The following is a 57,671-nucleotide window of genomic DNA, read 5'->3' as shown; positions in this document are numbered from 1 at the left end:
GGGCTGCTGGTGCTGCAATTTGACCGCGGCACCGACGAGGAAAAAGAACTGGCGTTTGGCCAGCCCAGCGCCACAACACCTTCATCGTCATCGTCGCCAGCTTCACCGCCGGCAGCTTCGCCATCGATGGCTCCCGTTCCCGCTCCGGTGGCACCGCAACCACCCGCCACCGAGGCCGACGCCAAAAAGCGATCTGCCGACATTGCGAAGCCGGTTTCGAAATCACCGGCTCCTGCGGCGCAGGACAAAGCAGTGGCCTCGCCCCCGGTGACTGAACCTGTTGTCCGGCAAAGAGAAGCTGAAGCCGCGCCAGCACTGGCTGCCGCAGCCCCGCCAGCCGCGCCGCCTCCCGCACCAGCGCCCATTGCCGCGCCCGCGCCTGCCGCCGCCGTCCAGGAAAACACGCAGCCCTCGATCGTGCCACGCATGGCCGGCGCCGCAGCCGGATCGCTGTCGGCGCCACCAGCGCAGGCTGATATGGCCGCAGCAGCGCCGGCTGTACGCCCCGCACCTGCGGCACCTGCCGCAGCAGCGCCCGCCGCGCCTGCAGCACGCGCCGTAGCGCCTCTACAAAAGCAGGAAAGCACCCTGCAATACCGCGCGCCGCGTGCAGAAGCAGGTGCCGGGCCCAACCGCCTGGCAGGTGCCTTGCAGGAGGCAGCACGCGCAGGACGCCTGGCGCTGCTGGAACGCCTGCTCCAGCAAGGCGCACCCGTCAATGCAGCCGATACGGCAGGCCGCACACCGCTGATCCTGGCCGTCATGCAGGGCCATACCGCCGTGGTTCAACGCCTCCTGGCAGCCGGGGCCAACCCGGCGCTGGTGGATCAGGAAGGACTCAACGCCCTGCAGCACGCACGGCGGCTTGGCTTTGACGGGATTGCCCACCTGATTGAAGCGGCTTCCTGAGCGCAAGAGCCGCATTGCGCTCGCGGTTTATATGAAAATCGGCCTCTAAACCAATAGAGGTAAGCGCAAGCAGCTATATTTTTAATAGCAGCTGCAGGCCGGGAATTTCAACCGGCGTAATACAGCACCGCCACAAAATGGCACACCGTACCGGCCGCGACAAACAGGTGCCACACAAAGTGGCCGTAGCGCAACCGTGAATCGGTGGCAAAGAAGCCGACACCGAGCGTGTAAAAAAGCCCGCCGGCCACCAGCCAGAAAAGCCCCCAGCCTGGAATCAGCTCCAGCATCGGCTTGATGGCGATCACGGCGATCCATCCCATGGCGAGATAGAGGATGGTGGACAGCCGTGGCCAGCGCACGCCCGCGAAGGCTTTGACGGCCACACCGGCCAGCGCCATGGCCCAGACCAGGCCGAACAGCGTCCAGCCCCAGGGCCCGCGCAACACGCCCAGCGTGAATGGCGTGTAGGTGCCGGCAATCAGCAGGTAGATGGCGCCATGGTCCAGGACCTGGAACACCCGCTTGGCACGCATCGCCCGGATAGCCGGCAAGGCGTGGTACAGCATCGAGGTGAAATACAGCACCACCATGGTGGCGGCAAAAACGCAGACTGCCGCCACATCAAGCGCGTCACCGTCGCGCGCGCTGGCGATGACCAGGAAAGGCGCCGACACCAGCGCAGCGAGCAGCGCGAGACCGTGGCTCACGCTGTTGGCGATTTCCTCACCCAGCGTCTGTTGCCGCTCCTGGGGCAAGGCCACAGCAGCGCCAACCTCGCTCATCGCTTGAGCAATGCCTTCAGCACGTTCTGCACACGCCTGGCGTTGCCGGCGTCAAAGTCAGCAGCCAGCACCTGGGCGGTGTCTTCACCCCAGGTTTCAGCCGGCGCGGGGGCATTGCGCTTGGTCAGCAGCTGCAGCTGCAGCATGCGGCGCGCACTGATGTGCTCGGCCGGTGTCGGCAGCTCGGCGGCGATTTCCAGACGCAGCAGCGCTTCGGAAGCGTCCTTGCCCGAGGGCGTGCTGACGGCTTGCACCCAGCGGTTGCGCACGGCCGGCGCCACGGCTTTGCCGAGGTCCTGCGCGCTCGGCAGTTGTGCGGGGTCGCGCTTTTCCCAGGCGGTCAACAAGTGCGTCAGCACTTCACCGTGCGCCTGCATCGCGAGCTTCTTGAGCGCCTGGTTGGCGGCCTCAAAGGCTTCGCGCTGGGCGCGGAAGGCGGCATCGCCCAGGCGTGGGCCGCGCTCTTCGAATGCAGGGCGTGCATTGCGGTCGCCACGGTCTCCCCGATCATGACCGCGCGGGCCGCGGTCATCGCGGCCTTCCCGGTAAGGCTCAAACTTGTTGTCGGTGCTCTGGCGCGGGCCGCCGGGCTTGCTGCCCGGGCGCGAATCCTTGCGGTCGCCAAACTTGCCGCCGCGTCCGGCCGCTGCGGGCTCAGGTTTCTTCATGCCCGGGCGGTCGTCCCCGCGCCGTGCCACCACGGGTTTGGGTGCGGGCTTGGGCGCGGGTGCCGGTTCGGCAGGCGCACTCGCCGGCTCGCTGGATTCGGCAAATTCGGTGGCCGCCGCTTCGCTGGCGGCTTCCGTGGCAGCAGGTGCATCTGCTACGTTTTCTGTAGCTGCTTGCGCAGGTTCCACGGGCGCTACAGCCTCATTTTCTTTCAAAACCGGGACAGCGTTCGCATCAGCCAATGCGGCTTCGACCGACGGCGCCGCTGGGGCAGCAGCAGGTACCGCAGCCGGTGCGGGCACAGGCACCTGTCCGCGCACGATGGCTTCCAGTGCCTTGGCAGCCGCGTGGATCTTCTGCACATCACCGCTGGCGGTGGCGGCTTCAACGGCCTTGGATGCGTCCAGCACCATGCGGTCGTATTCGCCCAGCGCCGCAGCGGCTTTTTCGCGTTCGGCAGTCTTGCGCTGGAAGGCATCGTCGATGGGTTTGCGGAAGGCGTCCCACATCTTTTGCTCTTGTTTGCGCTCGACCGGCACGGCCTGCGCTTCATGCTGCCAACGCTGTTGCAGCGACTTGACGGCGTCGATGCGCAACATCGGCTCGGCGCCCAGCACATTGGCTTCTTCAATCATGGCCTTGCGGCGTGCAATGCTGTCGTGGCGCGCAGCGGTCAGCGGAGCGTCTGCGGCGTCCATCGCGGCTTTCCATTGCGGCTGGATTTCGGCAAACGCCTTTTCACCCAGATGACCGGCTTCACGCCATTTTTCGACAAAGCCATTGAGGCTGCGGATGTGGTGCTTCCAGTCGGTGTTGCCCTTGTTGGCTTCGGCCCAAGCCAGCACTTCGTCGATCAGCAGCTTGCGCTCGGCCTTGACGGTTTCGCTTTGTTCTTTGACCTTCTCCAGCCAGGCCTCAACAACCTTGTGCGCTTCGTTGCAGGCATCGTCAAAACGCTTCCACAGCGCGTGGTTGGGCGTGCCACCCTGGTCGCTGGTCTTCCACTGCTCGCGCATGGCGCGCAGGGCTTCCTGTTGCTTGCGTCCGCCCAGCGGCTTGGCCACCAGGGCCTCGGCTTTCACGACCAACTCTTCGCGGATCTGGTCGGCGCGCCAGCGCTGCCAGCCTTCGAGTTCGCCGGCAGCCGTCAATGCGGCGTGCGCGGCGGCTTCGAGCTTGCTGTCGATGTTGCGGATATGTTCCTTGAGCGCATGGCGCAGCTCGGCCGCTACCTTGGGGGTGGACTTGCCATGGCCTTCGGTGACTTCGTGCTCAAGCCGTGCCAGCGCTTCCTGCACGATGGCCGACGATTTTTCGCGCATGTCTTTGAGCACGGCCGGGTCGATCTTGGCCTTGGGCGCACGTGCAGGCTGCTCACCCGCTGCAGGGGGCAGGCCACGCGCGGCGCGCAGCTCGTCGGCCCACACCGGCACTGCGGGCAGCGGCGCCGCCGTATCTTCAGCAGCCTTCTGGGCCTGCGCGAGCGCACCTTGAAAGGCCTCCCACACGGCCAGCAACTGCGCGCGAGATGCGTCGAGCAGCGGAGGGAACTTGGCGTCCACACTGGCCCAATTGGCGTCGTGCGTGATGTCATCGGCCTGCGACTGCCAGTGCGTGACGTCACCGCGCAGGGATTCGAGAGCCGCTTCGGCATCACGCCAGGGCTTGAGCGACAGCACTTCGGTGCGCTGGGCCAGCAGCACGGCGGCTTCGCGCTGCACCTGGGTGCGGTGCTGCAGGTCTTCAATGGTCTTGACACGGTCGGCCAGCTGCACTTTCAAACCGGCCAGCGGCTCTTTGGACAGCGGCGCGCCGGCCTTGGCGGCGTCGCGCTGCCAGGCCAGGGCGTCGGCCAGGTTGAGCTTGGGCACGGCCAGCAGCGCCTGGGCTTTTTCGGCCCACTCGGCGGCCACGGCCTCCTGGCCCTTGCTGCGCTTGAGCTCGTCGAGCTTTTCTTTCAGCGGCTTGGCGGCGCCCTTGTCGCGGTTGGCCAGGTCCTTGTAGACCTCGGCCATCTGCTCTGCCGACGGCTCAGTCGCCAGCCAGGTGCGGATGCGCGCCGTGCGTTCACCGGATGTGGGCGCAGAGAAAGCGCCGCCGGTCAGGCCGTCCAGCGGATGGGCTTCAGCCTGCTTGGTGGTGGGCGTTTTCACGGCGGGGGTTTCAGGTTTGGAAGATTTAAACATGGGAACGCAAGGTCAAAAAATAAGTGCCACCAGCCGCAAGGCTCCCCGGGGAATGGAGGACTTTGCGGGCGGCAGCGGGTGTTGGATTGGATGGGGGGCCGGCGCCGCAACCCGTGTTGCGCGCCCAGGCCCAAAGGCCCCATAAAAGCTTTATCAATAAAGCACTGACGCTATTTTCGCTGTTTTAAGAGCCTGTTCATGATCTATTTGGGGCCACGCAGGCATTTTTTCGGGATGGGATGCAAGGCGCGGTGCGCTGCCAATAGCCCCGCTATTGGCGAGCAGCGCAACGCCGCAGACCGCCCGAAAAAATGCCTGCCCTTCGGGTTGGGGTGAAATCGGGCGATTTGGCGCCCCGTTCCCTTGCATGGGCAGTAGCCCATGCGGCGGGATCCGGGCCACCAACTCATCCCGATTGCACCCCAACGTGGCCTCAAATAGATCATGAACAGGCTCTAAGGCATCGCCAAATTCAGCTCCGCGCGCGGTGTCCATTTGGCCTCCGGCGGCACGGCTTTGGCGGCCCCCAGAAAGAGCCTTTCAGGCGGTAAATCGCGCGAAGCCAGGTAGTCTTTCACCGCCACGCCGCGCTGCACGGCGAGCTCGCGCATGGCGTCGTCATTCACTTTAATGTCGGCCAGCAGCAGCTTTTCCATCTCGGGCACGGGCAGGTCTTTGGCCAGGCCGACCAGGTTGCGCGGCTTGGGCATGTCGGCGCGTTTATAGACTTCCTTGAGCAAGGCCGGATATTCGGCCGGGCTGATGCTGACTGCCGCCGTCGCGGTGCCGCCCTCTTTGGCCGTGGCGCGGCGCTTTTCAGCGCGCACCAGGGCGTCGAGCCGCTCGCGTTTGAAACCGTCGCGCTCGGCGTCGACACTGCTGGTGCCCACCACGGTGAGCCGCAGCGATGGCCGGTCAACCAGCGCCTTGGCCACCTTGTCGAGGCCGGCTTTAGCCTCCGGGCCCAGCTCGGCGCTGCCGGCGGCAAAGCCCACGGTGCTGAGTTCTTCCCCGCCGCCGCCCAGCGCATTCGCCAGCAGGCTGAAAGGCGCGGTGATGGCTTTCACGATCACGTTGAGGATGACCTTGACGATGATGGGCCCGAGGCTGAACTGCGGGTCATTGAGCGAACCGCTGATGGGCAGGTCGATGTCGATCACGCCGTTGCGGTCGGCCAGCAGCGCCACCGCCAGCTTGACCGGCAGGCTGGCCGTGGAGCCCTCCACCTTGTCGCCAAAGCTGAGCTGGTTCAGGATGACCTTGTTGGTAGCGGTAAGCCGCCCGTCGGGTTGCACCACATAGCCCACGTCCACGCTGAGCTTGCCGCGGTTGATGCCGTAACCCGAGTACTTGACCGAGTACGGCGACAGCGGCGGCAGCTCAAGGTCGCGCACCTTGCCCTTGATGTCGAGCGCCAGCGGCTTGGCCAGCGGGTTGAGCTTGCCCAGGATTTCCAGCGAAGCCGTGCCTTCGGCGCGCCCGCGCAGCTCGAGGTCGGCCATGTTGGGCACGGTGGCCGTGGTACCCGGCACGGTGGGCGCCACCGATGAAAAAGCACTGAGCTTGCCGGTCAGGTCGCTCAGGTCGGCCGAGTAGTTGGGCTTGACGAAACGGTCGGAGAACAACACCTTGCCGTTGATCAGGCTGATCGGTCCGAAGTTAACGATGGGCGGTGGTGAGCCGCCAGCCGCCGCGGCGGAGGCCGTCGGGCTGACCGGCGCTGTTGACACGAATTTTGAGCCTTTTTGGCCGCCAGACGGCAATGGCTGTGCGCCAGCAGCTATCGTTTCAGTAGCAGATGAAGCTTGCGGTGAAGATGACGCCGATGATGGCGAAAGGGCCAGGGTGGCCGTTCCGCCTTCCGCACTGGCGGCCACGGCGTCTTTGCCGGGCTTCACCAGGTTCTGCAAATTGATGCGGCCATCGGGCAGGATGATCACGCGTGCAAAGAAGTCGGTGAGCACGGTTTCCCGCACGTCCACCCGGGTGGCTTTGGCCGGGTCCAGCGCCACATTCAGGCCGCGCAGGTTCAGGGCCTTCCACGCCAGCAGGTCTTCGCTGGGCGCCAGCGTGTTGGCCCTGAATTCCTCCAGCGACACATCACCGGCCACCTGCGCCTGCGGGCCGGCCGGTGTCTGCCGGTAAGCCACACGCCCCTTGAAGCTGGCATCTGCGCGCAGCAGTTCGATGTTGAGCACATCGGCAAGGTAGGGCTCGAAGGCCTGCACCGGCAGCCTGTCGACCACCAGCCGGCCCTGCGCCTGCACCGGACTCAAGCCGAGATTGCCGTTGAAGTCGACCTTGCCGGGTTCAAACCGGCCGGTGGCCAGGCGCAGGGAGGCAGTCAGCGGCATGGGTTTGGCAGCTTGCGCCTTGGCGTCCGGCCTGTCGTCCAGCACCAGTCCGCCCAGCTGGGCTTTGGCGGCGGTCACTTCAAACGCCACCGGCTTGCTACCCGACTGGTCGGAAAACGACATGGCGCCGCCGTCCAGCTGCACATCGGCAATGGCCACGGCCCATGAAGGCGCCGCCGCGCGTGTTGCCGCGTCGGTAGGGGGCGGCGCCGGCGTTGCGGTGCCCGGGCTCGCCATCCAGCGCTGGTACATCCAGCGCTTGTCGGTGTCGCGGTCGACTTTGGCTTTGGGCTGGTCCAGCTGCATTTTGGCGGCCTTGAAGGACTGGCCTGTCACGTCGATGTCAACCTGCGCGAGTTCGACACGCTTGACGGACACCAGCGACACCTTGCCCTGCGCCAGCAGGATGTCGCTGACAGCCAGTTGCGGGGCGGTGACCTGCAACTGCTGCGGCTTGTCACCGCTGGGCGCCTGCCAGTTCACGCCGAGCTGGGCGTCCAGTTGCCCGTTCAGCGCCGGCAGCAGGAACTGGCCGACGTATTTGGCGGCCATGCCCAAGGGCCAGGCGGCCACGGTGGCCGTAGCCTGGGCGGCCTGGTCGGTGGCTGTGCCGCTAAAGGTGAGCAGCGCCGGTGTTGCAATCGCTTGCGCAGTGGATGCCGCAGATGAGGCCGATGTTTTGGCCGGTTGTTTGGCGCCGGTTTTTGCCGGCGCGGGTGCCGGCGCTATGGCTGCTGGCTCCAGTCCCAGCGAACCATTGAACCGCAGGGGCGCGTTAGCCGCAAAAGGCATGGCGATGCCGGAGGCATCGAGCGTCAGCCCAGCCAGGCGGATGTCAGCGGGTGAGGCCAGTGATTCGTCCAGCCAGTTCATACGGCCGGCACGCACCGCCACGCGGGCGATCTGCACTTTCCAGGGGGCGGACGAAGGCGTGGTTTTAGTTGAAGGTGCAGACGCCGGGGCGCCAGCCGAAGCCGCACCGGCAGGTGCCTGGGCTTGAATATCGGAAGAGTTTTGGCCTGTAGCCCTTTCTGGCTGTGCGCCACCAGCTCCTTTTTTAATAGCATCCGGCGCAGGCGACAGCAGATTCAGCCGCCCTGCCCGGTCCCGGGCGAGGGACAACGTGGGGGCCGTGAGCTCCACCGCAGACAGTTTGACGAACTGCTCCAGCGGGCGCACGTCGTCCATCGTGATCTGCAGGCGCTCAAAGGCCAGCAAGTCGGCGCGGGCCGGTGGCTGGGCTTCGCCGTCTGCAGCGCGCTTGCCGGATGCACCGGGTTTTGCAGCCCGCGCCGGCGCCACAGCCGGCGACTGCCCGACCGTTTGCGCAGCCAGCACACGAACCTTTTCCGCCGTCACGGTTCCGGAAATTCGCACCACCGTGGCGGGTGTCTGCTCAAACGCGACTTTGGCGTTGGCATGCAGCACCGCGCTTTGCAGCCTGAAGGGCAGGCTCGCCGGCCAGTAGGCCAGGTAAGGGTTCAGGTCAAAACCGCGCAGCGTGAAGGTGGCGTCGGTTTTGTGGGTCTGGGCAAAGGGCGTGCCTTCGGCAGCGGTGTCAAAGCTGCTGCCATTGAGCTTGAAGGCCAGGTGCGGCGAGGTTTTGACCTCTCGCTGGGATTTGAGGTTGCTCAGGAAAGGCACCGACAGGCCCAGCTCCCGCAGTTCATGGGTCTTGCCGACGGACTGGTCGGTGAAGTCCATGCGCCCGCCGCTGACGACGATGTTGTAGACCGCGAACTTCGGCGGGTCGCCGGCAGGGGCATCTGCGGGTGTTTTGAAGCGCTCCAGGATGTCGTCGATGTCGTAACGGCCCTCACCTTGATGGGTAAGAAACGCGATGGGTTCGTCCACCTGAACAGCGTCGGCCACTGGGGCGAGGCGAAGCAGGGACTCCAGCTCTGCATCTATATATAGGCGCTTGACGGAAAACTGGGGCGTTGCCTGGGGAGAAGCTGCCGAAGCGCCACCCACAGGGCCGGCACGGGCGATGGCCAGGTCGCGAAGAGTCAGTTCGAGCGACCAGGGCTTGAAGTCGACCTCGCCCACAGTGACCTGCCGGCCCAGCTTTTCAGAGGCGATCTTCTCCAGTTGCGATTTGAGGATGGGCGGCACGGCCGCATAGGCCACCACCCACAACACCACCAAGCTGCCCACCGCCCAGGCCGCGCGACGCTGCCAGAGCGGCGACCGGCCCACAGCGGCCGCCCGTGCCGGCAGGGTTTTGCCGATTTCCCGCCAATTGGTCTCGCGCCAGTTGAATTCCTGCCATTTTTTCTTCAAATCTTTGATTGCCATAGCCGTCGAGTTTTTAGCGCCGGGGCCGCCAGGTCAATGATTTATTTGAAAAAGACGGTCAACCGAAGGGCATTGAAGCCTGTGAAAAGCGGCGCCTCCAAAGAAAAAACCCCGGGCAGTTAGACCGACCGGGGTTGACGGCGGGCGTTTATGCTCATGCCGTCGGGTTTCCGCAAAGAAGAGAGTTATCGTCTCCAGTGCGATGAAAGCAAGTGATTGCTTCCAGATTTTCCGGGGTTGGTTACCCGGTTGATGCGTGAGTGAACACGCAATTGCAGGTTAAACCCCTGCCGTCCCGCAAGCAAGACCATCTTTTCAATCACAGCGCAGGATGTGATTGCCGCTGCCTTTTTGTGTGCTCCCAGGCAACCCAGGCCGGCCGCAGGCGCCGATCCGGCGACTACATGCAACATGGAAAACGGCCTACAACCGCAGCCGCGAAAGGCTGATCGCGCTTTTTAGAGGCAAAACTTAACTTAGAGCTCCATCTCAAATAAAGCCCGTAAACACCTTGATTCAGGCCGGTTTTGCCGGAAATCAAGGTTTTTATTTGACTTTTTGATATAAAGAATTGATTTGTTATTATTGACAGGTTATTAACCAACCCCATAGAATCCCGCCAGTCCCACGAATCCTAGGGACAACCCGAACCCGCTGCCCTATTCCTCAAAGAAGCCGGCAACGTCAAACAAGGGTCAACACCCACAAGGCTTGCCTTGGTTTGATGGCGACCCAATCAAAGCCTGCCTGGCCCCCAAAGGGCCTGCAAGCGTAGAAAGGAGTGCTATGACAGCGCTAGGACAATTCGGCCTTAACCTGAATGTCAACGCACACATCAAGAATGTGCGAAGCAGTGTTTCAAACATTGTTGATGACATCTCCCAAGGCTTTTTCGAGATTACCCACAACAGCTTCGCCCTTCTGGGCCTGGCGGTCGTGTTTGCGGTGATCACCCTGACAGCCCGGCCCGACTTGCGTCAGGCCGGTGAATTCAAGCTCATGACCTGGCTGCAGCAGCGCCAGGAGGCTGCCATCGGTTTTACCGAGCCGGCCGCTATTGAGCGCGCCACGGCGTCCAACCCGAAAGACCTGCCCGCCCAACAGGCGGCAGTGGCCTATTGGCTGAGCAAGAAGTACGGCGTCGCGCCCGAGCCGCTGAGTGTGCTGGTGGCCGAGGCCTTCGAGATCGGCCAGAAAGCCAAGCTCGACCCCACCCTGATCCTGGCCATCATGGCGATCGAGTCCGGTTTCAACCCGTTTGCGCAAAGCCCGGTCGGCGCCCAGGGCCTGATGCAGGTCATGACCAAGGTGCACCACGACAAGTACGACAACTTCGGCGGCAAGCTGGCGGCGTTTGACCCGGTGACCAACCTGCGCGTAGGCGTCAAGGTGCTGCAGGAATGCATCGCCCGCGCCGGCTCTGTCGAGGGCGGCCTCAAATACTATGTGGGCGCAGCCAACATGGACGACGACGGCGGGTACGCCGGCAAGGTGATGGGCGAACATGCCCGCCTGCTGGCCGTGGTGGCGTCTGCCTCCAAGCGCGGTGCGCCCTCGCCTTTCTTCACCACACCCGGTGGCACGTCGCGCCCGGTACCGGCCTCCCTGCCGGCCACACCCGACGCTGAAGGCAAGACGCCTGACAAGGTGGCGCTGCTGAACCAGTCCTGATTCGGCCGCTTTGTGGGGGCCTTTTCACCCCATGCACTGCCAAAAAGCCGGGCCGCTGCCAGCGCCCCGGCTTTTTGCTTTTCGGGCTGCAGGTGAAGAACCCCGGAGGCGGCAGGTTTTAGGCGCGCTCAGTTACACTAGCGAGGTGCGCGACTGGCGATAGGCTCAAGGTTTTCGCAACCATTGGAGCTGACGTGGGACACCACTGGGAAGCGCACCGCTGAAAGCCGTTGGGCCGAAGCGTTCAGCCGTTCGCCTGGGCAGCCCTTGTTTCATTCATTGAATAGCAGGGACCACGTCTTTAAGGACTGCCATGTACCACCGCAACATCCTGGTCGAACAAACCGATCCCGAAATCTTCGCCGCCATCCAGGCTGAAAATGCCCGGCAAGAGCACCACATCGAGCTGATTGCCAGCGAAAACTACGCCTCGCCCGCCGTCATGGCCGCGCAGGGCTCGCAGCTCACCAACAAATACGCCGAAGGCTACCCCGGCCGCCGCTACTACGGCGGCTGCGAGCACGTGGACGTGGCCGAGCAGCTGGCCATCGACCGCATCAAAACCATCTTCGGCGCCGAGGCCGCCAACGTGCAGCCGCATTGCGGTGCTTCAGCCAATGAGGCCGTGTTCCTGGCTTTCCTCAAGCCCGGCGACACCATCATGGGCATGAGCCTGGCCGAAGGCGGCCACCTGACGCACGGCATGGCCCTGAATATGAGCGGCAAGTGGTTCAACGTCGTCTCTTACGGCCTCAACGACAAGGAAGAGATCGACTACGACGCAATGGAGCGCAAGGCTCACGAGACCAAGCCCAAACTGATCATCGCGGGCGCGTCGGCTTACAGCCTGCGCATCGACTTCGAGCGCTTCGCCAAGGTGGCCAAGGCCGTCGGCGCGATCTTCATGGTCGACATCGCCCACTACGCCGGCCTGGTGGCCGCAGGCGTGTATCCCAACCCGGTGCCGCACGCCGACATCGTGACGTCGACCACACACAAGAGCCTGCGCGGCCCGCGCGGCGGCATCATCCTGATGAAGGCCGAGCACGAAAAAGCCATCAACAGCGCCATCTTCCCAGGCCTGCAGGGCGGCCCGCTGATGCACGTGATCGCAGCCAAGGCCGTGGCCTTCAAGGAAGCCATGGCGCCCGAGTTCAAGGCTTACCAGCAGCAGGTCGTGAAAAACGCGCAGATCGTGGCCGACACCCTGACGCAGCGCGGCCTGCGTATCGTCAGCGGCCGTACTGAAAGCCACGTCATGCTGGTCGACCTGCGCGCCAAGGGCATCACCGGCAAGGAAGCCGAAGCCGTGCTGGGCAGCGCCCACATGACGATCAACAAGAACGCCATCCCGAACGACCCGGAAAAGCCGATGGTCACCAGCGGCGTGCGCATCGGCACCCCGGCCATGACGACCCGCGGCTTCAAGGACGAAGAAGCCCGCATCACGGCCAACCTGATCGCCGACGTGCTGGACAACCCGCGCGACGCGGCCAACATTGAAGCGGTCCGTGCCAAGGTCCACGCCCTGACCAGCCGTTTCCCGGTCTACCGCTAATCATGACGGGCAGCGCGGACACTATGATTTTGATAGCTACCCGCGCATGTCCTGATTGGGCTGGAGGCCGATTTATGCCTTCAAACCCGGACCAACCCTGATGAAATGCCCTTTTTGCGGCCACCTTGAAACCCAGGTCGTAGAGACGCGGGTGGGTGAAGACGCCGAGTTCATACGCCGCCGCCGCCAGTGCGGCGCGTGTGAAAAGCGCTTCACAACCTATGAGCGGCCCGATGTCACCTTCCCGTCCATCGTCAAGAAGGACGGCAGGCGCATCGAGTACAAGCGCAGCAAAGTCCTGGCGTCCCTGAACCTGGCGCTGCGCAAGCGGCCCGTCAGCACCGAGCAGGTCGACTCGGCGGTTGAACGTATCGAGGAAAAGCTCCTGAGCCTGGGGCTGCGGGAAGTGCCGTCCAACCGTATCGGCGAGCTCGTCATGCGTGAACTCCGCAAGCTCGACAAGGTCGCCTATGTCCGCTTTGCGAGCGTCTACCGCAGCTTTGAGGATATTGACGAGTTCAAGACGCTGGTGGACGAGGTCCGGCGGTAGAAATCGCTCGCGGCGCAGAAAAGCGTCCTGTCCGCTACCAGATTAGTGGTAGCCAGAGTCCGACAGCCGGAGCCTCGCGCGACAAACCCGGTTCCTATACTCACGACATGCGAATGACCGTGTGCTCAACATCCTTACGCCGCCCAGCCAAAGCGGCCCCGCGCGCTTGCAACGCAGGCTTCACCATCATCGAAATCATGGTGACAGTTGCTGTTTTAGCCATGATTTTGGCCATAGGGCTGCCTAATTTGAGGCAGTTTGTGGTGCGAAACCAGGCTGGCGCCATCGCAGCCGAATTTACCAATGACATATCGCGTGCGCGGGTTGAGGCGATCAGCAGAAATAACTGCGTCACCATCTGCATGTCAACCAATACGTCAAACGCATTGACCGGCGGTACCCCCACGTGTGCAACCGCAGGGAGCAACTGGCAGACTGGCTGGATAGTTTTTTCCAACCCCAGCTGTAGTGCTACCCAAAACAACCCGACAACAGTCGGTTCAAGCCTGATTTCCGTGCGCCAGACCGGCAACGAAAGCTTTGAGCTGGCCTCTAGCGGATCGGATCGGCGCATGACCTTTGACTCGCGAGGGCTCGCTGCGGGTATTCAATCCAACTTCACGCTTGCCTATATCCTGGAAAACACCAGCAGTCCGCACTACCGGTCTATTTGTATCAGTTCTGCAGGTCGAGTGAGCGTTAAACAATATGCGGGAGTCAGTGCATGTCCATAAGTCGCCAGCGAGGTGCAGGCCTGATCGAGGCCTTGATCGCCATGCTTATCCTTTCCATCGGTGTGCTGGGCATGGTTGGCATGCAGACAGCCTCTCTCAAATTTGAACAAACCGGATGGGTGCGGTCAGCACTGTCGTCCAGCATCAGCGGCTTTGCGGACCGCATCAGGGCAAATGCCAGTGCGGTCGAGACTGATTACAGCTTCTCCCGGACCTATGCCGCCGAACGTGCATCCATTGATGGAACCCCAACCTACCTGAACCCGGCCAAAGATTGCAACACTGCAACCTGTACCCCGACCGAGCTGGCGGCCTATGACCTCGCTGTCTGGCGTCTTGACCTGAACAGCCAGCTGCCGGGCGCGGTGGGCATCGTGACGTCGACCGGAACCAAGGGCACCAACCTGCGCTTTCTGGTGACAGTGGCCTGGTATAGCAAGGACAACCTGGATGGCACGACTCTGCGTTCCCCCGATTCGTGCACAGCCACTACAACAGGCATCGCGTCGCGAAACTGCTGCCCCGCAGCGCTGGGCACCTCTACCGCCCTGGCCGGCGTGCAATGCGCCAATCTAGAGATGATTCCATGAAAACACTTCACACCGGAAGGGCGCAAGCGCGCTACCGCCAGCGCGGTTTGACACTGATCGAACTGCTGGTCAGTCTGGTCATCAGCCTGGTGCTCGCCCTCGCGGCAGCGGCGGCCTACCTGGGGACTCGCGCAACCGCCACTGCTTCCGCCAATATGGCGATGCTGAACGAGACCGGCAAGCTTGCGCTGGACATGGTTGGCCGGGACCTTCAGATGGCGGGCTTCTATCCCGCGATCATGGCCACCACCTCCGCGGCGCCCAACTTGTTGGGCAAGTTCAGCAACACCAAAAACTCAACGGCTCCAGCCTACGAGCAAGGGTTGTTTGGATGCGATGGCGCGGTATTCAACCCGACCACCAGGACTTGCGGTACCACCGTAGCCAACGCACCAGACTCGGTCGTTATCAACTATTTCGCCATGCCCGAGCTGGACGCGAGCACTTTTGGAAATGGGTTTGACTGCCTCAGGCAAGCAGTTTCACTTGACCCGAACAATGCAGGCCAGATCACCGCAGGACTGCCGCGCTACGTGTCCAACCGCTTTGGCCTGGTCGCCACCAGCTATACGGCCCAAGGGGTCGGCAGTACCACCCGAACAGTGAACACCAAAAGCCTGGGATGCAACGGCAATGGGAAAAACCCGGAAGACACTGTTTATCAACCGATTTTTGAAGGCATTGAAGACATGGTGATCCGGTATGGCGTGGCTGCCGGGGTAACCAGCCTGTCTCCTGAGACCTACCATACCGCTGCCGAAGTGACCGCATTGCCCAAGGTCGGAGATTTGACCTCGTGGCAACGCGTCACTGCGGTCAGGGTGTGTTTGCTGACCCGCACGCAGGAAAATTCACGCACCCAGGACAAGGCCGGCTCCTTGCGCAGCTATGCCAATTGCCGGGGTGCCAACGTCACCTATACGGCCTCGGACCGCACTATCTACAAAAAGTACGAGCGCGTGTTTGCCATTCGCAACAACTTGACAGGTATCTACTAATGCGAGCCGGCATACCAATCACCGCCCCACGCCTCGAAAGAGGAGTGTCCCTGCCTGTGGTCTTGATGTTCCTGCTGGTCATCACGATTCTCAGCACCATCGGCATGCGGCGCGCAACCACCGGTGAAACGCTCTCGAGAAATCAACTCGACTATGAAGTCGCCCGCCAGGCAACAGAAGCCGCACTGCGCGACGCAGAACGGGACTTGCGTTCGCTTGTACCCACGGTACTCCCCAATGCCCTGTGCGCGCGCAACGACGACAGGCCCGTAGGAGGAGCAACCAGGGCGCCGAACTTCGACAATACCTGCCCCAGAGGGCAATGCCGGTTCGAACGGACGTATTACGACACGAGCAACTACACCACCGTCACCAACCCTGAACCCTGGTGGCCGACCATCAACGGGAAAAAAGGACTCTGGGAGGGGCCACCTGCTTCGCCCAGTGCCAAACCAAGCGATGCGTTAGGTGTCGGCACCAATTGCACCTTTACCGGCGCAGTACCTCTGGGCACCTTTACCGGGGTCCCGAGATTCGCCGGCGTCGCACGGCAGCCTGAATACCTGATTGAGTACCTCGCCGCAGGCAACGACAAAGTCATGCGCATTACGGCCCGTGGTTTCGGTGCAGATCTCAATACTGAAGTTGTGATGCAGACTTATTTTCGCCCCTACATGAAGTGAGAAAATCCATGAAAAAAATCATTACTATTGCCGGATTTTTACTTGCAGCGCTCACTTCGCAAGGCGTGGCATTCGCGCAGGCACTGACTCCGGCCATCCCGCCAAACATCGTGACCTCGACCCCGAGGCCCATGATCATGCTGAACATGTCGAAAGACCATCAGCTTTTTTACCGGGCGTATGACGAGTTCTCGGATCTTGACGGCGACGGAATCCCCGAAACCACCTACAAGCACAGCTTCAATTACTACGGGTATTTCGACTCCTATAAATGCTATAGCTACAGCGGCACGACAAACCGCTTTGCGCCCGTCAGCACCAACACGGACAAATATTGCACGGGCAACTGGAGCGGCAACTTCCTGAACTGGGCCACCATGACCCGCATGGACGTGGTGCGCAAGGTGCTGTACGGCGGCTTGCGTTCCACCGACACCAATGCACTGACCATTCTGGAGCGTACCAGCCTGCCGACAGATGCCCATTCATTCGCCAAGTATTACAAGGGCGACGACCTGGATCAGCTTACGCCTTTTACGGCCAGCCAGCTTGCGGCTTCGAGCGTCATCAGCAACGACAACACCAATAACGCGCGGCGCCTTATCGAGTTTGCGTTCAATTCCAATAAGGCTCACAAGAACGGTCCCGGCACCGCGCCAGCGGCAGCCATTGCCACCACTTGCCAAACTCTTGTTGAAACTTACTATGGCGGTGCAACCAATGCCCCCCCTCAGTACAACTGTGTGACGCATTCCGTCGCCCAGGCCACCACATTCAATGTCGAGGTCGGCGACCAGATCAGGGCGGTGTACACGACCACGCCAGCCCAATACATGGAAGGTGTCGCGGTGGCCGTAGACCCTGCCTGGATCACCATGGTGATCACGCCAACGGGTTATGTCGGTGCGACCGCTGGAACACCTACGCTGACCATCAAGCAATGGACCATCCAGAACCTGACCCAGACTTCTGCCACCATCTGCAATACCACGCTGGGTGACAACCTGACCGCCAACTCGCCGTTCAATACCAACACGGCAGGCAACGGCGATTCCCACACCAATGCCAACCCGCCCTTGATGCGGATCGCCAAGGGCGACTACCAGCTCTGGAATGCCAATGAGCGGTGGCAGTGCCATTGGAGTGGAGAAAAAAGTGCCTCCAACGGTAACAACGTAGGCGTCACCGGATTGGGATCCGGCTCCAGCAATCCCACAAAGAGCACGGCGGGAGTCATCATTGGCACCACTGGCCCTGACTTTATCGTGCGGGTCGAGGTTTGCGCATCGGCGCTGCTGGGTACCGAAAATTGCAGGCAATATCCGTCCGCCAATTTCAAGCCAATCGGCTTGCTGCATGAGTACGGTGAAGGCAACCTTGCCGAATTCGGACTGATGACCGGCTCCTTTGCCAAAAATATCAGCGGCGGTGTCCTTCGAAGTAATTTGCAGACATTTCGCAATGAAGTGAACTACACCACCGATGGCACGTACACCGCCACGCAGGGCATTGTTTACACCATCAACAAGTTGCGCGTTTATGGGTATCGCTATAGCGACGGTACCTATATCGGGGACGGCAACTGTACTTTCCAGCTGACATCACTGACGGACAACCAGTGCACCAGCTGGGGCAATCCCATGGGTGAGATGTTCACCGAAGCGCTTCGCTATCTTGGTGGATTGTCGGCAAGCGGTACTTATGACTACACACAAACAGGCTCAAAAGATGCCGCCATGGGGCTGCCAAAGCCTGCCTGGATTGACCCGGTGAACCGGGCCAACGCCGCCGCCAAGACAGCTGCCGATGCCATTTTCGGCCAGGGCCAGTGCCGCGCCATCAATGCCATCAACTTCAATGCCAGCGTGACGTCTTATGACAACAACACGAGCACCCAGTGGAGTCCTTTCGCCACATTGCCGGGCAGCCCAAGCCTGGTCAACATGATCAATGTGATTGGTACGGATGAAGGGATTCATGGCAACAAGTTTTTCATCGGGAACAATGGCACCACAAACGATGGAACCTGTACCGGCAAGACAATTTCCACGCTGGCAGCAGTAGACGGTCTGTGTCCTGACGCCCCAACGTATGCAGGCTCGTATGCGCTGTCTGGTGCGGCCTATTGGGCCAGAACCAACGCCGTGCGAACACCGACTGCCGCGCAGCTGGTTGCCAATCCGGATGCATTCAAGGTCAAAAGCTTCTCGGTCGCGCTGTCGCCCGGAAAACCCCGCATTGAAATTCCGCATCCCACCATTGCGGGTCGCAAAATCATCATCCAACCGTCCTATCAATTGCTTGTGGGTGGCGCTGTTGGCGGTGGCACCCTGGTGGACTTCCGGGTGGTCGGTACCCCCACAGCTACGTCCGGAAAGTTCCTGATCATCTGGGAAGACTCCGAGCAGGGTGGTGACTACGACAGCGATGCGTCCGGCATCCTGCGCTACGAAGTCGTGGGCAACAAGGTCTACGTCTACACCCGGGTTTTTAATGCTGCGTCACTGAACCCCCAGGGGTTTGGATACACCATATCGGGCAGCACCAAAGACGGCGCGCACTTCCATTCCGGCATCTATACCTACAACTTCACAGACAGCACCACGCTGACAGTGAAGAAGGCGGATGGTACCGTGCACCCCAACATCAATACATCGGGCGGCTGCAACAACTGCGAAGTGAACCAGGAAGAAAGCCGGGCTGAATACGATTTTGGAACAGCGACGGCAGCACAGTTGCAAGATCCGCTCTGGCTTGCCGCGAAATGGGGCGGATTCAGTAAAAATGAAAACGTTACCGTACCGCCATCAGTCCCGAAAATTTACTTCGAAAAACCCACCACCGACAAGGCCAACTGGGATGTGAAGAAGCTGGATGGCACGTCTGGCGCAGATGGCTTCCCCGACAACTATTTCCTGGCGATTCGCCCAAGCGAGCTGGAAAAAGCATTGCGCGCCGCCTTCAGTGCCATCGTGGGAGCGTCCAATACTGCGCCCGCTGTCGCTTCTGCACAGATCCAGACCGGCAGCCTGAAATACCTGGCCAGCTTTGACGGCGATGATGGTCATGGAGAATTGCTGACATTCATCGTCAAGCCGGACGGTGACTTTGATATTCGCCTCAAGAGTGACGGCACACTGGACCGGACGTACTATTACTGGGACGGCCATACCAAATTGACGGCATCCACCACTCGCCAGGTCATTACCAATGTCGGGAACTCAACCGGCACGCCGTTTACCTGGGCTGCACTGTCGAATGCCGTCAAAACCACCGCAGTGGGCGGTACCGATGCAACGGCCCAAGCCAAGCTCAACTGGCTGCGGGGCAGCCGGGTTGACGAAGCCCCGACAGGCCTCAGGTTCCGCAAACGCAACGCCAATTCCATCATGGGCCCCGTCGTCAACTCCAACCCCGTGGTGACGTCCAAGCCCAATGCAGACTACTTCGGCACTGTCTTTCCGGGCTACGGTACGTTTGTCACGGCGCAAAAAGACCGCAAAAACATTGTCTGGCTTGGCGCAGGTGACGGCATGTTGCACGGTTTCGACGCTTCCACTGTTGCATCAGTAGGCGGTACACCCATCATTTCGTACGTGCCACAACTTATTCATTCCCGCCTGCAAGATTGGGTGGACCCTGCCGGCGAAAAAGTCCAGTCATTTATGGATGGAACGCCCTACTCCGCAGATGTATTGCTGGGATCCACGATCACCAATGCGACAGCGCCGGGCTATGACGCACTGGCCCCTGCGGCTGCATGGAAGACCTATCTGTTTGCATCTTTGGGGCGCGGCGCGAAAGGCATCTTTGCGCTTGATGTCACGGATCCCACTACATTGACGGAAACGAATGCAGCGAACGTCTTCAAATGGCAGTTCTCTGAAGCAGACGACAGCAGCGGCGACCTCGGGTACAACCTGGCGCAAATGGGCACCACGAATCGTTCAAGTGAACAAGCCGGCGCTGTTGCCAAAATGAACAATGGCAAATTTGCCACGATTGTTCCGAACGGCATCAACAGCACGAACGGATCGGCGGCGCTCTATATCCTGTTTGCAAATGGCCCATATAGCGGTGTCTGGACGCCCGGCGTGAATTACGTCAAGCTGGTGGCTGCCGCGGGGCCCAGCAATGGATTGTCGCAAGCCACCTGGGTGGACACAAACAATGACGGAGTCGCGGACGTCATCTATGCGGGCGACCTCAAGGGCAACCTGTGGAAGTTCGACGTTTCGAGCCCTAATCCAGCGCTCTGGAAGGTTGCTTATGCCAATACGGATGGCACCAACAAACGGCCGCTGTTCATCGCCAAACCCACGGACGCATCGGTTGACCGCCTGCCCATCACGTCTGCCCCAGAGTATCGGTTCCATCCATTGGGTGGTGTGGTGGTGAACTTCGCCACCGGCAAATCCGTCGTCAGCTCCGACTTCCCCGACGGTAGCGGTCGCGTTCACGGGATTTTTGGCATCTGGGACAAACCCCTCTATTCCAGCGCTGCCTACATTGCCGACCCTACATTGCTCGACAACACGACGACCGGCCTTCCCCGCCTGCGGACGCAGCTGGCAGCCCGCACATTCGTACGCATTACTGTGGATGACGCGGACCCCACCAATGGCATTCTGGGCCAAGGTTATGTGACTGGCGCAGCCATGGACTGGACAAACAACAAGGGCTGGTACATCAATTTGCCGGACACCTCGGAAATGGTGGTGAGTAACCCGACCATGAGCCAGGGCCTGCTGGCTACTGTGTCTATCGCACCGGCGGCCACGAGCAGCAACATCTGCTTTAGTGGACCGGCTGCCTACATTACCTTTGTAGACCCCATCACCGGCCTGTTGAACACGGGACTCTTTGGCACCATCACGATTGGTGGAGTCACCTATAACACCGCATCCATCAAAATCACCGATCAGCGAGTCACTGTATCCGGGGATGCAACCACTTCCCAGTGCGCGTCGGGCCAGCTCAATTGCACACGTATTATTGGTGACACCACCGATGAAGGCGGTAGCTCAAACAATACAAATGCGCGAATTTACTGGCGCGAGATCCCCTCCTTCAAGACCAGGTAAATCCTATGAAAATTCTTTCTCACGAAACTACAAGGGAAAATCGATTGTTCGGCATTGCCCATCGAAGCAGAGGCTTCACGCTGATTGAGCTGATGATCGTGGTCGCCATCATTGGCCTCTTGAGCGCTGTCGCACTTCCGAGCTACAAGGAATACGTGGCAAGAGGACGCAGGGCTGAAGTCCGGACTGTGCTCCTTGAAGCATCGCAATGGATGGAGCGCCACTACACGGAAAACATGAAATACGACAGCAATACCGCAGGTACCCTCGTGGCCGATTTGTTTCCGGGAAATTTGAAGCAATCACCTCGTGATGGCGGCGGTGCCTACACCATCGCTGTATCTGCCGCGGCGGCAAGAACTTATACCGTCACCGCGACACGCAGCTCACCCGGTCCGATGTCTGCCGATAAATGCGGCGACTTCCAGATTACGAATACGGGGGTGAAAAGCAACGTTAATTATTCAGGGTATTCATCTGCTCTGGATGCCGCCACTTCTTGCTGGAAATGATGCGCCCAGCCATGCCAACCGGTGAAACATAAGACGGGAAGAGGCCTATCTCAACGGACGTGCTGGGTTCTTGCGGCAACCGTTTCGCTACTTATGCACGGTGGCTTGCTGTTATTGGTATCGCAATCTATCGAAAAGCCCAGAAAAACCTCGGCAGCGATAAGCCCGGTTAAGCGCAACATGGTCGCCCGGGTGATATCCGGACCCAGCAACGCTGCTCAGGCGGAGCCGACCGAACCCACACCCGAGAACTCCGCCGCAACAAGCAAGCCATCGCCTGTTGAAGGTGTGGTCACGCCCAGCCAGGTGCTTTCCTCCACGAGCCCGAGAAAACCGGGTATGTCTGACCTTCGCTTTTTTGACATTGAAGAGGTAGATCAACCTGCCCTTCCGATGCTCGACTGGAATTTCCCTGAGAAAATTGCAGCAAGCCTGAAACTGCGTCGTCTGGTCATAGAAATATGGATTGCAGAAGATGGCCGTTTGCTGGATATGAACATCATTTCTTCGAGACCGGAAATCAGCCGGAGCCAGCAGGCCCAGATCATAGAGTCCCTTATGCAAACGAAAATGAACCCCGCGACAAGACAAGGGAATATAGTCGCCAGTCGAAGGGTTCTCGAGATGGGCTTTGCCTCCGAGTCAAACCCCTGATCCTCCAGTTCCCCTCCCAAAATCTGAGCCGTTAGAAAATCCATGAACCTTTTGATGCTGCAGACCTTGCGGGTGTCCAAAGAAGCCCTGTACCTCAGCGCTCCAAACCCTCGCGTTGGTTGCATCTTGGCAGATTCAAGTGGGAACAATATTCTGGGAACGGGACATACCCAGCAGGCAGGCGGCCCCCACGCCGAAATCATGGCCCTGCGCGATGCAGCGAATAAAGGCCACTCGGTCAAAGGCGCCACCGCCTATGTCACCCTCGAGCCCTGCTCTCACCACGGGCGAACAGGCCCCTGCTGCGATGCGCTGGTCGCTGCTGGTATCAAAAAGGTGGTTGCATCGATAGCGGACCCCAATCCTCTGGTGGCCGGCCAGGGATTTGAGCGCCTGCGGGCCGCTGGCGTCGAAGTGGAGGTCGGGCCGGGCGCCGGGGAGTCCAGGGAACTGAATATCGGCTTTTTTAGCCGGATGGTCCGCAAAACCCCCTGGGTCCGCCTGAAAGTTGCCGCCTCACTGGACGGCACCACAGCGCTGGCCAACGGCCAGAGCCAGTGGATCACCTCGCCTGAGGCGCGGACCGATGGCCATGCGTGGCGGGCCCGGGCCTCCGCAGTGCTGACGGGCATCGGGACCCTGCTTGAAGACGACCCGCAGCTGGACGTCCGGCTGGTGGAAACGCCGGTGCAACCCTGCCGCGTGATTGTCGACAGCCTGCTGCAAACACCGCCTGGCGCCAAAATATTCCGGTCGGGCGGCCCGGTGTGGATTTATACCGCCACCCGGAGCTCACCCCAGGAAGCCGCGCTGGTCGCCAAGGGCGCGACGGTCACCTGCCTGCCCGACGCCCGGGGAAAAGTGGACCTGGCGGCCATGATGAAAGACCTGGCGCAGCGCGAAATCAACGAACTGCACGTCGAAGCCGGCAGCAAGCTCAATGCATCCCTGATCCGCAGCGGGCTGGTGGATGAATTTCTGGTTTACCTGGCGCCCAGGCTGCTGGGGCCGGGCCAGGGCATGGCTGCCCTGGAACCCTTGCAAACACTCGCCAACGGGCTCGAACTGCAGTTTGTGTCTGCCGAAAGGATTGGGCCCGACCTGCGTATCGTCGCCCGTGTGGCGGGTCGGGACGCTTTTTAGCGCGATGGTGGGCACCGGCCTGCCCGGTGAACGCAGACGAAACATCGCCCGGTCGCTATAAAAATAATAGCTGCTTGCGCTCGTCAATATTGGGCTACAGCCATTTTCCTTTGAATAAAGACGGCTAAACCGGCCCGCGAATCCCGCGCAAGCCCTGTGAATCACGGCTGAACGCCCTCTTTTCCGGGCCTTTGGCGCCGTCCGCGCCGCCGCACCCGGAATCCCTGCGAAAATGGCACCATGTTTACCGGAATCATTACCGGCTTGGGGCGCATCGTCGCCATCCAAAGCCTGGGCAGCTCTTCAGACCACGGCAAGCGCCTCACCATCGAGGCGCCTGCGGGTTACCTTGATGACGTGGGCCTGGGCGACAGCATCGCCCTCAACGGCGCATGCATGACGGCCACAACACTGGACCTTCCCCTCAATCGCTTCACCATCGACATTTCCGCCGAATCCCTGGCCAAGACCACCGGCCTGGCAGAAACCGGCCCCATCAACCTCGAAAAAGCCCTTCGTGCGCACGATCGCCTCGGCGGCCACATCGTTTCGGGCCATGTTGACGGCATTGGCAGCGTGACGCATTTCGCCCAGGTGGGCGAAAGCTGGGAACTGCGCATTCGCGCCCCGCGCGAGCTGGGCAAGTACCTGGCCTACAAGGGCTCCATCACCGTCAACGGCGTGAGCCTGACCGTCAACCGCGTCACCGACCTGGCCGACGATGCGGGCGGCACGGAAATCAGCATCAACCTCATTCCCCACACCGTGCAGAACACCGCGCTGGGCCGGTTGGCTGCAGGCTCCGACGTCAACCTCGAGATCGACCTGATCGCACGCTACGTCGAGCGCATGCTGGGCGACACCCATAACAACATCCCAAAAAATCCCTGAACCATGACCACTGCCATTTCCCCTGTTGAAGACATCGTTGCCGACATGCGTGCCGGCCGCATGGTCATCCTGATCGACGAGGAAGACCGTGAAAACGAAGGTGACCTGGTGCTGGCGGCGGACCACGTCACTGCTGAAGCCATCAACTTCATGGCGCGCTTCGGCCGCGGTCTGATCTGCCTGACCCTGACCCGCGAGCGCTGCGAGCTGCTGCAGCTGCCGCCCATGGCCACACGCAACGGCACCAAGCATTCCACCGCCTTCACCGTGTCCATTGAGGCCGCCGAAGGCGTGACCACCGGCATTTCAGCCGCCGACCGCGCCCGCACCGTGCAGGCCGCCGTGGCCAAAGACGCCAGGGTCACCGACCTGGTCCAGCCCGGCCACATCTTTCCGTTGCAGGCTGTCGACGGCGGTGTGCTGATGCGCGCCGGCCATACCGAAGCCGGTTGCGATCTGGCCGGCATGGCCGGCTGCTCACCGGCCGCCGTCATTTGCGAAATCATGAAAGACGACGGCACCATGGCCCGGCTGCCGGATCTGTTGCTGTTTGCGGCGCAGCATGGCCTGAAAATCGGTACCATCGCCGACCTGATCGAACACCGCAGCCGCAACGATTCGCTGGTGGAAAAAATCGGCAGCCGCACACTGCAGACCGCCTTTGGCGAATTCACCGCCCATGCCTTCCGGGACAAACCCAGCCAAAGCCTGCACCTGGCCCTGGTCAAGGGTGCGTGGTCTGCTGACGATGTCGTGTCCGCGCGGGTACATGAGCCTCTGTCGGTGCTGGACGTTCTTGAAACGGGCCGCTCCATGCATTCGTGGAGTCTCGACCAGAGCCTCAAACACATCGCAGAACAAGGCAGGGGCGTTGCCGTGCTGCTCAATTGCGGTGAAAGCGCGGCGCAATTGCTCGCCCAGTTTGAAGGCACCGCGCGCGCCAGCCAGGCACCCGAACGCGGCCGCATGGACTTGCGAACCTACGGTGTGGGCGCACAGATTTTGCGTGAATGCGGTGTGCACCGGATGAACCTCATGGGCAACCCGCGCCGCATGCCGAGCATGACGGGTTACGGCCTTGAGATCGTGGGCTACACCACCAAAGACTAGTCACTTCGTTCAACAAAAATCAATCAAAGGGATACACCGTGTTTGGAGCAGAAAAAGGTTCAGGCGACAAGCTTGACGGCAAAAAACTTTCCATTGGCATCGTGCAGGCGCGCTTCAATGAAAGCATTACCAATGCGCTCGCAGAAGCCTGCAAACACGAGCTGTCCGCGCTGGGTGTGCAAGAGGACAACATCAAACACGTCAAGGTGCCCGGCGCACTGGAAGTCCCTGTTGCATTGCAGGCCTTGGCCGAAAGCAACAAATACGACGCGTTGATCGCCCTCGGTTGCATCATTCGCGGTGAGACCTACCATTTCGAACTGGTGGCCAATGAGAGCGGCGCCGCCGTCACGCGCCTGGCGCTTGACTACCAGTTGCCTATTGCCAATGCCATACTCACGACGGAAAACGTCGCACAGGCTGAAGCCCGGCAGGTCGACAAAGGGCGCGACGCCGCCCGCGTTGCCGTCGAAATGGCCAACCTGATCAATGAAATTGCCTGAGCGCCTGCTCCTGCATCCCTTAACCTGACTGGCACTTCATGGCAGACCCCATCACCAAACCCAAACGCCCGCCCCAAACCCGCACCGGCCTGACCGACACCGGCGTCAAAAAGGCGGCGGACAAATCCGCCCGCACGCGCGCACGCGAGTTCGCACTGCAGGCGCTCTACCAGCACCTGGTAGGCCGAAACGAAGCGGATTCGATTGACGCGTTTACCCGAGACCTCGTGGGTTTTCACAAAGCCGACTCCGCCCACTACGATGCGCTTTTGCATGGCTGCATCGAAGGCGCGGCAACGCTCGATGCAAACATCACGCCCCTGCTGGACCGGCCCATGGCCGAAATATCGCCGGTGGAGCATGCTGTGCTGTGGATAGGCGCCTATGAGTTCACCCACTGCCTCGATGTACCCTGGCGTGTCGTGATCAACGAGTGCATCGAGCTTGCCAAAGCCTTTGGCGGCACCGACGGCCACAAGTACGTCAACGGGGTCCTGAACAAAATGGCGCCCTCGCTGCGCGCCGCTGAAGTCGCTGCCGACAAATCCCGATAGGGGCTCGCCCCGTGAAAGGCCAGCCTTGAAAATCGCCCAGCGGGCTCAGCGGATTGAGCCCTTCTATGTCATGGAGGTTGCCAAAGCGGCCTCTGCGCTGGCGCAGGAATTTGCGCACAGCGCATCGCCCATGATCTTCCTGAACATCGGCGAGCCCGACTTCACGGCGCCGCCTTTGGTGCAACAGGCCGCAGCCCGCGCCATCGAGCGCGGCACCACGCAATACACCCAGGCCACCGGCTTGCCGGCCCTGCGAGAACGCATCAGCGGCTGGTATGCCTCCCGCTTCGGGGCGCAGGTGGCGCCCAACCGCATCATCATCACCGCGGGCGCCTCCGCTGCCTTGCAACTGGCCTGCCTGGCCCTGATTGAGGCGGGGGACGAAATCCTGATGCCCGACCCGAGCTACCCCTGCAACCGGCATTTCGTCAGTGCGGCAGAAGGCAATGCGGTGCTGGTCCCCACCACCGCCGAAGAACGCTTTCAGCTGACCCGCGAAAAGGTGGAAGCGGCATGGAACTCCAAAACACGCGGCGTGCTGCTGGCTTCCCCGTCCAATCCCACGGGCACCTCGATTGCACCGGAAGAGCTGCAGCGCATCCACGAATTTGTGCACAGCCGCGGCGGCATCACGCTGATCGATGAAATCTACCTGGGCCTGAGCTACGAAGAGCACTTCGGCCATTCGGCGCTGGCCATGCCCGGCGAGCTGGGCCACAGCGTGATCAGCATCAACAGCTTCAGCAAATACTTCAACATGACCGGCTGGCGCCTGGGCTGGCTGGTGGTGCCCGAAGCGCTGGCGCCGGTGATCGAGCGCATCGCACAAAACCTCTTTATCTGCGCCAGCACCGTGGCCCAGCATGCCGCCCTGGCCTGCTTCGAGCCGGAGAGCCTGCAAGAGTACGAACGCCGCCGCGCCGAATTCAAGGCGCGCCGCGACTACTTCATCCCCGAGCTCAACCGCCTGGGGCTCACGGTTCCGGTGATGCCGGACGGCGCGTTTTATGCCTACGCCGATTGCACTGCCGCGGCCGCCCGCCTGGGTGTCAGCGGCAGCTGGGACTTCGCCTTCGAGCTCATGAAGCGTGCCCATCTGGCCGTCACGCCGGGCCGTGACTTCGGACATGCGGCACCTGAACAATTCGTACGGTTTTCCACGGCCAACTCCATGGATCAATTGAAGGAAGCTGTGGCCCGGCTCAAGGCGGTGCTGGCATGAAGCCGGCTGCGCGCGTTTTTAGTTGGCCGGTAAGGGTGTATTGGGAAGACACCGACGCCGGCGGCATTGTTTTTTACGCGAACTACCTGAAATTTTTTGAACGTTCACGCACCGAATGGCTCAGATCACTCGGTGTTGAACAACAGCGCCTGAGGGAAAGTACCGGTGGCATATTTGTGGTGGCAGAAACCAGCATCCGCTACCATCGCCCTGCCCGCCTGGACGATGAACTCATTGTTACGGCAAGCCTGGTAGAAGCAGGCCGCGCGTCCATGATAATTGGGCAGCAGGTGCTATTAAAAACAGAGCAAAAAACAGGGCAGGAAGAGGGACAACCACCCATCTTGCTCTGTGAAGGAAGTATCAGGATCGGCTGGGTCGACGCCGCCAGCCTGCAGCCCAGGCGGATTCCTGCTGCCATTCTTGACAGCCTAAAAACTTGAGCAAAGCTTCAACATGAATCAAGACCTCTCCATCGTCAGCCTCATCCTCAATGCCAGCTGGGTCGTTCAGGCCGTGGTGGCGTTGCTGGTCGGCGTGTCCATCGCCAGCTGGGCCGCCATCTTCAGGAAGATCATTGCCCTGAAAAAAGTGCAAAAGCTCAATGACGAATTCGACCGCGAGTTCTGGTCGGGTACGAGCCTCAACGACCTTTTCGCCGGTGCTGCGCAAAACGCCAAGCACTCCGGCCCCATGGAACGCATTTTTGCCAGCGGCATGCGTGAATACCAGAAGCTGCGCGAGCGCCGCATCACCGACGCCGGTACCCTGCTGGACGGCGCGCGCCGCGCCATGCGCGCAAGCTACCAGCGTGAGGTGGACGCGATCGAAGCCAATCTCTCCTTCCTTGCCACCGTTGGCTCCGTCTCGCCTTACGTCGGCCTCTTCGGCACGGTCTGGGGCATCATGCACGCCTTCACCGGCCTGGCCGCCCTGGAACAGGTCACGCTGGCCACAGTAGCACCGGGCATTGCCGAGGCACTGGTAGCCACCGCCATCGGCCTGTTCGCGGCCATTCCGGCCGTGGTGGCCTACAACCGCTTCTCGCACGACATTGACCGCGTTGCCAACCGGCTCGAAACCTTCATCGAAGAGTTTTCCAACATCCTGCAGCGCAACCTGGGCGCCCAATCTCCTTCGGGACACTAGAGCTGTAAGGAGACCGCCATGCCAGCAGTCAATTCCCGCCGCGGCCGCAACCGGCGCACCATCAGCGAAATCAACATGGTGCCGTTCATCGACGTCATGCTGGTGCTGCTCATCATCTTCATGGTGACGGCGCCGCTCATCACGCCCAGCATGATCGCGCTGCCCAAGGTCGGCAAGGCACCCAGCCAACCGCAAAATCCGGTACAGATCCTGATCAGCAAGGATGAAACCGTGCAGATCAAGATCAAGACCGACAGCGTGCCCAGCAACGTGCGCAACGTCGCAGGCGACATCGCACGGCTGGAGCCGGCGGTGAAAGCCGCCGGCGCCGAAGCTGTGCCCGTGGTCATCAGCGCCGACAAATCGATCAAGTACGAAACCGTGGTTCAGGTCATGGACAACCTGCAAAAAGCCGGGGTGTCACGCGTGGGCCTTTCGGTACAAACCGGCAACAAGTAGCCGCCCGTAACCCGCCATGCCCAGCGCCGCAGATCGCCTCGAATTCGGACCGCCCCGCGACAGCGGGTCGTTGCGCGCGTTCGGGCTGGCCTTGTTCGCCCACATCCTGCTGATGGCCGCGCTGACCTGGGGCATCAACTGGAAACACAGCGACAAGGCCGTGTCGTTTGATGCAGAAATCTGGTCCAGCGTGCCGCAGGCGGCAGCGCCCAAACTGGTGGAAGCCCCTACCCCACCGCCGCCCCCACCCGCGCGCCCCACGCCGGAAGTGAAGACGCCGCCGCCGGCATCCAATGTCGATATCGCCCTGGAGCAGGAGAAAAAGCGCAAGCTGTTGCAGCAGCAAAAAGAGGCCGAGAACCAGAAGCAGGAAAAGCTCAAGGCCGAACAGCTCGCGAAAAAAGAAAAAGAACTGAAGGCCAAAGAGGAGCAGGCCAAGCGCAAGGCTGCCGAAGACGCCAAAAAGGCCGAAGCGAAGAAGCAGGACGCGAAAGACGACGAGAAGCAAAAACTGGCCGATGCTGCTGCGAAGAAGCTGCGCGACGAAAACCTCAAGCGAATGATGGGCCAGGCCGGTGCCACCGGCGGCGCCGAGGCCAAAGGCACAGCGCAAAAAGCCGGTGGGCCCTCAGCAAGTTATGGTGGCAAGGTCAGGGCCAAGGTCGTGCCCAATATCGTGTTCACCGAAGACATTGCGGGCAACCCGACCGCCGAGGTGGAAGTGCGCACCACACTGGACGGCACCGTCATCAGCCAGCGCCTGGTCAAATCCAGCGGTAACAAAGCCTGGGACGATGCGGTGATCAAGGCCATCATCCGCACTGGCACCATGCCGCGCGACGTGGATGGGCGGGTTCCAACGCCCATGATTCTGGAATTCAGGCCCAAGGACTAGGCCCCGCGCAACAGTCCGCTATCAATTCAATAGCTGCTCGCGCACATCCTTATTGGCCCAGAGGCCAATTTCATTCATAAACAATCTGCACCAGCCCTTTGTCGGCCTGCGCCATCCAGCTGGCCAGCGCGGCATCGGTGGGGAAGAATTTGGCCGCTTCCCCCAGATGAAGCTCCGCTGTCACGCCGCCGGCCTCGCCTTGGCGCCTGAGGCTCAACCGTACCGGCAAACCGCGGCTCAACTCTCCCTGGTCTGACATCTCGCGGCGTGGCGGGAAGTCCCTGACCAGCCGGGAGATATCCGGTGCGGTACCGTTGACCGCCACCCGCAGGTACTTGCCGAATTTGCAGCGGGCAGTTTCCAGGTCCCAGACCTGCGTGACCTTGAAGCGGCGGCCGAAGCGCTCCGACGCACCCTGCAGCGTACCTTGCACGATCACCAGTTCGTCGTCCTTGAGCAGGTTGCGGTTGGCGTTGAAGGTCGTTTCGTCCACCGAGGCTTCAAGCACGTCGGTCTTGTCGTCGAGCTTGAAAATGATCAGCTTGCCGCGGTTGCCGTTGATGACGCGCAGGTCGCTCAGAATGGCAGCCAGAAGCTGAGGTTCGCGCGAATCGATCAGGTCCTCAATCTTGCGCTTGGCAAACTGGCGCACTTCGGTCTCCACCTCGTCAAAGAGGTGGCCCGAGAGGTAAAACCCGATCGCCGTTTTTTCCAGTACCAGCCGCGCCTTCACACCGAAAGGCATAGCCTCGACCAGCGCCGGCTCCTGGGTGCTGGCCGCGTGCGAGTCGGACATGTCGAACAGCCCGCCCTGGTTGGCATTGGCTTCGGTCGCAGCGGCAAACTCAAAGGCGCGGTCCACCGACGCCAGCAGCGACGCACGGTTGAGCTGCAGGTTGTCAAAAGCTCCGCCCTTGATGAGGGCCTCGACCGTGCGCTTGTTGAGCCGGCTGCGGTCCACACGTACGCAAAAATCGTAGAGCGAGGTGAACGGGCCGCCTTCCTTGCGCGCCGCCACGATGGCGGCAATCGCCTGCTGGCCCGTGCCCTTGACGGCGCCCAGGCCGTAACGCACCGATGTGGCGCTGATCGGCTCGAAGCGGTAGTCGCCGCGGTTGATGTCGGGCGACTCGAACTGGATGCCCATCTTCTGCGCGTCACCGAACAGGATCTTGAGCTTGTCGGTGTCGTCCATTTCCACCGTCATGTTGGCGGCGAAGAATTCAGCGGTGTAGTGCACCTTCAGCCAGGCTGTGTGGTAGGCCAGCAGCGCATAGGCGGCGGAGTGCGACTTGTTGAAGCCGTAGCCCGCGAATTTTTCCATCAGGTCGAAAACCTCGTCGGCTTTCTCCTCGCTCAGGCCGCCCTCGCCCGCACCCTTGCGGAAGATCTCGCGCTGGGCGTCCATCTCTTCTTTTTTCTTCTTGCCCATGGCGCGGCGCAGCAAGTCGGCGCCGCCTAGCGAATAGCCGCCCAGGATCTGCGCGGTCTGCATCACCTGCTCCTGGTAGACCATGATGCCGTAGGTCTCTTCGAGAATGGTCTTGACGCGCGGGTCCGGGTATTCGGGCACTTCCTTGCCCTGCTTGCGCGCGATGTAGGTCGGGATCAGCTCCATCGGCCCTGGCCGGTAGAGCGCATTCATGGCGATCAGGTCTTCCAGGCGGTCCGGCTTCGCGTCTTTCAGCATGCGCTGCATGCCGATACTTTCAAACTGGAACACGGCTTCGGTCTGGCCCCGGCCGAACAACTCGTAAACCTTTCGGTCGTTGAGTGGCAGGTCTTCAAACTTGAAGTCTTTTTGCGCCGGGTGGCGCGCGATGATGAACTCCCGGGCGATTTCCAGGATGGTCAGCGTGGCCAGGCCCAAAAAGTCGAACTTGACCAGGCCGATCGCTTCCACGTCGTCCTTGTCGAACTGGCTCACGGCGGAATCGCTGCCAGGCTGGGCATAGAGCGGGCAAAAATCGGTCAGCTTGCTGGGGGCGATCAGCACGCCCCCGGCATGCATGCCGACGTTGCGGGTCAGGCCCTCGAGCTTTTGCGCGAGCGCCAGCAGGGTTTGTACGTCCTCTTCCTTGCGCTCGCGCTCGGCCAGGATGGGCTCCTGCTCCTTTGCCTGTTCAATCGTGATGTGCTGGCCCGGTTTGTTCGGAATCAGCTTGGAAATGCCGTCGCAAAAGCCATACGGAAAGTCGAGCACGCGGCCCACGTCGCGGATGGCGGCGCGCGCGGCCATGGTGCCGAAGGTCACGATCTGGCTCACGGCTTCCTTGCCGTATTTGTCTTTCACGTAATCGATCACGCGGTCGCGGTTGCTCTGGCAAAAGTCGATGTCGAAGTCGGGCATGGATACCCGTTCCGGATTCAGGAAGCGCTCGAACAGCAGGTTGTACTGCAGCGGGTCCAGGTCGGTGATCTTGAGTGAATACGCCACCAGCGAGCCCGCGCCCGAGCCCCGGCCCGGCCCCACCGGGCAGCCGTTGTTCTTGGCCCAGTTGATGAAGTCACCCACGATCAGGAAGTAGCCCGGGAAACCCATCTTGAGGATGGTGTTGATCTCGAACTCCAGGCGCTTCACATACTCGGGCCGCTTCTGGTCGCGCACGGCCACGTCGCGGTACAGGTGAGTCAGGCGCTCTTCCAGCCCTTCAAACGACGCGTGGCGGAAGTATTCATTGATCGGCATGCGCACGCCATTGACTTCCGGCGTGGGATAGTCGGGCAGCATGGGTTTTCCCAGCTCCAGCGTGAGGTTGCAGCGCCGGGCAATTTCCACGGTGTTGGCCAGCGCGGTGGGCACATCGGCAAAAAGCGCCGCCATCTGCGCGGCCGACTTGAAGTACTGCTCCCGCGTGAACTTGCGCACGCGGCGCGTGTTGCCCAGGATTTCGCCTTCCGAAATACACACCCGGGCCTCATGTGCCTCGTAATCGTCGTAAGTCAGGAACTGCACTGGGTGGGTCGCCACCACCGGCAGCTTGAGCCGCGCGGCCAGCTGAACGGCGGCCGCCACATGACGTTCGTCATCGGGACGCTGGGCGCGTTGCAGTTCGAGGTAAAAACGGTGCGGGAAGAGGCCCGCAAAGTACAGCGCACATTCGACGGCGCGTGCGCTGTCGCCCTGCAGCAGCGCCTGGCCCACAGCCCCGCCCTGCGCCCCCGACAGCGCAATCAGGCCTTCATTGAGTTCCTGCAGCCATTCGAGCTTGACCACCGCCTGGTCGCGCACCACGTTTTTTGTCCAGGCCCGCGTCAGGATCTCGGACAGATTCAGGTAGCCCTGACGGTTTTGCACCAGCAGCAGCAGGCGCGCGGCGGGCGCCCCGGCGTCCTTGCCCGGCACCTGCACCCACACATCGGCCCCAATCAGGGGTTTGACACCAGCACCCCGGGTTTCCTTGTAAAACTTGACCGTCCCGAACAGATTGCTGAGGTCGGTGATGGCCAGGGCCGGCTGGTGGTCGGCAGCCGCAGCGGCCACAACTTCATCGATGCGGTTGGTGCCGTCGACGACTGAAAACTCGGTGTGAAGGCGCAAATGAACAAACATAAAGGTCATTTTAGGGCCGAGGCTGTCCGCTGAGGCGCCGTGACGCAGTGCAAGGCCCCGCATGCCTGCCTACAATCGACCGGATCATGCAAATCCTGAACATTGCGGCCTATAAATTCGTCACGCTGGCGCACCCTGCGATGCTGCAGGGCAGCATCGAACAGGCGCTCCAACAACGCGCGATCAAAGGCACGGTACTGCTGGCAGAAGAAGGAATCAACCTCTTCCTGGCGGGCCCGGCGGCAGATATTCATGATTTTTTGGCATGGCTGAAACAGGATGCCCGCTTCAGCGACCTGCAAGCCAAGGAAAGCTGGTCAAGTGCCCAGCCGTTTCGCAAGCTGCTGGTCAAAGTCAAGCCGGAAATCATCCGCATGAACCACCCCGCTATCCAGCCGGCCGCTGGGCGCGCTCCGGCGGTGGACGCCGCCACGCTCAAGCGATGGCTTGACGCGGGCTGCGATGATACCGGCCGCCCGGTGGTGACGCTGGACACCCGCAATGACTTTGAGGCCGATGTCGGCACTTTCAAAAACGCCATCGACTGGCGCATCAGCAAGTTCACCGAATTTCCCCAGGCCCTGCTGGCACACCGGCAAGAGCTTGCGGGCAAAACTGTCGTGAGTTTTTGCACCGGCGGCATTCGCTGCGAAAAGGCAGCCATCCTCATGCGCGAAGCCGGTATCGAAAACGTCTGGCAGCTCGATGGCGGCATCCTCAAGTATTTTGAGGAAAGCGGGCGCGCGCATTTTGACGGCGAATGTTTTGTGTTTGACGAGCGGCGCGCCCTGGACCCTGAACTGAAACCCCAGGTCAATCCCGTGGCCAAACCACTGTCAAGGCCTGTTCCCCTGGCTGTACCTCCAGCATTCGGGGTCTTGTCTGACAGCTGAGGAATGAGTGCCGTGCGAAGCTTTTAGTTGCTCACCACCGTCACATCCGCACCCTGCCTTATTTTGTGCATGCCAATGAGGCGGAGCCCGCCCCCAAATACACGGTAGCCATCATGCCCCTCGAGTCATCCCATTCACGCATCCCCGGCGCCAAGGCCCGGTCGTCCGCATTGGCCACTCGGTTCAGCGCGGTACGCCAGCAAACCGAAGCCCTGATCAAACCCCTGAGCCCCGAAGACTGCCAACTCCAGTCAATGCCGGACGCCAGCCCTGCCAAATGGCATCTGGCTCACCTGACCTGGTTCTTCGAGACTTTCATCCTCGAGCGGTTTGAACCGGACTTCAAGCCGTTTGATCCAGGCTTCAGGGTGCTGTTCAACAGCTACTACAACGGCGTAGGCGACAAGTACCCGCGGCCCAAACGCGGACTGATCAGCCGCCCCTCCCTCGATGAGGTGCTGGCCTATCGCGCACAGGTCGACCAGCGCATGCTGGAAGTGATCGCACAGGTGGAGGCCGGCACCGACACCGCGCAGCGCAGAGAATTAGCGGAACTGGTCACCCTCGGTCTGCACCACGAGCAACAGCACCAGGAACTGCTGCTGACCGACATCAAGCACGCGCTGTCTTTCAATCCGGCACGTCCCGCCTATGCCAGCCGCTGGCCGCTTGCCGGCATACATCCGCAACCGGTGGACTGGCTGCGCCATGAGGCCGGTCTGGTGGAACACGGTTTTGACGCGGCGCGCGACGGCGAATTCGCCTTCGACAATGAAACGCCGCGCCACAAGGCGTACGTGGCGGCCTTCGAACTCGCCAGTCGGCCGGTGACCAACGGCGAGTTCATCGCCTTCATCGCCGACAAGGGCTATCAGCGCCCGGAGTTGTGGCTTTCCATGGGCTGGGACTGGGTGACTGAGAACAGTCTCAGCCTGCCCTTTTACTGGCAGGGCAGCGAAGGGAGTTACCGGCACTTCACACTGCAGGGGCTGATCGACGTGGATCCGAACACGCCGGCCTGCCACCTCAGCTACTTCGAAGCTGACGCCTTTGCACGCTGGGCCGGTGCACGCCTGCCGACCGAGTTTGAATGGGAACTGGCAGCACGCAGTGTGGCGGCCAGCCCTGTGCCGCAAGGCAATTTTGTAGAAAAATCGGCATACCACCCCCTGCCGCAGCAGGAGGAAAGCCACGGCCTGCCGGCCCAAATGTACGGCGACGTCTGGGAATGGACACAGTCGAACTACAACCCCTACCCCGGTTACAGGCCCTGGGAAGGCCTGGTGGGTGAGTACAACGGCAAGTTCATGTGCAACCAGTTTGTGCTGCGCGGAGGCTCCTGCGCCACGCCGCAAAGCCACATACGTGCCAGCTACCGCAACTTTTTTCCGCCCGATGCCCGCTGGCAATTCAGCGGCCTGCGCCTGGCGCGTGACCTGCCCGACGGCCGGCCCTGAGAAGCACTGTCAGGCTATTCGCGCAACACGTCCAGCACATCCGAGTTGAATTCGCGGTTGTACAAAATCAGCACCACCACGGCGGTGGCCAGCGCAAACGCAAAGGTGGAAAAAAACCAGGCCATGATGCCGAAGCTGAAGTAGTAGGCCCGGAGCCCGTCGTTAAAGGTTTCGGCCGCCAGGCTCACCATGCGGCTGGCGCGCGTGGCAAACGCTTCACGGTCGAACTTCCCCACCTCAAACTCCTGCGGCGACGGCATGGAGCCAATCAGCAGGGCGACAAAGGTGTATTGGCGCATGGACCAGCTGAAGCGGAAAAACGCATAAACAAACACGGCCACCATCAGCAGCACCTTGAGGTCGAAAATCAGTACCGAGGTGCGCACGGCAAACGGGATTTCGCGCACCAGCTCGGCCGCCTTGTCGGTGGTGCCCAGCAGCGCGAACAGCCCACCGATGATGATGATCGTGGTTGAAGAGAAAAATGCCGGTGTGCTGGAAAGATTCTGCGTGATGATGCCGTCGATCACGCGCGGGTCGCGCGACGTGGCCTGTATCAGCCAATGGTGCCGGTAACGGTTGGTGGTACGCAGCAGCGAAGGCCGTTTGACCCCATAGTGCCGGGCGAACCATGCATAGCCCATCCAGCCGCCAAAGAACCAGACAATGGCCATCCAGTCGGACCAGGGAAGCAGGCTGAAAATTTGCATCGCGTGATCTTAAACGCTGCGCTTTCCCTGAAAAGGCTTTGATCGCGCCTCAGCCCGCAGTGAATTTCCGTTCAGGCAACGGGATGAATTCAGTCTCCCCGGGCACCTGCCCCATGGCCTGGGCGGCCCAGTCCTCGCCGGCCTGCACGATACGTTCCTTGCGGCTGGAAACAAAGTTCCACCACATGAAGCGATGTGCATCCAGTGCATCGCCGCCAATCACCACCAGCCGCGTCGGGGTGTTTGCGCTGAGCTGTACTGCTGTGCCGGGCGAGAGGGTCGCCAGCGTGTGCATTGCCAGCGGCTCGCCGTCCAGCAGCAGGTCGGCGTCCACCGCATACAGCGCCATCTGCGCTGCCAGCGGCGGCAACGTGAAAGGCGTGCCTGCCGCCAGCGCCACATCCAGGTAAAGAGTTTTGGAGAAGGTCTTGACGGGCGAGACTTTTCCGAATGCCTCACCGACCAGCACACGCACCACCGCACCGTCCACGGATACCTCTGGGATGCTGTCCGCCGGCGTGTGTGAAAAACCCGGCGCTGTTTCTTCAAACTCTGCGGGCAAGGCAGCCCACAGCTGCAAGCCATGGTTCACATATGGGATGTCACGCAGGTCGTCGGGCGCGCGCTCTGAATGCACAATGCCCCGCCCTGCCGTCATCCAGTTGATGGCACCGGGTTCTATGCGCTGGGCAGAGCCGATGCTGTCGCGATGCATCATGGCGCCTTCGAACAGATAGGTCACGGTGGCCAGGCCGATGTGCGGATGCGGCCGTACGTCATGGTTGGTACCGGGTTGTTCGGTCACCGGGCCAAAGTGGTCAAAGAAAATGAAAGGACCAACCGACTGCTGCTGCGCGGAAGGCAGCAGGCGGCGCACCATGAAGCCGCCGCCCAGGTCTTTGTGATGTCCTGTCAGTTTCAGCGCAACGCTCATGCCAGCCGCTCCACATCCGTCGTGATTTCCGTCGTGACCGTGCTCATGAGCTTGTGCACCGGGCATTTCTGGGCCACGGTGTGCAATTCCTGCAACTGGGCATCCGTCAGGGCGCCCTTGATCTGGAGTTTGGTGGCAAGCCTGTAGACACCGGCGCGCTCCTGAGAGTCGTCCCGCTCAACCCGCGTTTTTATCTCATCGACAGGAATCCCCTTCTTGCGGGCGTACCACATCACCGTCACGGCCTTGCAGGCGCCGAGCGCCGCGTCATACAAGTCGTGGGGTGAGGGGCCGGCATCGTCACCGCCTTCTGCCAGCGTAGCGTCGGTAATCAGCTCGTGGCTGCGGATTTGCAGATGCTGGGCCAGCTCCGCCGGAGGGTTGCGCCTGAGTTCAACGGTCATGACAATTCCTGTAAAAAGAAAGCTGGTTTAGAAAGCTGATTCAGGGAGCGAATCTCGCGGCGATACCGGCCACGCGCTGCCCGAAGTTGCGGGCGTTTTCCAGGTCGCCTGCATTCATTTCGCCGGCACCTGCATCCGATGGCGATTGTGCGACAGCGCCACTGTAAGAGCCAAGGTAGTTGGTGTCGCTGCGCACCGCCGCCTTGCTGTTGCTGGGCAGTACGCCCTGGCTGACCCAGATGCCGCCATGCTGCATGGCCAAAGTAAAGAGGTAATTCAGCGTCGACATCTTGTCACCGCCCATGGCTGCGCTGTTGGTGAAACCGGCAAACAGCTTGTCCTTCCAGGCCTGGGTGTACCAGGGTTTGGACGAAGCATCGGCAAATTTCTTGAACTGCCAGCTGACACTGCCCATGTAGGTGGGTGACCCCATGATGATGGCCGTGGCGGCATCGAGGGTTTCCCAGCCGCCTTCGGGCAGGTCGCCGTCGGCATTGATGGCCACCAGTTCAGCGCCTGCGCCTTCGGCGATTGACTGCGCCATGCGTTGGGTGTGGCCATAGCCGGAGTGGTAAATCACGACAACTTTGGACATTCGGTGTCTTTCGCGGCAGAGAGTTGAAATCTAAAGCAGGCAAACAAAAAGGCTGCAGCAGGGCTTCATGCCCAAAGCTGCAGCCCCGTTGATGGATCAGCCTTTGGTCTTGCCGTCTACGCTCCAGGCGCCGCCGCCAAAAGCTGCGACGGTGAACAGGCCGCCGACGATGGCCATGTTCTTGAAGAACGCCATCTGTTGCGCAGGATCAACCCAGAACGCGTGAAAGACGCAGGTGATGACGACGGTGAAGACGCCAATGGCCAGCGCGGCCCAGCGCGTCTGGAAGCCCACGGCCAAAAGGATGCCCAGGCCGAGCTCTACCACGATGGCAATGGCGGCAGCGACTTCAGGCAGCGGCACGCCTTTGGAGGCGATGTAGCCAACCGTTCCGGCAAAGCCGGCGATCTTGCTGAAGCCGGCAGGCACAAACAGCAGGGCCAGCAGCAAGCGGCCGATCAGGGAGAGAGGGTTTTGCAGGGAATTGAGCATGACGAGTCCTTATAAATAAAGTAAACGGGGAAATGATGGAGGAAAAAAACACTCTGGGCAAGCGCCATACTGCTGCCAGCATTCGGCGCTTGACCTGGGTGATGGGTTACAGCATGTGACCGGGCGTTACGGCGTCAGGTCAAACACCAGCACCTCGGCGTCCTGGCCGTGGCCCAGTTGCAGTGTGCCTTCTGCCTGCAGCGCAGCGGCATCGCCGGCCTTCAGCACCTGGCCGTTGACTTCAAGCTGTCCGCGAACCAGGAACACATAGGTCTTGCGTTTCGCGTCGAGCGACAGCGTGGCGGTTTCCGCGCCGTTGAAGAGGCCTGCATAGAGCCTGGCATCGGCATGGATCAGCACCGAGCCCTGGCTGCCGTCGGGCGAAGCCACCAGCCGCAACGTGCCGCGCTTTTCGGCATCGGCAAACGTTTTTTGTTCGTAGCTGGGGGGAATGCCGGTCACGTTGGGTTCAATCCAGATTTGCAGGAAATGCGTGGTCTGGCCGTCTGCGTGGTTGAACTCGCTGTGCTGCACGCCGGTGCCCGCGCTCATGCGCTGCACATCACCGGGCGGGATGCCCTTGATGTTGCCGATGCTGTCTTTGTGCGCCAGCTCACCGCTCAGCACATAGCTGATGATTTCCATGTCCTTGTGGCCATGGGTGCCGAAGCCGCGGCCGGCGGCAATGCGGTCTTCGTTGATGACGCGCAGGTTGCCAAAACCCATGTGGGCCGGGTCGTAATAGCCGGCGAACGAAAAGGAATGAAAAGATTTGAGCCAGCCGTGGTCGGCATAACCGCGTTCGCCGGAGGTTCTTAAAGCCATCATGAGGTGCTCCTTTCAAGGTGCGTTGAACTGCGTTGCAATGACTCCAATGTAGGCGCCGGCAGCCCGCTTTTCATTGCTGCGTTTTGATGGCATCATTCAAATTATTTGAATGATATTTCTCCCAATGAGCAATAACCGGATTCGCGATGCCCTGACCCCCGAGAGCATCAGCCTGATTGGCGCCGTGCACCGGGCCGGCAGCATGGCAGCTGCGGCACGCGAGCTGGGCCTCGTTCCCAGTGCCCTCACCTACCGCATCCGCCAGGTGGAAGACGCCCTGGACGTGCTGCTGTTTGACCGCTCTTCGCGCCAGGCCAAGCTGACCGAGGCCGGCAAGGAACTGCTGCGTGAAGGCAACCGATTGCTGGCCGAACTCGACGCCGTGGCCAATCGCGTCAAACGCGTCGCCACCGGCTGGGAGCCGCAGCTTACGCTGGCCGTGGACAGCGTGATCTCGCGCACCACCGTGATGGAGCTGTGCGAGGCTTTTTTTGCCCTGAACCCACCCACACGCCTGCGGATCCGCGAAGAAGCGCTCTCAGGCACGCTGGAAGCGCTTACCTCAGGCCAGGCAGACCTGGCCATCGGGGTGGCCATGGAACCGTCCGTCAATACATCGGTGCAGCACAAGACGCTGGGCAGCATTCATTTCATCTACGCAGTGGCGCCCCATCACCCACTGGCAAAAGCTGCTGAACCGATAACGGATGCGATGCTGATGCCCCACCGGGCCGTGGCCGTGGCAGATTCCGTGCAGCGTGGCAGCGGCATCACTGTGGGCCTGCTCGGCGGCCAGGACATTTTTACGGTGCCCGGCATGCAGGAAAAACTGCAAGCCCAGCTGCGCGGCCTGGGCGGCGGCTTCCTGCCTGAATACCTTGCGCGTCCGCATGTCGCCACCGGCAGGCTGGTCGAGAAAAAAATGCAGCGAGCCCCGCGCCTCGTGCCCATGAGTTATGCGTGGTTGCGCGCCGTGGACGGCCATGGCGGGCGGGCACTGCAGTGGTGGCTGAAGCAACTGGAAAATTCCGCCACACGAAAAGCCCTGCTGGAGCGCGACCAGTCTGCATGAAAACCCGTAGTGGCACGCAATAACTGCGCATGCGCTGCGGCTGCGTGTAGAGTGTGTGCGTAGAACAGCTTCCTGAAGTTTTCGTTTATGGTTGAGATGTGATGACATACGCCGGGACGCCGCAAATCACTTGAACGATCCGCAGCACCCCATTCGTCAAACCGCACAAAGTACAAAGACATGACAAAAAAATCCATCCGCTCCCCTGAATCCGCGGCTCCGCGCCGCATTGCCGTCATAGGCGCAGGCATTGCGGGCATTGCCTGCGCCCGTACCCTGGTGCAGGCCGGGCACCGCGTCACCGTGTTTGAAAAAAGCCGGGGCGCCGGCGGCCGGATGGCCACACGCGAAAGCGAATTCGGCGGTTTTGACCACGGCACGCAATATTTCACCGTGCGGGACGCGCGCTTTGAAAAGGCCCTGGCCACCGCTACCGGGCTGGTCCGGCCCTGGAGCGCCAACACCGTGCGCATCCTCGATGAACTGGGCCGTGTCGTGGCCTCGGCGCTGCCGCCCAAGGAAGCCCACTGGGTCGCCTCACCCGGCATGAACGCACTGGTGCGGCTGTGGGCCCAGCCCCTCGATGCCGCCGGCCAGCTCGCGCTGGAAACCGAAGTCATGCGGATCGAACCCGACAAGCTGCACGCCAGCCAGTGGCAATTGCAAACCGAAGGGCCCGGCGCAGACAGCCGCGTGCATTCGGGCTTTGACACCGTCATTCTGGCGGTGCCGTCTTCGCAGGCGCAGGCCCTGTTGCTCAGCTCGCAACAGGCCAAGCCCCTGGTGGCCGAGTTGTCAGAGGTCAGCGTTGCGCCCTGCTGGACACTGATGCTGGCTTTTCCGCAAGCGATGCAGCCCACCATGGCGCACCTGGGGCCCCATTGGAATGCAGCGCGCAGCACGCACCACCGCATTGCCTGGCTGGCGCGGGAATCGTCCAAGCCTGGGCGCAGCCCGATCGAACGCTGGACCGTGCAGGCCAGCCCGGAATGGTCGGAACGCCACCTGGAAGACGATGCCGAGCGTGTCAAGGCCAAGCTGCTGAAGGCCTTCACAGAAGTGACCGGCATCCGCGCCCAGCCGCCGCATGCGGCGGTGCACCGCTGGCGCCACGCCCAGACGCAACAACCCCTGGGCAAAACCCACGCCTGGGACGCCAAATCGCGCATTGGCGCGTGCGGCGACTGGTGCCTCGGCCACCGCGTCGAAGATGGCTTTGTCTCGGGCCTTGAGATGGCCCTCGAAGTTTGTTAGCCCCCACGCTTGTCGCTTCGCGTACTGCGCTGCCCCCCGAGGGGGCTGGCCTTGCTTGGGGCGGCCCGGCGCGGCGGCCGCCAGGTTAGCTTTCTCATAGTTTCTTCTGCTTATGGCCTCGGGCTACAAAGGTAGGTTTGCGCCTTCTCCCACAGGCCCGCTCCACGCGGGCTCGCTGGTGGCGGCCCTGGCCAGCTGGCTGGATGCCCGGGCGCACCACGGCCGCTGGCTGGTACGCATCGAAGATGTCGATACCCCGCGCTGTGTGCCGGGCGCAGACCGCGTCATTCTTGAACAGCTCGCCTGTTGTGCCCTGGTACCCGATGAAGCACCGGTTTACCAGTCACAACGCGGCGCCCTGTACCAGAACGCCCTGGATTCACTGGTCACCCGCGGCCTGGCCTACCCCTGTGCCTGCACACGGCAGGACATTGCGCGGGCGCTGGCCGCGTCCGGGCAGCCACGCGAACGCCATGGCGAACTGGTGTACCCCGGCACCTGCCGCAACGGGCTGCATGGCCGTGCTGCACGTGCATGGCGGTTTTTGACGCCAAATTATGTGCCAAATAGCGCCCTGGCCCAATCAGGTATTGCGCGAGCAGCTATTAATTTAATAGCAACTGATGCCACGCCGCTGGCTACCGCACAAGCCGAAGTCCGCTGGGACGACCGCCGCCTGGGCACACAGATGCAAGACGTCGGCCGCGATGTCGGCGACTTTGTCCTGAAACGGGCGGACGGCCTCTGGGCCTACCAGCTGGCCGTGGTGGTGGACGATGCAGCCCAGGGCATCACCGACATCGTCCGCGGTGAAGACCTTGCCGACAATACCGCGCGGCAAATCCTGCTGCAGCGCGCACTCGGCTTGCCGCTGCCGCGCTACCTGCACACGCCGCTGGTGCTGGGCGCCAATGGCGAAAAGCTGTCCAAGCAGAACGGTGCCCAGCCGCTGGACACCTCCCAACCGCTGACGCTGCTGGCCCAGGCGGGCCAAACGCTGGGGCTGGAAGTCGAGCGAATAGCCAACGCCGCGACACCCGCCGCCTGGCTGCAACTGGCCGCGCCACTCTGGGCGACTAAAATCGGCAAGTGATTGAAACCCTTCCCCCCGTGCCGCCTGCCTCGCCCGAAGGCGCGCCCGCCGACACCCACCCGCCCCACAACATCCGCAGCTTTGTGCGCCGCACCGGCCGCACCACGGCAGGCCAGGCCAAGGCCTTTGCCGATGTGGGCCCGAAGTTTTTGCTGCCATATGCCGATGCAGCGCTGGATTTTGAAAAAGCCTTTGGGCGTAGCGCCCCCACCATCCTCGAAATAGGGTTTGGCATGGGCGAGGCCACGGCGCACATTGCCGCGCTGATGCCCGAGAAGAACTTCATTTGCTGCGAAGTGCACACGCCCGGCGTGGGCGCCCTGCTCAAGCGTATCGACGAACAGAAGCTGTCCAACATCCGCATCCTGCAGCATGACGCGGTCGAAGTGATTGACGACATGCTCCCCCGCGCCAGCCTCGACGGCGCACACATCTTTTTCCCCGACCCCTGGCACAAGAAAAAGCACAACAAGCGCCGACTGATCCAGCCGCCGCTGATCACCAAGCTGGCGGCCCGCCTCAAACCCGGCGGCTACCTGCACTGCGCCACCGACTGGCAGCCTTATGCCGAGCAAATCCTGGAAGTGCTGGGCGCCGAGCCGATGCTGAAAAACACCGCGGACAGCAGCGCCGGCGGCTATGCGCCCAAGCCAGCCTACCGCCCACTGACCAAATTTGAAAACCGCGGTATCAAGCTGGGGCACGGCGTCTGGGACGTCGTGTTTGTGCGTGCCTGATCTTGCGGCTGCGCGGGTGTGAGTAAAACACCCAAGCTCGGGCTGCATGGCTTGACCACGCGGGCAGGTATCAGCCCCAGCTGCGTCGGCCTGCCGGCCGGCAACTGGCCGAGCATCACTGATTTCCTGGTGGAACGCTTTCCGGCGATATCGCGCGAAGTATGGCTGCAACGCATGCAAGACGGACTGGTGGTCGATGAATTCGGCGAAGCCGTCACCGCCGAACGTCCCTACCGCGGCCACATTCGCGTGTACTACTACCGCGCACTGGACGAAGAGCCTCGCATCCCCTTCGAAGAAACCGTGCTGTTCCAGGATGAACACCTGGTGGTGGCCGACAAGCCGCATTTTTTGCCCGTCACGCCCTCGGGCCACTACCTGCAGGAAACGCTGCTGGTGCGCCTGAAGAACCGGCTCGGCATCGACGGCCTCGTACCCATCCACCGCATCGACCGCGAAACCGCGGGCCTGGTGCTGTTCTCAGTCAACCCGGCTGAACGCGATGCCTACCAGTCACTGTTTCGCCGGCATGAAGTCACGAAGCATTACGAAGCCGTGGCGCCATGGCGCGCCGATATTGGCTTTCCCATCACGCGCAAAAGCCGCATCGTCGAAGACGAGCCTTTTTTCCGGCAGCGTGAAATAGAGGGCCAGCCCAACAGCGAAACGCTGATCGATGTGATCGAAGTACGCGGCGACCAAGCGCTCTATGCACTCAGCCCCGTAACAGGCAAGAAGCACCAGCTGCGCGTGCACATGAATGCGCTTGGCCTGCCGCTGATGAATGACCGCATGTACCCACCAGTGGAAGTGACACCGGAAGACGATTACCGCTACCCGCTGCAGTTGCTGGCCAAATCCATCGCGTTCATAGACCCGGTAACGGGCGAGCAACGACGCTTTGAAAGCCGGCTGGCGCTGCAGGATCTGCGGCCTTGATCAGGCCTTGGAATATCTCGCCCCAGCGCCAAGCCGAAGGCGGTCCGCTGGAACGATGGGTCAGGCGCCGCGTTGGACCACGACTTCCCACAACGCTTTCTTGCGAACGTACTTGTTAGTCGTCTGGTGTTCCCTGGACAAGACCTGCCATCCGGTTGCGAACAGTTCGTCGACGCCCTGCTCATCAAAGAACCTCTTGGCCTGGCCGTCAACAAGGTAGTAGTTCGGCTCAATGGCAGGATGCCCAGTGGCTCCAAAGTTCTTGTCCTCGACCGAGTTCAGCCGGCACAAGAGCAGCCCACCCGGCTTGAGCGTCTGCCTGATCCGGCTCACAAGTCCCAGGGTTTCATGCCATGGAAAGTAGTGCAGGGTGAGGCTTGCCACAACAGCACCAGCTTCGCCAGGGAGAAGGGGAAACGGATCTCTGATGTCCTGGCATGAGATGCGTGCCTGAGGCGCCCGGAGCCTCGCAGCGGCGACAGAAGTGGCGGAAAGATCGAAGGCGAGAACGGAAAGGCCGGCACCGACCAGGGTGGATGTGTCTGCGCCTGTTCCACAACCGATCTCAAGCACCGGCAGTGAGCCAGCGGACTCCTGGAGCATCGGAAGCCATCGGCTAAGCCACGGGTCGTGGAGCATGTGTTTCTCGGCTCCTAACGTTTGAAGTAAGCAGCACGTGACGGCGCCACCGATACGGACGAAGCGGGCAAGCCTGCCCCGCCGTTGTGTGTCCGTTTGGCTGAAGGGTTAGATGACTTTGGTGGCAGCATGAATGAACACCGCGAAGAGTGCAGCCAGAATACTGACGACAAGCCACATTGGAACTTTCACGCCCTGCGGCTTGAGCAGGCCAGCCTCAGTGGCCGCAAGGAATACCTTCTCTCGACGTGAAGGTGAAGCGAGCACGACCCCGAGAGGACCACCTGCACCGACGAGTACAAACAATGCGCCGCAAATGATGCGCAACCACACCTCGAACTGGAATGTTACGGCATGAGGGCCGACGGCATACGCAATAAAGGACGGGCCCAGTTTGCGGTAGACCGTGATTTGCCCAGACGCCCAGCCGTGCCAGCCGCTCCGGGAAAGAAAAATGCCGACTGCCAATATCGCAGCAAAGGCAAGAGCGAGGCGAACAATCGTTCTCTTGCGGATAAGTGAGACTTCCGACATGTATGTGCACCTAACGTTTGACTCAAGCGGACCGCCGAAGGCGGGACCATTCGAAGGAAGGGTTAGCCGTCAACTTCACGGGAACCTCGCCAGTAGACTGGCCCTTGTCATGTGGGCAGGCATGTGAAGACTGATACATAGGTAGGCAACGACGTTGCGAGAAGGCCCAGGCACATGACGCAGGCAGCCGCGGGAACGATAGGTTAGGTTTCATGGACTGCGAAAAGCGTAAGTGACTTACATCCCACCGGTCGTGCCACCTAATGTGCCTTTTTTATTTGTTGAGCAGCGAGTTGCGCCGTCCTCTTGATTCCATCTCGATACGCCTCAACCAGCTCCGCCGCTCTACTGAGGGCATCCTCGAACGATGCGAAGGTGTAATTCGCGTTGGCGGTGATCTCGTCATCCGAATTTTTGTTGGCGTCTGCGCCATAACTGATGGACTGCGAATAGATCGAATTCTCTGTCTTTATGTCTACGAGTTCAAACGAGACATTCAACCTGGGCGCGAACGTCGTCTTTAGCCGACTGGAATAAAGTCCCATATTCGATATGGTCACCGTCAGTATGCTGTCCGCGGCGATTACGCTATTTTTGTAGTCAATCGACGTCGGGTCGTCCTTTTCATATTTGATCCCATCTCCCGGTATGGCACTTTGGTTGGCCTCCTTCAAAGCACTCAAGGTGGCAGATGCAAGTTCCTCTTGTACGTTGAAGGCCTGCTTTTCCAGCGCCGCCTTAAGTTCGTTGATTCGATTCTTTTCAACCCCCTTCTTCACGAAGAAGGCCGGGCCGGGAAAGATAATATCCAGGCCGTTTGGCGCATTTTCAATTGAAAACTTTTCTACCGGCTGAACGGAGGCTACGGCGATAACTCTTTCACCGGGAGTCAAACTCGCCTCTGCTGCAGATAATTGCAATGGAAGAATCGAGATAAAGAATAGTGCGATGGTTGTTCGAGTCAAGTGAATCATGTCGTGGGCATAGCGTTTAAAAATTTAATGAAACCTGACATTGGAGTTGGCCGGCACGCAGTGGCAATGCGCCGCCAGACGTATGCTCCTGCACACGGCTCGCTACGCATTGTCGCGGCGTGTCCGTATCGAGCGACCCGCTAGACCGCGTAACCCTGCTAAGGACGTCGCTGGACAAAGAGCCTCCATGCGGGGTATCCGGCAAGTAGCAGGCAAGTGGCGAGTATTGCGACAAAGCCATAACCCGACACGATGCCCGGCGCTAGCCACTCGACCAAGCCCACGAGGGCAAAAAACCAGACAAGCCCCATCGCGAAGAGCGCGCCAATGAAATGAATGGCCTTGGACATGGGCGGCTGTTCTTACGCGACCAGACGTTTGACATGAGCTGCAGTCACAAGCGGACCAAACCAGCTTGTGACTGCCCATTCGATGAAAGGGTTAGGCGTCATTTCTAGCGGCCAACTCGCTCGACTCTTCCTGGCGTCGTAGCAAGAAACTGATACGACGACTTCCGAAAAGGCGGCATGTTCTCCGTAGCCACAACAGTGAGAACGACTCCCTTGCCCGGCTTCGGCTTGAGCGTTACGTCGAGCAAGGTGGTTCCTTCCGCTACGGGTAACAAGGGCGTTGCGGTGGAAACAACCTCAAAGTTGCCTCCGCGCGAGGACGGCGCTGCGACCCATTCAACTCGAAGCCTTGACCAAACATGTTCCCATCCTTCCTGAACAACCACGGCACGGTACGCCCCTTCACGCGATCCGTTCTTCCAGTACCCAGCCGTTCGAACCTGGACGACGTCGGGCGGCAAAGCGGTTTCGGGTGCAGCATGCGTTGCAACGGCAGTAAGGGCTATTCCAACGAGAAGGAGTGCAGTGCGTGGGTTCATGATGCCTAACGTCGACGTTGTACGGCGGGCAATACGCCGCGCAGCGGCATTTTGCTGCTGCATGTCCGTGACGAACAACCTGTTAAAACTCGTCGCACCTGACACTGCGAGACTCCTTTTTGGGATCATGTTCTGTGACCCGTCCATACGCTTTTGCGGAATACATACGAGCATTGTCATCGACGATCTCAACGACACAACCGAAAGGTTGCCCTCTTCCAAAGACCATATGCCGCTTCAAGTCGTCCTCCGATACTGAGAAGTCAATATGAACCCTTGCTACAACAACCCACGACGGCGAAAGTTGTTGCGTTGCCAATTGCTTGCCCAATTGCTTTCTGTATCGATCCGCTACGAGTCCAACTGTATTTTCGGGGAGAGGTTGATCGCTTGGCGCCAGTAAATCAATTAGGAGCTGCGTCGCACCTGAAACATTTGCGTACCTAAGGAGCTTCCCCATGGCCCAATAGCCATCAGCATCGTTATTTCTGCTTGCAAAAGATGTCGCGAGGCCACACGCAACTCCCTTCAGAGATCTTCGCCGCACCATTGTCTTTGTAGAGTTTTAACGTTCGAGCTAACCGGCCCGCGGAGGCAGGCGGCGTAAGCCTGGTACGAGATGATGCACCATGTGCCTCGGATCAGGCTTACGCTGCCTGCCGTAGCGGGTCCGGTTGAGCGAGTGGTTAGGCCTGCCCGCGAACGCTGCTGCCATCGATACTTGGCTTTGCTTCGGCAAGAAGCGTCCCTGATGCGATCCACCGGAACGTTGCCTTGTCGACCGTGAAGGCACTGCTGTCTTGGGACACGACAAACTTGTGTGAAGTGACGTTGGCTACCTTGAGTCGGATGTGCCCCGGTCCGGACAAGCGAATCAGTTCGACCTCAGGCGGCTCTTTGAATGGATGAGGGAATGGAATCTGAAGCGAACTGAACGCATCGATCACAAACTCGTCCTGTACCTTGGTTATCGTTCCAGTTCCGGTGGGGGACTCGTAGTGCCGCATGAGTTTCGCCGCAACATTCCGCTCTATCAGGTTGCCAGGCACAAACAGGACGTAGGTGACAAAGACCGCGGTAAGCACAAACAGAAGTGCCAGAACCCAAGAACGATAGTCTGTGAAGGCCGTAATGTAGAGGCCGACCAGTGATGCCCCTCCGGCCAAGACGTTGAAAGCAGCAAGTAGTCTTCCCAATCGATCTCCCCCAAGAGTAGGTTGGCAGGCCTAACGTAATGTATGCTGCAAAACCTGCGGTATAACCTGGCGCTTGCAATCTAATCTGGACATCTAAAACCCCTGTAAGCCGCTTGCATGCTGGGCTTCAAGCCCATACACGGTAAATTTATACAGTTATAAAAATTCCGTGAAACCCCGCAAATTTCCAGCCCAGTTTCACACAGCTTTTTGCATTGAGCAAGTTGATGACGCAAGCCAAAACGATGAAGCGCCCCGCAGCAAGCCGTCTTTAAAAATTCCGGTTCCAATCGCTGTCCCGCTATTTTTCTGCATCATCAGCCTTTTTTAGGCCGCACGCCGCAGGGACGCTTTAAGCCTTGACCTCTTTTGCCGTGATTTGGTACTTGAAATCATCCGGTGCGTAAGAATCAAAACGGCCGGCTGCGTTTTCAGCCACGGGGTACATGAAGAAGCCGAGCTTCTCGCCGCTGGCTTTGGGCAGCGCGACATCATGCGCGGTGTTGTAGGCCATCCAGTTGCCTTCCCAGCCGCCAAACAACGCCTTGTTGACAGGCGCCACCACCGGGTTGGCGGTGGTCTTGATCCATTCGGCCGTTTCCAGGCGCATGACCTTGGCCACATCGGCCGGATCCATCGCCACCCAGCCGTAGCCCTTGAGGTAGACCTCCGAGCGGCAATGCTGCGCGCCCTTGAGGCTGGCGGGGTTGCCCGAGAGCTCCTTGTAGCCAAAGGCCGAAGGCACCAGGCGAATGCCGTACACGTCGCGCGCAGGCAGGCCCACCGAACGGCACAGGCCCACGAACAGCGCATTCAGGTCGGCGCACTTGCCGCCCAGGTTGCCGGTTTCCAGCATGGTCTTGATGTCGCCTTCGCCGCAGCCGCGCACCTTGGGTTCACGGTAGGTGTTGGCCACGATCCAGTCGTAAAGCTTTTGCGCCTTTTCGACATCGGTTTTCGCGCCCTGGGTGGCGGCCAGCGCTGTCTTGCGCACAATGCCGTCGGTCGGGATCAGCGCCGTGGGGCGCGTGAAGTAACGCAGCGTGTCGGCGCTTTCGGCTGGGGCTGTTTTCTGCGACCAGTCCATCGCGCGGCCTTGTGTCTGCACACGGCTGGTCAGCTCCACATAGGGCTTTGCTTCAGCGGCCGCAAATTCCACATACAGCATCTTCGCGCCGTCCTGGCCGTCCTGCATCAGCTTGGCGGTGCCGTTGCTGGAGAAACCATTTTCCAGCGAGTGCTGGTAGTCGCTGTTGACCGAGGGAATCGGCAGCCACACCTTGGTCACGCCTTGCGGTTTGAGGATGTCAACGCGCGTGGTCACATCAAAGGTGCGCCAGGCGCCGCTTTGGGGCGCGAAATTGCTGCGGCTGGGCGCGGCAGCGGGCGTCTGGGCAAAGTTGATGGTGGGCAATGCAGCGGCCACGGCGGCTGCTGCGGTGTTCTTCAGGAAAGTGCGGCGTACGGTCGACATGAAAAAGTATCTCCGGGTGGGTGTGAGTGCGACGTGCACCGGGGCAGGTGAAGATGCTCCGGGATGTCTGGCAGCCCACACCGCCCGCAAAGGCAGCGCAAGGGCTGGCCCCGGATTATCGCCGGTGCCGTGCCGAGACAGATTCAGGGCTTGAGCAAGCCGGCAATCAGCTTTTCTGCTGCCGGGCTGGTCCAGTCGACCTCGCCGGTGACGCGTTGGCGCGGCCGGCCGGTGCGGTCGATCATCAAGGTGGTCGGGAAAACCTTCACGCCCCAGCCCCGGCCGACTTTTCCATCCAGGTCCAGCAGCACCGGCAGTGTCACCCCGGTGGTTTTGGCAAACTGCAGCGCACGGGCTGCCGGCTCCTTGAAGTTGACGGCCAGCACCAGCAGTTTGTCGTCGCCGTAGAGGTCGGCAATCTGCTGCAGCGTCGGCATTTCAGCGCGGCAGGGCTCGCACCAGCTGGCCCAGAAATTCAGCAGCACGGCACGGCCGCGCAAATCGGCCGGGCGCCAGGTCTTGCCGGTTGTGTCCACCAGCGAGAACGCTGTCAATGGACCGGCCCAGGGAGCCACCTCGTAGGCCGGGCCGGTCACCCCCTGCGACATCGCTGGAAGCACGGCCGCCCCTGAGCCGGCGGTGACTGTCTGCAGCAGGAAATGGCGGCGGGAAATAAACGGGGTCGGCATGGGCCTGGTGTTGGTACGCAGGTTGAGGGGTAAATGGGGTGGACAACTTCTATCGCTGCAAGAACATGCACTGCCTGCATTTTAGGGACCGTATAGCATCCGCTGCATGCGCCAGCCGGCGCCTTCACACAAATCACAGGAACCTTCATGAACATCCATATCCGGAATGCGCAAGCCGGCGACGCCGCAGCGATTCACGCCTTCATCGTTGAACTGGCCATTTATGAAAAAGCGGAGCACGAGGTCGTTGCGAGCGTCGCCGACATCGAGCGCAGCCTCTTTGAGGCCGGAACGCCTGCGCGGGCCATCATCTGCGAGATAGACGGCCAGCCTGTGGGCTTTGCGGTGTATTTCCTCAGCTACTCCACCTGGCTGGGACGCAAAGGCATGTACCTGGAGGATTTGTACGTATCGCCCCAACACCGGGGTAGCGGCGCCGGCAAGCGGCTGTTGCGCCACCTGGCCCGGCTGGCTTTTGACAGCGGCTGCGGGCGGCTCGAATGGAGCGTGCTGGACTGGAACGAACCGGCCATCCAGTTTTACCAGTCGCTGGGCGCCAGGCCGCAAGCTGAATGGGTGCGCTACCGCATGGCCGGTGAAACCCTGCAGCACTTCGCGCGGGGGGACACAGGCCAGGTTCGGCCAACGCCCTGAGCCGCTCGCGCAATATGAGTGCGGAACCGGCTTTTTGTAAGAAATGGCAGCATTCAGCGACCAAGTGACACAGGAAGTACAGATGTCGGCGATTGACCGCGCTCAGCCCAGCGGGCGGTCCAAAAAGAACCCTATATAGGACAGCATTTGGCCGGCACCGCTTGCGCCCAAAGCGGTTCAGTCCTACAAAGGCGTTTCGCTATCTGCTTTTAAATCTGTCGATATCACTTAACTGGCTGATCCAACGTGAACCTGCCCCTCAAATTTCCCGGCTTGGCTGAGGCCCTGCCAACGGCATCGCCGCAGTTCATCAACCTCTACAGCGCGTCGCAGCCGGGCCAGACCCAAAATGTGGCACAGGAGCTGGAAGAGGGTTTGCTTGAGCCCACAGCCACCATCAGCCCCAAATTCTTTTACAACGAGCTGGGCTCGAAACTTTTCGAGGCCATTACAGGCCTTGAGGAGTACTACCCAACCCGCACCGAGGCCGCCATTTTTGCGGCGTCCTACCCGCAGATCGCCGCCACGCTGAGCGCGAGTGGCGTTCACAACGCCTGCCTGATCGACCTGGGTGCCGGCAACTGCGCCAAGGCTGCAGCGCTCATTCCGCATCTTCAGCCGCGGCAATATGTGCCGGTCGACATCTCGGTGGAATTTTTGCGCGATGCCGCCGCGCAGGTGCAAAACAGCTTCCCCGCGCTCGACATCGTCGGCCTGGGCATGGATTTTTCGTCCGGCCTGGTGTTGCCACGCGAAGTGCAAAGCCAGGAGCGGGTGTTTTTCTACCCCGGCTCCAGCCTGGGCAACTTTCATCCGGCAGAGGCCCTGCGGTTCTTGCAGCACATCGCCGACCCGGCACAAGGCAAGGCGCGCGGCCTGCTGCTGGGCATTGACCTGGTGAAGGACACCGCACGGCTGGAGGCAGCTTACGACGATGCGCTGGGCGTGACGGCTGCTTTCAACAAAAACGTGCTGCTCAACGTCAACGAGCTCCTGCAGGCGGATTTTGATGTTCGCCAGTGGCGCCACGTGGCGCTCTTCAATACCGCGGAGTCGCGCATCGAAATGCACCTGGAAGCCTTGTCGGACCTTACGGTGCGCTGGCCTGGGCATGCGCGGCGCTTTGGCGCCGGCGAACGCATCCACACCGAGTGCTCTTACAAGTACACCGTGGAAAGCATGACGGCGCTGTTGCGGCAGGCCGGATTCGGGCAGGTTCGCTACTGGTCCGACCCGCAAAGCTGGTTTGCGGTGTTCTGGGCCGCCGTTGAGTGAAAAAACAATGAAAAAAGGCCAATTTCTTGAACGAAATTGGCCTCCAGCCCTTTACTAGCTTGCGCGAGCAGCTATCAAATTAATAGCGCTTTGACGGACCGCCTCAGGCGCGCTCGGTCACCCAGGCCTGCACAGACTTCAGTGCATCACCGAGCTTGGACGCATCGGTGCCGCCGGCCATGGCCATGTCGGCCTTGCCGCCGCCCTTGCCGCCCACCTGCTGGGCCACAAAGTTCACCAGTTCACCGGCCTTGACCTTGCCCACGCTGTCGGCAGTCACGCCCGCGGCGATCTGCACCTTGTCGCCATCGACCGCCGCCAGCACGATAACAGCGGTTTTGAGTTTGTCTTTCAGCTTGTCCATGGTGTCACGCAACGTCTTGGCGTCGGCGCCTTCGAGCTTCGCGGCCAGCACCTTGAGGCCCTTGACGTCAACAGCCTGCGTGACCAGCTCGTCGCCTTGTGAAGAAGCCAGTTTGCCCTTGAGCGCGGCGATTTCTTTCTCCAGCGATTTGACCTGGTCCAGCACCTGGCTGATGCGGCCCTGCAACTCGGACGGGCTGGCCTTGAGCGAGCCGGCCGCGGCTTCCACCGTGGATTCGAGCGTCTGCAAGTAGGCCAGCGCGTTTTCGCCGGTGACGGCTTCCACGCGCCGCACACCTGCGGCCACACCGCTTTCAGCCACGATCTTGAACAGGCCAATATCACCGGTACGTTTGACGTGAACGCCACCGCAGAGCTCCTTGCTGGAGCCGATCGTCAGCACGCGCACGGTCTCACCGTACTTTTCGCCGAAGAGCATCATCGCGCCGGATTTCTGCGCATCTTCCATGGCCATCACGCTGGCATCGGTGGCCACGTTGGACAGAATTTCGGCATTCACACGCGCTTCGATCTCACGGATCTGCGCGTCGGTAACCGGCGCGTTGTGCGCAAAGTCAAAGCGTGTGCGTTCAGCGTTCACGAGTGAACCCTTTTGCTGCACGTGGTCGCCCAGCACTTCACGCAAGGCCTTGTGCATCAGGTGGGTGGCGCTGTGGTTGCGCACGGTGGCGGCGCGCAGCGCGGTGTTGACCTGCGCGGTCACGGTGTCGCCGACTTTCAGCGCGCCCTCTTCCTGAGTGCCGTGGTGGCCGAACACATCAGCCTTGATCTTGAGCGTATCGTCCACCGTGAAGGTGGAACCGGCGGCCGTGAGCCGGCCCTGGTCACCAACCTGGCCGCCGCTTTCGGCGTAGAACGGTGTCGTGCTCAGCACCACCACGCCGCTTTGGCCTGCATTGAGTGCCTGCACGGCCACACCGTCGGCATACAGCGCGACGACTTTGGCGGGCTCTTCCAGCAATTCGTAGCCGGTGAACGCATGGCCTTCGCCGCTGTACTCCAGCGCACGATCCATCTTGAATTTGCCGGCGGCGCGCGCCTGGTTCTTCTGCTTGTCCATCGCGGCCTTGAAGCCGGCTTCATCCACTTCCACACCGCGCTCACGGCACACGTCGGCCGACAAGTCCAGCGGGAAGCCGTAGGTGTCGTGCAGCTTGAAGGCCACGTCGCCCGGCAGCACCTTGGCGCCACCCGCCAGGGCGGTGTCCAGGATGGTCATGCCGATTTCCAGCGTTTCGAAGAAGCGCTCTTCTTCGGCTTTCAGCACGGACGTGATGCGGGCTTCGTCGGCCTTGAGCTTGGGATAGGCATCACCCATCAGGCGGGCCAGGTCAGCCACCAGCTTGTGGAAGAACGGTGTCTTCTTGCCCAGTTTGTAGCCGTGGCGGATCGCGCGGCGGATGATGCGGCGCTGCACATAACCCCGGCCTTCGTTGGACGGATTGACGCCGTCGCTCACCAAAAAAGCGGTGGCACGGATGTGGTCGGCAATGACAAACAGGCTCTTGTTGCCCAGGTCTTTTTCGCCAGTCTCGCGCGACGCCGCCTTGATCAGCTCGGCAAAGATGTCGATTTCATAATTGCTGTGCACGTGCTGCAAGATGGCGGCCAGGCGCTCCAGGCCCATGCCGGTGTCGACGCAAGGCGCTGGCAATTTGGTGACGCTGCCATCAGCGGCCATGTCGAACTGCATGAACACGTTGTTCCAGATTTCGATGAAGCGGTCGCCGTCTTCATCGGGGCTGCCGGGTGGGCCGCCGGGGATGTGGTCGCCGTGGTCGTAAAAGATTTCGCTGCACGGGCCGCAGGGGCCGGTGTCGGCCATCATCCAGAAGTTGTCGGACTTGTAGCGGCCGCCCTTGTTGTCGCCGATGCGGATCACGCGCTCGGGCGGCAGGCCGATTTCCTTGGTCCAGATGTCGTAGGCCTCGTCGTCCTCTTCATAGACGGTGGCCAGCAGGCGCTCGGGCGGCAGCTTGTAGACCTCGGTCAACAATTCCCAGGCCCACTTGAGCGATTCGCGCTTGAAGTAGTCGCCGAAGCTCCAGTTGCCCAGCATTTCAAAGAATGTGTGGTGGCGCGCGGTGTAGCCCACGTTCTCCAGGTCGTTGTGTTTGCCGCCGGCGCGCAGGCAGGCCTGTACCGAGGCCGCGCGCACGTAGGGGCGCTTGTCGGTGCCGAGGAAAACGTCCTTGAACTGCACCATGCCGGAGTTGGTAAACATCAGCGTCGGGTCGTTGCCCGGCACCAACGAGCTGGATGGCACCACGGTGTGGCCCTTGGACGCAAAGAAATCGAGAAATGTCTTGCGAATGTCCGAGACGGTGAATACGGGCGTTGAAGCTGACGTGGGGGCTGACATGGAAGTGGGATGGCTCATGGTCTGCAATAGTGGTTTTGGCAAGGCGGCGCCCTCGGGCTCACCCGCTTGGGCTAAGCCTTTGATTATAGGTTTGAGGGGGATGCCCCCGCTTATTGGGCAGCTTGCCGGCCCAGATCAATGCGGTGGGACAAAAAGCGCCATATGCGCTCATCGTCGCTGAAAGCCACGTTAAAGCGGAGCCAACCCGTCGGATGGGGCTCCAGCAGAAACAATTGTCCCGGGCCGAGCATGATGCCCTCGGGCGTAGCCTCTTTGGACAGGACGGCGCCATCGGGAAGGTCCGGGTGCCGGGCCCACAGGTACATGCCGGCCCCTGGCTCATGGAAAAGCTCAAAACCCAGGCTGGTCAGGTTCTTTTCGGTCTTGCGATGCGCTGCAGCCAGCTTCTCGCGAAGCGACTTGAGGTGCTTGCGCCAGCGGCCGTCTGTGACCACCCCGAAAGTCAGCCGTTCGGCGATATCGGACGAGGTAAGGCCCGAAATCATCTTGAGCTGGGCCAGGTCCTCGATCAGCTCGCCTCGCGCCAGCAGGTAGCCCACGCGCAGATTGGGAGAAATTGTTTTGGAATAGCTGCCGATATAGACCACGCGCTGCAGCTGGTCCAGGCTTGCCAGCGTGGACCGCGAGACCGGGTCCATGTCGGCGTAAATATCGTTTTCCACCAGCGTGAAGCCGTGCGCCTCGGCCAGTTGCAGCAAGCGGTGCAGATGGGCCGCGGACGCAATCGAACACGTCGGGCTTTGCAAACGGGGTTGGGTGAAGAAGGCCTTGGGCTTGTGCTCGGCCAGCAGCGCCTCCAGCGCGGCCAGGTCGTACCCGGTAGGGGTGCGCGGCACCCCCACAAGGTTGGCGCCCAGAAAACGCAGCATGAACATCAGGTTGGGATAACCGGGGCTATCGACCAGCACGGTGTCTCCCGGTTTGACCAGTTGCCGGGCCACCAGGTCCAGCGCCTGGCTGGAGCCTTGCGTCAGCAGCACCTGGTCCACCTCGACCGATATCTGGTTTTCAGCCAGCGCCTCCGCAATGACCATACGCAGGGCCATATGCCCATAAGGCAGGCCGTAACCCTCAAGAGAGGAACCGTCCACCGACAGGTGCCGCATGCTGCGGCGGAGCGCGTCCCCGAACAGGAAATCGTGCGGCAACCAGCCACAACCGGGCTTCATCGGCAGGTTGCGGTTTTCAAAAATCTGCTTGAGGTACCAGCGGGCGTCAAATTTAGGTTGCGGGGGCTGCGCGTACGGCACACCCGATGCACCATCATCGCCCCTGCGCTTGACGAAAAACCCGGCATTGGCCCGGGAAACAAGCCATCCTTGGGCCACAAGGCGGTCGTACGCCTCCACCACCGTAAAGACGCTGACGCCGTGCATGGCGGCAAAACCGCGGATGGACGGCAGCTTGACGCCCGGTTTCAGCGCCTGCCCGGCAATCATGCCCCGCAGGCCGTCGACG

At 61.1% G+C, this 57,671-nt stretch carries 48 protein-coding genes and 1 riboswitch (2 of these 49 only partly in view); of the genes, 30 read left to right on the top strand and 18 right to left on the bottom strand.

What is annotated here, in order from left to right; all coding sequences use genetic code 11:
• Positions 1-909 carry the 3' portion of an ankyrin repeat domain-containing protein gene (locus AC1D13_RS08220; protein WP_477689334.1) on the top strand. It extends 258 nt beyond the left edge of the window, so only the last 909 of its 1,167 coding nucleotides appear in the window; the start codon falls outside the window, past its left edge; its stop codon occupies positions 907-909.
• 107 nt (positions 910-1,016) lie between these two features.
• Here the strand turns inward: AC1D13_RS08220 and trhA are convergent, their stop codons facing one another.
• The 3 genes from trhA to AC1D13_RS08205 form a co-directional block, all read right to left on the bottom strand.
• Positions 1,017-1,694 (bottom strand): PAQR family membrane homeostasis protein TrhA, encoded by a 678-nt coding sequence (trhA, locus tag AC1D13_RS08215; protein WP_477665720.1) that lies wholly within the window; start codon positions 1,692-1,694, stop codon positions 1,017-1,019.
• Positions 1,691-4,549: a DUF349 domain-containing protein gene (locus AC1D13_RS08210; protein WP_477689333.1), complete on the bottom strand. Its 2,859-nt coding sequence runs from the start codon at positions 4,547-4,549 to the stop codon at positions 1,691-1,693. Before AC1D13_RS08210 ends, trhA begins: the two co-directional genes overlap by 4 nt.
• A gap of 455 nt (positions 4,550-5,004) precedes the next feature.
• Positions 5,005-9,201 carry a DUF748 domain-containing protein gene (locus AC1D13_RS08205; RefSeq protein ID WP_477689332.1) on the bottom strand — a complete coding sequence of 1,399 codons (4,197 nt, stop codon included), beginning with the start codon at positions 9,199-9,201 and terminating at the stop codon, positions 5,005-5,007.
• Between the two features lie 786 nt (positions 9,202-9,987).
• Here AC1D13_RS08205 and AC1D13_RS08200 point away from each other — a divergent pair.
• The 20 genes from AC1D13_RS08200 (at position 9,988) to tolA (ending at position 30,161) form a co-directional block, all read left to right on the top strand.
• Complete coding sequence (locus AC1D13_RS08200) at positions 9,988-10,872, top strand: lytic transglycosylase domain-containing protein (protein ID WP_457280255.1); 885 nt, start codon at positions 9,988-9,990, stop codon at positions 10,870-10,872.
• 139 nt (positions 10,873-11,011) lie between these two features.
• Positions 11,012-11,141: riboswitch (ZMP/ZTP riboswitch) on the top strand.
• 44 nt (positions 11,142-11,185) lie between these two features.
• A complete protein-coding gene (gene glyA, locus AC1D13_RS08195; RefSeq protein WP_477665717.1) occupies positions 11,186-12,430 on the top strand; it encodes a serine hydroxymethyltransferase in 1,245 nt (414 codons plus the stop codon).
• A 100-nt stretch (positions 12,431-12,530) separates the two neighbouring features.
• Positions 12,531-12,980: a transcriptional regulator NrdR gene (nrdR, locus tag AC1D13_RS08190; RefSeq protein ID WP_457280253.1), complete on the top strand. Its 450-nt coding sequence runs from the start codon at positions 12,531-12,533 to the stop codon at positions 12,978-12,980.
• Between the two features lie 107 nt (positions 12,981-13,087).
• Entirely contained in the window at positions 13,088-13,714 is a 627-nt protein-coding gene (locus AC1D13_RS08185) for a GspH/FimT family pseudopilin (RefSeq protein WP_457280252.1), read from the top strand.
• On the top strand, positions 13,705-14,304 hold the full coding sequence (pilV, locus tag AC1D13_RS08180) for a type IV pilus modification protein PilV (RefSeq protein WP_457280251.1): 600 nt from the start codon (positions 13,705-13,707) through the stop codon (positions 14,302-14,304). Before AC1D13_RS08185 ends, pilV begins: the two co-directional genes overlap by 10 nt.
• A complete protein-coding gene (locus AC1D13_RS08175; protein ID WP_457280250.1) occupies positions 14,301-15,302 on the top strand; it encodes a PilW family protein in 1,002 nt (333 codons plus the stop codon). Before pilV ends, AC1D13_RS08175 begins: the two co-directional genes overlap by 4 nt.
• Positions 15,302-15,985, top strand: a complete 684-nt coding sequence (locus AC1D13_RS08170) for a pilus assembly PilX family protein (RefSeq protein ID WP_477665716.1) — start codon at positions 15,302-15,304, stop codon at positions 15,983-15,985. Before AC1D13_RS08175 ends, AC1D13_RS08170 begins: the two co-directional genes overlap by 1 nt.
• Positions 15,986-15,993: 8 nt before the next feature.
• Positions 15,994-21,069 (top strand): pilus assembly protein, encoded by a 5,076-nt coding sequence (locus AC1D13_RS08165; protein WP_477689331.1) that lies wholly within the window; start codon positions 15,994-15,996, stop codon positions 21,067-21,069.
• A gap of 5 nt (positions 21,070-21,074) precedes the next feature.
• Positions 21,075-21,581 (top strand): type IV pilin protein, encoded by a 507-nt coding sequence (locus tag AC1D13_RS08160; RefSeq protein ID WP_457280247.1) that lies wholly within the window; start codon positions 21,075-21,077, stop codon positions 21,579-21,581.
• Positions 21,582-21,686: 105 nt separating this feature from the next.
• The gene (locus tag AC1D13_RS08155) at positions 21,687-22,235 is read left to right on the top strand and encodes a hypothetical protein (RefSeq protein ID WP_477689330.1); all 549 of its coding nucleotides are present in this window, start codon (positions 21,687-21,689) and stop codon (positions 22,233-22,235) included.
• Between the two features lie 42 nt (positions 22,236-22,277).
• Positions 22,278-23,378, top strand: a complete 1,101-nt coding sequence (gene ribD, locus AC1D13_RS08150) for a bifunctional diaminohydroxyphosphoribosylaminopyrimidine deaminase/5-amino-6-(5-phosphoribosylamino)uracil reductase RibD (RefSeq protein ID WP_477665713.1) — start codon at positions 22,278-22,280, stop codon at positions 23,376-23,378.
• Between the two features lie 240 nt (positions 23,379-23,618).
• Positions 23,619-24,269 carry a riboflavin synthase gene (locus AC1D13_RS08145; protein WP_477689329.1) on the top strand — a complete coding sequence of 217 codons (651 nt, stop codon included), beginning with the start codon at positions 23,619-23,621 and terminating at the stop codon, positions 24,267-24,269.
• Between the two features lie 3 nt (positions 24,270-24,272).
• Positions 24,273-25,379, top strand: a complete 1,107-nt coding sequence (gene ribBA, locus AC1D13_RS08140) for a bifunctional 3,4-dihydroxy-2-butanone-4-phosphate synthase/GTP cyclohydrolase II (RefSeq protein ID WP_457280243.1) — start codon at positions 24,273-24,275, stop codon at positions 25,377-25,379.
• A gap of 38 nt (positions 25,380-25,417) precedes the next feature.
• Positions 25,418-25,882 carry a 6,7-dimethyl-8-ribityllumazine synthase gene (ribH, locus tag AC1D13_RS08135; RefSeq protein WP_457280242.1) on the top strand — a complete coding sequence of 155 codons (465 nt, stop codon included), beginning with the start codon at positions 25,418-25,420 and terminating at the stop codon, positions 25,880-25,882.
• Positions 25,883-25,920: 38 nt separating this feature from the next.
• Positions 25,921-26,436: a transcription antitermination factor NusB gene (gene nusB / locus AC1D13_RS08130; protein WP_457280241.1), complete on the top strand. Its 516-nt coding sequence runs from the start codon at positions 25,921-25,923 to the stop codon at positions 26,434-26,436.
• Positions 26,437-26,461: 25 nt separating this feature from the next.
• The gene (locus AC1D13_RS08125; protein ID WP_477689328.1) at positions 26,462-27,658 is read left to right on the top strand and encodes a pyridoxal phosphate-dependent aminotransferase; all 1,197 of its coding nucleotides are present in this window, start codon (positions 26,462-26,464) and stop codon (positions 27,656-27,658) included.
• Complete coding sequence (ybgC, locus tag AC1D13_RS08120) at positions 27,655-28,101, top strand: tol-pal system-associated acyl-CoA thioesterase (RefSeq protein ID WP_477689327.1); 447 nt, start codon at positions 27,655-27,657, stop codon at positions 28,099-28,101. Before AC1D13_RS08125 ends, ybgC begins: the two co-directional genes overlap by 4 nt.
• Positions 28,102-28,114: 13 nt before the next feature.
• Complete coding sequence (gene tolQ / locus AC1D13_RS08115) at positions 28,115-28,807, top strand: protein TolQ (RefSeq protein ID WP_457280238.1); 693 nt, start codon at positions 28,115-28,117, stop codon at positions 28,805-28,807.
• 18 nt (positions 28,808-28,825) lie between these two features.
• A complete protein-coding gene (locus AC1D13_RS08110; protein ID WP_457280237.1) occupies positions 28,826-29,266 on the top strand; it encodes a biopolymer transporter ExbD in 441 nt (146 codons plus the stop codon).
• Between the two features lie 16 nt (positions 29,267-29,282).
• Complete coding sequence (gene tolA, locus AC1D13_RS08105) at positions 29,283-30,161, top strand: cell envelope integrity protein TolA (protein WP_477665707.1); 879 nt, start codon at positions 29,283-29,285, stop codon at positions 30,159-30,161.
• A 70-nt stretch (positions 30,162-30,231) separates the two neighbouring features.
• Here the strand turns inward: tolA and dnaE are convergent, their stop codons facing one another.
• Entirely contained in the window at positions 30,232-33,714 is a 3,483-nt protein-coding gene (gene dnaE / locus AC1D13_RS08100; RefSeq protein WP_477689326.1) for a DNA polymerase III subunit alpha, read from the bottom strand.
• Positions 33,715-33,800: 86 nt separating this feature from the next.
• On the opposite strand from dnaE, the gene AC1D13_RS08095 reads away from it, so the two are divergent.
• Both AC1D13_RS08095 and egtB read left to right on the top strand, forming a co-directional pair.
• Entirely contained in the window at positions 33,801-34,607 is an 807-nt protein-coding gene (locus AC1D13_RS08095) for a sulfurtransferase (protein ID WP_477689325.1), read from the top strand.
• Between the two features lie 113 nt (positions 34,608-34,720).
• Positions 34,721-36,064 (top strand): ergothioneine biosynthesis protein EgtB, encoded by a 1,344-nt coding sequence (egtB, locus tag AC1D13_RS08090; protein WP_477689324.1) that lies wholly within the window; start codon positions 34,721-34,723, stop codon positions 36,062-36,064.
• 14 nt (positions 36,065-36,078) lie between these two features.
• Here the strand turns inward: egtB and AC1D13_RS08085 are convergent, their stop codons facing one another.
• The 6 genes from AC1D13_RS08085 to AC1D13_RS08060 form a co-directional block, all read right to left on the bottom strand.
• The gene (locus tag AC1D13_RS08085; protein ID WP_457280233.1) at positions 36,079-36,774 is read right to left on the bottom strand and encodes a DUF599 domain-containing protein; all 696 of its coding nucleotides are present in this window, start codon (positions 36,772-36,774) and stop codon (positions 36,079-36,081) included.
• 49 nt (positions 36,775-36,823) lie between these two features.
• Entirely contained in the window at positions 36,824-37,708 is an 885-nt protein-coding gene (locus tag AC1D13_RS08080; RefSeq protein ID WP_457280232.1) for a pirin family protein, read from the bottom strand.
• Positions 37,705-38,112, bottom strand: a complete 408-nt coding sequence (locus AC1D13_RS08075; RefSeq protein WP_477665704.1) for an OsmC family protein — start codon at positions 38,110-38,112, stop codon at positions 37,705-37,707. Before AC1D13_RS08075 ends, AC1D13_RS08080 begins: the two co-directional genes overlap by 4 nt.
• A 40-nt stretch (positions 38,113-38,152) precedes the next feature.
• A complete protein-coding gene (locus AC1D13_RS08070) occupies positions 38,153-38,707 on the bottom strand; it encodes a flavodoxin family protein (protein ID WP_477665703.1) in 555 nt (184 codons plus the stop codon).
• 96 nt (positions 38,708-38,803) lie between these two features.
• Positions 38,804-39,199 carry a DoxX family protein gene (locus AC1D13_RS08065; RefSeq protein ID WP_457280229.1) on the bottom strand — a complete coding sequence of 132 codons (396 nt, stop codon included), beginning with the start codon at positions 39,197-39,199 and terminating at the stop codon, positions 38,804-38,806.
• 126 nt (positions 39,200-39,325) lie between these two features.
• A complete protein-coding gene (locus tag AC1D13_RS08060; protein WP_477665702.1) occupies positions 39,326-40,027 on the bottom strand; it encodes a pirin family protein in 702 nt (233 codons plus the stop codon).
• A 109-nt stretch (positions 40,028-40,136) separates the two neighbouring features.
• Here AC1D13_RS08060 and AC1D13_RS08055 point away from each other — a divergent pair, with 109 nt between their 5' ends.
• From AC1D13_RS08055 to AC1D13_RS08035, 5 genes are all read left to right on the top strand, one after another.
• On the top strand, positions 40,137-41,099 hold the full coding sequence (locus AC1D13_RS08055) for a LysR family transcriptional regulator (RefSeq protein WP_477689323.1): 963 nt from the start codon (positions 40,137-40,139) through the stop codon (positions 41,097-41,099).
• Positions 41,100-41,279: 180 nt separating this feature from the next.
• Positions 41,280-42,353, top strand: a complete 1,074-nt coding sequence (locus AC1D13_RS08050; RefSeq protein WP_457280226.1) for an NAD(P)/FAD-dependent oxidoreductase — start codon at positions 41,280-41,282, stop codon at positions 42,351-42,353.
• A gap of 112 nt (positions 42,354-42,465) precedes the next feature.
• On the top strand, positions 42,466-43,446 hold the full coding sequence (gene gluQRS / locus AC1D13_RS08045; RefSeq protein WP_457280225.1) for a tRNA glutamyl-Q(34) synthetase GluQRS: 981 nt from the start codon (positions 42,466-42,468) through the stop codon (positions 43,444-43,446).
• On the top strand, positions 43,443-44,183 hold the full coding sequence (trmB, locus tag AC1D13_RS08040; protein WP_477689322.1) for a tRNA (guanosine(46)-N7)-methyltransferase TrmB: 741 nt from the start codon (positions 43,443-43,445) through the stop codon (positions 44,181-44,183). Before gluQRS ends, trmB begins: the two co-directional genes overlap by 4 nt.
• Before the next feature lie 18 nt (positions 44,184-44,201).
• Entirely contained in the window at positions 44,202-45,122 is a 921-nt protein-coding gene (locus AC1D13_RS08035) for an RluA family pseudouridine synthase (protein ID WP_477689321.1), read from the top strand.
• A 60-nt stretch (positions 45,123-45,182) separates the two neighbouring features.
• On the opposite strand, the gene AC1D13_RS08030 is transcribed toward AC1D13_RS08035, so the two are convergent.
• The 6 genes from AC1D13_RS08030 to AC1D13_RS08005 form a co-directional block, all read right to left on the bottom strand.
• A complete protein-coding gene (locus AC1D13_RS08030; RefSeq protein ID WP_477665698.1) occupies positions 45,183-45,761 on the bottom strand; it encodes a class I SAM-dependent methyltransferase in 579 nt (192 codons plus the stop codon).
• Between the two features lie 108 nt (positions 45,762-45,869).
• The gene (locus AC1D13_RS08025) at positions 45,870-46,295 is read right to left on the bottom strand and encodes a hypothetical protein (RefSeq protein WP_477665697.1); all 426 of its coding nucleotides are present in this window, start codon (positions 46,293-46,295) and stop codon (positions 45,870-45,872) included.
• 260 nt (positions 46,296-46,555) lie between these two features.
• Positions 46,556-47,269 (bottom strand): hypothetical protein, encoded by a 714-nt coding sequence (locus AC1D13_RS08020; protein ID WP_477665696.1) that lies wholly within the window; start codon positions 47,267-47,269, stop codon positions 46,556-46,558.
• 1,575 nt (positions 47,270-48,844) lie between these two features.
• Complete coding sequence (locus tag AC1D13_RS08015; RefSeq protein WP_477665695.1) at positions 48,845-49,354, bottom strand: hypothetical protein; 510 nt, start codon at positions 49,352-49,354, stop codon at positions 48,845-48,847.
• A gap of 352 nt (positions 49,355-49,706) precedes the next feature.
• The gene (locus AC1D13_RS08010) at positions 49,707-50,828 is read right to left on the bottom strand and encodes a transglutaminase-like domain-containing protein (RefSeq protein ID WP_477689320.1); all 1,122 of its coding nucleotides are present in this window, start codon (positions 50,826-50,828) and stop codon (positions 49,707-49,709) included.
• 143 nt (positions 50,829-50,971) lie between these two features.
• Entirely contained in the window at positions 50,972-51,517 is a 546-nt protein-coding gene (locus AC1D13_RS08005) for a TlpA disulfide reductase family protein (RefSeq protein ID WP_477689319.1), read from the bottom strand.
• A 147-nt stretch (positions 51,518-51,664) separates the two neighbouring features.
• Here AC1D13_RS08005 and AC1D13_RS08000 point away from each other — a divergent pair, with 147 nt between their 5' ends.
• Together AC1D13_RS08000 and egtD are read left to right on the top strand one after the other, a co-directional pair.
• Complete coding sequence (locus AC1D13_RS08000) at positions 51,665-52,171, top strand: GNAT family N-acetyltransferase (protein ID WP_457280215.1); 507 nt, start codon at positions 51,665-51,667, stop codon at positions 52,169-52,171.
• Positions 52,172-52,417: 246 nt separating this feature from the next.
• Positions 52,418-53,446: an L-histidine N(alpha)-methyltransferase gene (egtD, locus tag AC1D13_RS07995; RefSeq protein ID WP_457280214.1), complete on the top strand. Its 1,029-nt coding sequence runs from the start codon at positions 52,418-52,420 to the stop codon at positions 53,444-53,446.
• Positions 53,447-53,549: 103 nt separating this feature from the next.
• On the opposite strand, the gene alaS is transcribed toward egtD, so the two are convergent.
• A complete protein-coding gene (gene alaS / locus AC1D13_RS07990; protein ID WP_457280213.1) occupies positions 53,550-56,210 on the bottom strand; it encodes an alanine--tRNA ligase in 2,661 nt (886 codons plus the stop codon).
• A gap of 92 nt (positions 56,211-56,302) precedes the next feature.
• Positions 56,303-57,671 carry the 3' portion of an aminotransferase-like domain-containing protein gene (locus AC1D13_RS07985; RefSeq protein ID WP_457280212.1) on the bottom strand. 47 nt of this gene lie beyond the right edge of the window, so only the last 1,369 of its 1,416 coding nucleotides appear in the window; its start codon lies off the right edge, out of view; the stop codon is at positions 56,303-56,305.

This window comes from Polaromonas sp. P1_E12 (genome assembly GCF_056405975.1).
The sequence above is the reverse complement of the archived record's forward strand: the minus strand, read 5'-3'. Positions and strand labels throughout refer to the sequence as shown.

Bases quoted from the DNA above. Each gene is read 5' to 3' on its own strand.
- trhA (WP_477665720.1), bottom strand. From the start codon at position 1,694: ATGAGCGAGGTTGGCGCTGCTGTGGCCTTGCCCCAGGAGCGGCAACAG.
- AC1D13_RS08210 (WP_477689333.1), bottom strand. From the start codon at position 4,549: ATGTTTAAATCTTCCAAACCTGAAACCCCCGCCGTGAAAACGCCCACC.
- AC1D13_RS08205 (WP_477689332.1), bottom strand. From the start codon at position 9,201: ATGGCAATCAAAGATTTGAAGAAAAAATGGCAGGAATTCAACTGGCGC.
- AC1D13_RS08200 (WP_457280255.1), top strand. From the start codon at position 9,988: ATGACAGCGCTAGGACAATTCGGCCTTAACCTGAATGTCAACGCACAC.
- glyA (WP_477665717.1), top strand. From the start codon at position 11,186: ATGTACCACCGCAACATCCTGGTCGAACAAACCGATCCCGAAATCTTC.
- nrdR (WP_457280253.1), top strand. From the start codon at position 12,531: ATGAAATGCCCTTTTTGCGGCCACCTTGAAACCCAGGTCGTAGAGACG.
- AC1D13_RS08185 (WP_457280252.1), top strand. From the start codon at position 13,088: ATGCGAATGACCGTGTGCTCAACATCCTTACGCCGCCCAGCCAAAGCG.
- pilV (WP_457280251.1), top strand. From the start codon at position 13,705: ATGTCCATAAGTCGCCAGCGAGGTGCAGGCCTGATCGAGGCCTTGATC.
- AC1D13_RS08175 (WP_457280250.1), top strand. From the start codon at position 14,301: ATGAAAACACTTCACACCGGAAGGGCGCAAGCGCGCTACCGCCAGCGC.
- AC1D13_RS08170 (WP_477665716.1), top strand. From the start codon at position 15,302: ATGCGAGCCGGCATACCAATCACCGCCCCACGCCTCGAAAGAGGAGTG.
- AC1D13_RS08165 (WP_477689331.1), top strand. From the start codon at position 15,994: ATGAAAAAAATCATTACTATTGCCGGATTTTTACTTGCAGCGCTCACT.
- AC1D13_RS08160 (WP_457280247.1), top strand. From the start codon at position 21,075: ATGAAAATTCTTTCTCACGAAACTACAAGGGAAAATCGATTGTTCGGC.
- ribD (WP_477665713.1), top strand. From the start codon at position 22,278: ATGAACCTTTTGATGCTGCAGACCTTGCGGGTGTCCAAAGAAGCCCTG.
- AC1D13_RS08145 (WP_477689329.1), top strand. From the start codon at position 23,619: ATGTTTACCGGAATCATTACCGGCTTGGGGCGCATCGTCGCCATCCAA.
- ribBA (WP_457280243.1), top strand. From the start codon at position 24,273: ATGACCACTGCCATTTCCCCTGTTGAAGACATCGTTGCCGACATGCGT.
- nusB (WP_457280241.1), top strand. From the start codon at position 25,921: ATGGCAGACCCCATCACCAAACCCAAACGCCCGCCCCAAACCCGCACC.
- ybgC (WP_477689327.1), top strand. From the start codon at position 27,655: ATGAAGCCGGCTGCGCGCGTTTTTAGTTGGCCGGTAAGGGTGTATTGG.
- tolQ (WP_457280238.1), top strand. From the start codon at position 28,115: ATGAATCAAGACCTCTCCATCGTCAGCCTCATCCTCAATGCCAGCTGG.
- AC1D13_RS08110 (WP_457280237.1), top strand. From the start codon at position 28,826: ATGCCAGCAGTCAATTCCCGCCGCGGCCGCAACCGGCGCACCATCAGC.
- tolA (WP_477665707.1), top strand. From the start codon at position 29,283: ATGCCCAGCGCCGCAGATCGCCTCGAATTCGGACCGCCCCGCGACAGC.
- dnaE (WP_477689326.1), bottom strand. From the start codon at position 33,714: ATGTTTGTTCATTTGCGCCTTCACACCGAGTTTTCAGTCGTCGACGGC.
- AC1D13_RS08095 (WP_477689325.1), top strand. From the start codon at position 33,801: ATGCAAATCCTGAACATTGCGGCCTATAAATTCGTCACGCTGGCGCAC.
- egtB (WP_477689324.1), top strand. From the start codon at position 34,721: ATGCCCCTCGAGTCATCCCATTCACGCATCCCCGGCGCCAAGGCCCGG.
- AC1D13_RS08085 (WP_457280233.1), bottom strand. From the start codon at position 36,774: ATGCAAATTTTCAGCCTGCTTCCCTGGTCCGACTGGATGGCCATTGTC.
- AC1D13_RS08080 (WP_457280232.1), bottom strand. From the start codon at position 37,708: ATGAGCGTTGCGCTGAAACTGACAGGACATCACAAAGACCTGGGCGGC.
- AC1D13_RS08075 (WP_477665704.1), bottom strand. From the start codon at position 38,112: ATGACCGTTGAACTCAGGCGCAACCCTCCGGCGGAGCTGGCCCAGCAT.
- AC1D13_RS08070 (WP_477665703.1), bottom strand. From the start codon at position 38,707: ATGTCCAAAGTTGTCGTGATTTACCACTCCGGCTATGGCCACACCCAA.
- AC1D13_RS08065 (WP_457280229.1), bottom strand. From the start codon at position 39,199: ATGCTCAATTCCCTGCAAAACCCTCTCTCCCTGATCGGCCGCTTGCTG.
- AC1D13_RS08060 (WP_477665702.1), bottom strand. From the start codon at position 40,027: ATGATGGCTTTAAGAACCTCCGGCGAACGCGGTTATGCCGACCACGGC.
- AC1D13_RS08055 (WP_477689323.1), top strand. From the start codon at position 40,137: ATGATATTTCTCCCAATGAGCAATAACCGGATTCGCGATGCCCTGACC.
- AC1D13_RS08050 (WP_457280226.1), top strand. From the start codon at position 41,280: ATGACAAAAAAATCCATCCGCTCCCCTGAATCCGCGGCTCCGCGCCGC.
- gluQRS (WP_457280225.1), top strand. From the start codon at position 42,466: ATGGCCTCGGGCTACAAAGGTAGGTTTGCGCCTTCTCCCACAGGCCCG.
- AC1D13_RS08030 (WP_477665698.1), bottom strand. From the start codon at position 45,761: ATGCTCCACGACCCGTGGCTTAGCCGATGGCTTCCGATGCTCCAGGAG.
- AC1D13_RS08025 (WP_477665697.1), bottom strand. From the start codon at position 46,295: ATGTCGGAAGTCTCACTTATCCGCAAGAGAACGATTGTTCGCCTCGCT.
- AC1D13_RS08020 (WP_477665696.1), bottom strand. From the start codon at position 47,269: ATGATTCACTTGACTCGAACAACCATCGCACTATTCTTTATCTCGATT.
- AC1D13_RS08010 (WP_477689320.1), bottom strand. From the start codon at position 50,828: ATGTCGACCGTACGCCGCACTTTCCTGAAGAACACCGCAGCAGCCGCC.
- AC1D13_RS08005 (WP_477689319.1), bottom strand. From the start codon at position 51,517: ATGCCGACCCCGTTTATTTCCCGCCGCCATTTCCTGCTGCAGACAGTC.
- AC1D13_RS08000 (WP_457280215.1), top strand. From the start codon at position 51,665: ATGAACATCCATATCCGGAATGCGCAAGCCGGCGACGCCGCAGCGATT.
- alaS (WP_457280213.1), bottom strand. From the start codon at position 56,210: ATGAGCCATCCCACTTCCATGTCAGCCCCCACGTCAGCTTCAACGCCC.